Origin of the sequence: Yersinia rohdei ATCC 43380 (assembly GCF_000173775.1) — a bacterium.
Classification (GTDB): Bacteria; Pseudomonadota; Gammaproteobacteria; order Enterobacterales; family Enterobacteriaceae; genus Yersinia; species Yersinia rohdei.
The window spans coordinates 115344-163449 of the sequence record NZ_ACCD01000005.1; the positions used below are offsets into that span (position 1 = coordinate 115344).

Sequence of the window (48106 nt, forward strand, 5' to 3'; positions counted from 1 at the left end):
TAATTGGCGCATCCGCTAGAATGCAACCACCGAGGGGAGTATTTTGTTCTGTAGTGCTTTTAGTATTGGTGCTTTTCTTTGCGCTCATGCTTTAATCCTCTGCAATATTTAATTCAGGTTTTACTCGCATGCTGCCATCACTTATTTAATGGGGTCATGCACCGTAACTAATCGGCTACCGTCAGTAAAAATCGCTTCAACCTGAACATTTGGGATCAGATCAGCTACCCCTTCCATCACATCATCTTTAGTCAGAACTTTACTGGCTTCTTTCATGACGTCTTCTAAGGATTTGCCATCTCTGGCCCCTTCCAGGGCAGTCACAGTAATAATAGAAACGGCTTCTGGATAATTGAGTTTCAGACCACGTGCTTTGCGCTTGAATGCCACATCAGACAACGTGTAGATCATGAGCTTTTCAACTTCTCTTGGGGTGAGCTGCATAAGCCCTCCTGTTCTGGTTAAAAAAAGTGAAAGTTAAGAGAATAATTATTGATGCCAATCAATTTTTGAAAACAACAAACCCCCCGCTTTACAGCAGATAATGGCAACAGGATAAAAGCATTATCCTGTCCTTTTAATTTGTGTGATGATTCTCTTGATATGTATTTTTTACCGCTTTTAGTTATCACAAGCAATAGTATTTTTGTATTTATTAAACTTTTGTTACTAATACAAAAAACAATTACTGCTTTTATCAACAGTAAACAATATAAGGATGGCGAGGTTGATCGTTTGCGTTCCATAGCCAATGTCATAACTAATTAGTCCCTTAATTTAAAGAGAGATTTCAGCCTGTTTTTTGTAATTGGAATGACTATAACTAAATTTTTTTCTATATAAAAACTCATCTAACCAATATAGTCCAAAATCTGGAAAATTCATCATTAATTGAAAATTTAATATTTTGCACACTTTCACACAAGAGGCGGATGAAACTTTATCAATTAAAAACAATGAGTTACAATAAAATTAAGCTGTGGTTTTATTTTCAAAAAATAAAATATTTGAGCTGATTTTGATGGTTTTTTTAGACTGGGAAAAACTGTAAGGAAAAACGTAAGTCACACAAAACATAAGAATTCATCACCTCATAAAATGGCGATCAGAACTTTCCCAGAACACCAGTTCTACATTTTTTTAATTTAAATTCATTATGGTGAATATTTACACCGACCTCGACGTAGCGATGTAAACTTATCTAGCCATTATGTTAACTATTATTAACCGTTGCTCACCTAACGTTACTTAAAATATCTAAGAATAGTATGACCCTGATCAATATAATCATTGTCACTTACTTAAATAAAATACCTAACACATTATGGATTTTTTGCACTTAGCACTATTTCATCTTAAATAAGATATGTATTACCTATTGATTATCATAAAATTCACCCTGTTTTTATCATTGCCAAGCCAAGATGAGGTTTAGCTTGTGGCCTTGGATAAAGAGGATTTTCACTCTCTCTTTCGGGTATCCATATCCGCGAGCACACTTTCTCCAATAAATATTTGTTGTGGCTAAACACAATTAACCCCAACGAGCGGCGAGCCGCCTCCTCCAACAAAACTTGCCAGATTTGTGCTTGAATATGTGCATCTAATTGCGCCGTAACTTCATCGGCAATCAAATAACGGGTGCGGGGATCTAATGCCCGCAATAGAGCAATGCGCGCCAGTTCGCCCCCGGAAAGCTCATCGGGCCGGCGCTTTAACCAATCAGGATTAATCACCAGCCGCTCAAGCCAATGCGCATCAGGCCGCCAGGCATCATGCAGACTTTCACCGGTTGTCCGGTAAGGATTGAAGCTTTGTTCTGGATGCTGTGGCACCAACTGGACAGGGCAATAGCCTTTTTTAGGCAAGGGAGCGCCCCCCACCAGAATCTGGCCTGACGTGGCCGATTGCCATTGTGCCAGCACCCGCCCCAGAGTCGTTTTACCAAAACCGCTCGGGGCTGAGATCCCCAAACGCTCCCCCGGCGTCAGTGAAAATGAGACAGAATCCCACAGCCGTTTCCCCCCCTGGATAATGGTCAGGTTATCAACACTAAACATACTCTGCCACCTCCGGTAATGGCTTGATCTGGCTGACAAATTGTTGCTCCGGTAATGCTGCCCAAAGCGATTGCAACCAGGGGCTGCCGCCCTTGTTTTTCAATTCATCGGCACTCAATGTTTCGTGTAATTCGCCTTTATGCAGCACGGCTATTTTGTCTGCAAACCGGGCCGCCAACGCCAAATCATGAGTCACCCATAAAATACCGCGCCCTTGCTGACAAAAGGCCCGTAAATGAGTGAGTAGTTGGCAGGCGTGTTCTTCATCCAGCCATGAGGTGACTTCATCAGCCAAAATATAGCGGGCATGGGTCAAGGTCGCACAGCTGGTGAGCACCCGTTTTGCCATCCCGCCAGAAAGTTGGCGTGGAAAATCATGTACCAGCCCCGGTGCCAGATTATAGGTTTGCAGTTGCATAGCGACATCTTCCAGCCGCAATTTTACTCCGCTGAGCTGTGCCGCGCGGGTCATTTGAGACCCGACTTTAATCAAGGGATTCAAGGCACTCACCCCTTGCGGGACATAACATAAGGTTTTACCGCGTCGATCAATTTTGTCCTGCGCGCAGAGCACCTCCCCGTCGAGGATAATCTCTCCATGACAGCGCATATTTTCCGGTAATAAGCCCAGGGCACTTTGCAGTAGCAGGCTTTTCCCCTCACCACTGCCACCGACCAAGGCGACCAGCTCCCCCGGATTGACTTCCAAAGAAATATTACTCAATAAAGGGTGCCAGGTTTTTCGCCCCAGCCAGCGGTAATGGGCAATATCAATGGCAAACCTTGAAAATTTCAACATCAGGTTATCCTCACCCAGAGTTGCTGTAATGCCCGGGCAAATTGGTCAAATATCAGCACCAACCCCACCAGGATAAAACCGGGGAAAAATGCCAACCACCATGCTCCACTGCTCAGATAACGCAGCGCGTCGGCCAATAATATCCCCAGCGATGGCTCATGAGGTGACAAGCCAAATCCCAAAAAGCTCAGTGCTGCACTGTGTAACACCGCATGGGGAAACATCAATAAGGTGCCAACAATCCATTGTGGTAATAATAACGGTAGCAGATGATGACGCCAGCGGTAGAAATTACTGTTACCCAGCCGATGAGAAAGCATCACATAATCGGTTTCACGAATACGTAAAATCTCAGCCCGTAAAATCAAAGCCAGTTTGGGCCAATGGGTTAGCGCGACGGCCAGAATAACGCCCTGCTTCCCTCCCCCTAAGGTGAAGCAAATCAACACCAATAACAGCAAGTGCGGCAAGGCTAACATGCTGTCAATCAGCCCACGGATCAGATAATCCAGCGTTTTATTTACCGAACATAAACTGGCGGTGAGCATCGCCAGCAGGCCACTGGCAAAGGCGGCAATCAAGCCGATTTGCAAACTGGTGGTCATGCCCTGGAAACAGCGCAACCAGAGATCGCGCCCCAGGCTGTCGGTGCCAAACCAATATGACGGTGACGGCGGTTGGCGGCGGGCCATCAAATCCATTGGGATTTCAATGGGATAAATCGCCCAGCCATAGATAATCAGGATCAATAATAGCGCCAGTGACACTACGAGTCGGAACAAAGCCCGGTTTGGGTTATAAGTCATAATTGCCGTGCGGCCCCCCTGTTCAGGCGGTGTAACAGTGCGTTGGCGATGCTGTTACCGCAAAAGACCAAAATGGCACAGAACATCACTATTCCCATTAATAACGGAATATCCCCGTGCAATCCGGCATCAATGGTGGCCTGCCCTAGCCCAGGATAGGCAAAGACTTTCTCAGCCAATAAGGAGCCGCCTAATAATTCACCTACCGATGCAAATTGTAAGCATAGCGCGGGGGTGATGGCATGGCGCAAAATATGGAAATTAACCAATGACCAGCCCTTATCCCCCTGTGCCTGGGCATAGCGAATAAACTCCGTGTTCATCACTTCGGCGACCCGGGCACGGGTATGCAGCGCAATATTCCCAACCCCCAATAAACCTAAGGCGAGCATCGGCAAAATAAGATGATGCAGCTTGTCGCTCCAACTGGCGGTCTCGGCATTGCTCCCCGGCGTCCATGCACAGCAGATAGGTGCCCAATTCAATTTCACGGCAAATAAGGACAGCAGCAATAAGCCAATCCAGAAGGTGGGCAATGACGCCAATAAATAAGATAAAGTTGAAATCAGCCGATCGGGCCAGCGATTAAGATAGCGCCCGGCCGTCAGCCCTAGCAATAATCCGACGATGCCAGAGAATAGCCAGGCCGAAAATAGCAAGGCGAAAGAGGTCGCAAAACGTTCACCAATAACCTGTGAAACCGGCGCGTTGTACAGCATTGAGTAGCCAAAGTCCCCTTGTAAGACCTGAGTAAACCAATGCAGAAAACGCTGCCATAAAGGCAAATCCAGCCCCCAACGTGCCGCGATCAGCGGATATTGCTCCGGTGGAACATGCAGTAAATCACTGCCAATATAGGCACGGATGGGATCAACTGGGGAGAAACTCAGTAGCGTAAACGTGCCCACTGCAGTGATAAACAGCAGGCAAGCTAAACGCAAGGTAAACAGCGAAACCCCTTTCATTACTGGCAAGTCCATTTCCAGTTATCAAGGCTATTGAGCAGTGACCAAGAGCCGTGGATTTCCGGCGCACCTTTCCCTAAATCAATGCAATTGTTGGCCAAATAGGTGTGCTGAATATTCAGTAACCATGCCCAGGCGGCATCGCCACGAATACCGGCACCGGTGTTACCGTCCCAATCCACTTGCTGCCAGAATGGCACCGCCTGTTCCCAGGTTGGGGCATCCAGCGCCTGTTGCAGGTGTTTATCCACCACCGGATTTTGATAGTAACCCGGATTATAATATTCCACGCCGGCGGCCTTACTGCTGTAGTGATGGTACAGCTCCATTGGGTCAAGACTGCCCCAGCCGAACAGTGTCGGGTTGGCATGCATATTACGCTCTACGGTTTCCCAACTGCCGGACTTCAGATCCACTTCAATCCCAATAGGTTTCAGCATTGAACGAATGGCCTGCGCCAAATCACGCCGCGTAGTATCTCCGCTGGTATACCACAGGGTTATTTTGGCAGGAACGCCGTCTTTCTCTCTAATTCCCGCACTGTTCAGTTTCCAGCCAGCAGCGTCTAAAATCTGTTTGGCTTTTTCGATATCACCGTCTTTGATAGCAGAGTCTGGGTTATTCCAAGGCAGCCCCTGCACACCGGTATAGGCCGGTATAGCATGGCCTTCCATGATTTGGTCAGCTAATAGCTGGCGGTTGATGGCATAGTTAATTGCCCGGCGCACAGCCACATCTGCGGTGACATCATTACCAATAGGATAGCCGTTGGCATCTTTTTTACCGGCGGGAGTGGTCGGGAATACAATGCCACGGTTTTCCACACTCGGTCTGACCCATAACTTCATGTTATCAACCGGGCCAACTGCCATAGACGGAGGAATACGCACGATCCCTAATTGCCCACTTTGCGCCGCAGCAAAGGCGCTGTCTTCATCAAGGAACACAAAAATCAGTTTATCGAAATCATTTTTATTCCCCGCATAATAGGGGTTGGCTTCGACAATCATTTGTTGGCCCGGCTGGAAACTCACTAACCGATAGGGGCCAGCACCAATAGGCTGTTGTGCATATGTTTTAGCATCGTATTTATCTGCTGAAACAATCCCCAGTGACCCCAGAACATTCACAAACGTACTTTGTGGGGCTTTTAATTGAACACGAACATTCAGGGGATCTATTTCTTCGGCGCTGAGGAAATTCCCCATATCAACTTTACCGCCGCTGGCCGCTGCATTGTTATAGGTGAATACCACATCTTTGGCGGTCAGAGGGGAGCCATCGGAGAATTTAAGGTCAGGTTTGAGGGTCAATAACCAGGTTTTGCCATCGTCACTGGTCTTGTAGTCACTCAGTAAAAAATTATTCCAGCTAAGATCTTCGTTTTGTTTCAGTAACGGGCTATGCAGCAGCAGATAACTCCCGTGACTCCAGCCTAACATGGGGTCAAACCCTTCAGTGGGTTCGTCACCGATAGCCAATTGCAATGTGTGAGTTGCGGCACTGACCGGAGCAGAAAAGGCACTCAGTAAAGCCGCGGTCAGTAAGGTATTTCGGAGCCATAGACGTTTAGACATTAATCATCCTTTGATAAATTAGCTAACAAATACAAGTCATTGCCAGTTAGAAAAAGATTCAAAATCAATTAAGCGTAGCACTAAACAATAATATGGCTAATGCATACGTTATTTAGCATTAATGACTCACTCTCACTCAAATTTTTAGGATTTAAAAGCAATTAGTTAACAAAAATCAGTTTTAGATGATGGTAATCAAAAAAAATCAAGACAGAAATAAAATTGATAATAAATAAAATTGATCTATATCTAAAATATCGACAAAAAATTTTAATTAATGTACGGATAATATTCCAACAACAACACCTAACAACAAGATTTACCTATTAGTATTTGCTTATCGAAAGATATTTCCTATTGCTTAGTTGACTTATTATTTGCTGTTTTTATTAAAAATACTCAGCAGTTATTAAATTATTTATCATTATTATTTCAACTGAATAACCAGCCCACGCGGGGGATAATAAGTTAAATTCTGACCAGATATTCTTATCTACTGGTCAGAATTTAACATAATAGGCAGGAGAAGAGAGTGATTCAATAGACATTCCTGAGCATAGGAATTCTTTTAATAACTAACCGAAATCGGCTATTTTTTATTCACCGCCTAACATTGAGCGCAAAATAGCGCCAGCATCATCTGGCGGCAGTTTCAATATCTCACTGTACATATCAATCGCCATATCACAGATTTTTTCGCGGTCTACATCTGGAGCGGCTGGGTTTGAGAACATCCGTAAATCATCACCATATTGCTGCTGCATTTGAGCCACAATGATATTTAACTTGTCCTCATAATCTTGATTTTTTGGCTTTATCAGCTCACCAGTAGAGCCTGTGAACAAACGATTAATTGAGTCAAGATCGCGCTCCAGTAACTCTTGGGGTAATACTTTATTGGTATTAACTCCGCCACTCACTTGTGGAAACAAGGCCTTAAAGCAAAGATTTTCACTGCGATTATTGGCCTGATAATAACGTAACTCTTCTAAGATAACCGTCATATAGCCAATAACGTTTTCATCGGATGCTCGTTGAATTCGCTGCACAGTTAACTCAGTTACCGACTGTTTCATTTCATCGATCAGTTGTTGTTCAGAATGCCCCTCTTGCTTCGACTTAATATAGTTATCTATCAACTGGGCATAAAGAGCAGGTTCTTGCTGCTTAAGAGTTTGGAAGACCGGGAAGCTATTCAGTGACTGTTCTACTTGAGTTCGCTCATTCTCCCGTAGCCAGTTTGGATTAATGTATTGGTAATAAATTATACCTATAATAACTATGGGTACAGCCACCAACAGAATAGCACTCATTTTGCCCAATTTATTTCTGTTGCGTAGCACTCTGGTGATACCACCAAAGACAATAGCAATGCCCCCTAATACCAAGGCCTCCTTCCAATTCACAGCCAACTCCTTTCTGTTATAAATATAAAATTTATGGCACTGTTTAACCGCCCAACCGCCATTATTTTATCAGCTAACTGACAATGAATACCAAGAATAATAGCGGTTCATCGTCAACATAAGCAAAGCTGCGTATTTTATATTACAGTAAAAATACTCACCAATGGCAACCACAGCTCACTGTATTATCGGCCTGCGCTGAGAAAAGTGCTGCAATGCCCGTGGCTAAAGAAACCCATCGAGATATAGCAAAACTGATGGAGCGGGGTCGTGGAACACTGGGGAAAAATTGGACAATAAGCCAGATGGCAGCTGAGTTGGCTTTAAGTGAAAGAACTTTTTTACGCCGTTTTTCTGCCGCGACGGGCCAAACACCTAAAGTCTGGTTACAACACGAGAAAATGCATAGAGCAAAAGAATTATTGGAAAGCGATCAGATGAATATTACAGCTATTGCCGAATATTGTGGATTTCAAACTATAGAGGGGTTTTAGGAATGCATTTCGCCAAACCATTGGAATCACACCTGCGGTATATCGGCGACAAGTTAAATATAATTAGTGGCAGATATTTATATCTAATCAACATATATTCTAAATGCCAGAAAACAAAAAACCCCGCCTTAGCGAGGTTTTCAGTTTGTTGATGATTAATCATCAACAATAAATCTGACCTGAGCCAGATTTAATTACAGCGAAACGTTAACTGCAGCAGTGTAAATTACAGAGCTACTACGTTTACAGCTGAAGGGCCTTTCTGGCCTTGCTCGATGCTGAACTCTACGTTCTGGCCTTCATCAAGAGTTTTATAATCAGTACCCTGGATTGCAGAAAAATGTACGAAAACATCTTTGCTGCCGTCAGCTGGAGAAATAAAACCAAAACCTTTACCTGCATCAAACCATTTTACTAAACCAGTCATTTTAGTAGACATTAAGATATTTCCTTCATTATTTGTGCCAATAATTTGGCAATTGTGGTCTGCTGATCAAGAGTTACTTATGGGGGCACTAAAGAAGGAAATTCGTCGGAGAAGTGATGTCTAAAAAATATCGCTTTAACTAGGAACTGCTTTACTTAAATGGCTTACATAAATAGGTCTGTGCTACAAACCGATAGAGCTATTAACGCATAGCGAGATAATAATGGCAAGAATTATTTATTTAATGCATTAATGAGCGGTAAAAATAAATTATGGTAAAACATAAGAGTTATGCAGCCTGCACCTGCAATCAAAGACAGATTCTAGCGGGTGAGGTTATGCTCAAATTTCGCTATACTGCCACTGAGAATTGGAAGCCGTCATAAAGGAAAAGCAATGACAATGCGTGAGCTTGAAGTAAAGTTTCTTAATGCAATGAGTGAGTTGCAATCAACTTTTGAGAAACAGCACCAGACATGGCAAGCAAGTTACAATCGGCTGCAGCATGAACTGGAGCAATCAAAGGCACGGGAAACAGCATTGCGGGCTAAAAATGACATGTTGCTTAGAAAGCTCAATACAGCGAATACCTTACCGGAACAACATTCCCTGGTTAGGCAGATAAAAGTGCTGGGTGCGCACCTTGATGCCTTAGCGAAAGATGCTGCCGCTTTTAATCATCAACTGAATAATCAACAAAAAAATAGCGATAATTTCAGTGGCGATAATCCGTAGATTTTGGGTTAATTTTATCTGTGCTGCCAATTCTACAGATAATTTTACGTTGTCAATTTCACCTTTTATGGCGCAAAGAAACACTACATGACGTGGATAATTATTGCTGTTTTGATCGTGGTTTTTATTGTGGGCTATCGTGTTATGACCTCAGATACCCGCAAAGCCATAGATACACTGGCTAATTTACTGAAGATAAAACCCATTTATATTGAATCGATGCTGCAAGAAATGGGGCAACGTCAAACACAAATGTTTATTCGCTCCACCAGCAATGGGTATGCTGAAGATGTTAGGAAAGCAGCTTATCTGGTCTTTATTTATCAAACCTTTATCAAAGATCCTTCCGACGAAAACGTGATGCAATGGCGAAATACGCTGATTCGCTCACATATCTCCCCAATGTTAACTGCCGAACATACAGAAGCAGCGCTATTTTATTTCGCTGAACTGGATTTAGATGCCTTTGAACTAGCACAGTTTCGTCGCAATTATAATCTGCAATTTAACCAAGAAGCTGACGCCGTACTGCATTAGCCGCATTGCATTTACAATGGCATTACGGCGTGATGAGATTAATTGCAACGTGGTAATTTACTGGAACATACTGTTCAGGTAGCGCAATAACATTTCCCTTGAACTAAAACCGTGGGCAATACCGTAACGATCTTCAGCTTCACCTGCCAAATAAAGCGGGAACTCAACATATTTATCACTGATACGAAGTGTTGCCGTAGGTGTAGCAAATAACAAACTTTTGTCTTTTTGCGCCGGGTGGATAACCAATGCTGTCCTGCCCATACGGGCTTCGCGGTTCACATACACATAATGAGCTGCTTTCCGATAGCCATAAGCCTGATCAACCGTATAATCCCGCTCAAAGCCGGCATTCTCCAAGACTCTAGCCACTTCATCTGGCCGTAAATACATTTATTTCCCCTCTTTTTAACTCCAATTGAGCGACCTTACCGCAATAAATAAGGGAAACCACGTATTTATTAGCCCAAAGCTGCTATTTCGGAATAGTCTAAATACCATCGAGCCGAGCCGCATTATCAGCTTGCTGCTGTCGCTGTATTAGCCGCAATGTGAGTAATACACCCAAGACCACAATTAATGCGGCCCCCAGATAAATCGTAGGAATACCAAATTGGCTAATAGCTAGCCCTGCCAATGGGCCGGTTATCCCCAGCCCTAAATCCAGAAATGCAGAATAGGTGCCCAGTGCCGAACCCTGATTTTGAGGTTCCACTTGCTTAACAGCTTCAACACCTAAGGCAGGGAAAACTAAGGAGAAACCCGCCCCCGCTAATAATGCACCAATCTGCACCATCCAAGGCGCATTTGCGCCCCAAATTAGCAATAACCCGGCTATTTCTATCAATAAGGAAACCAAAGTAACTTTTAAACCACCGTGGCGGCCGATGCTATTACTAAACAATAATCTGATACCGACAAATGCAACACTGAATAATGTCAGCGAGAATGCCGCTCCGCTCCATCCGTGGTCGGCATAAAACAAGGTAATAAAGGTTGCAATAACCCCGAAACCAACAGTGCCGAATCCCAGCCCCAAACCGTACAACCAGATTTTCCCCAACACCACGCGAAAAGCAATGCGCTTGCCCGTGAGCACTGAGACGGCCGCTTTACGGCTAGCCAATACCAAAGCCGAAAGTACCGCCAGACAGATAAGCCAGGCGATACCCGTTAATCCCCAGCGCATATTCAGGTAAACCCCAAGCGGCGCGCCTATTGCCATCGCGCCGTAAGTTGCCACACCATTCCACGAAATAACTCGCGCTGTATGTATTGACCCCACCACGCCCATCCCCCATAAAGTGGAACCGGTGCTGGCAAAGCTTTCTCCAACCCCAAGGAAAAAACGGCCAACCACCAGCATCAACACACTAAAGAGTGGCAGGTTATCCAACCAAAATGCCAAGCCACAAAATATCCCGCTTATTCCGCAGCAACTCAAACCAAACAACACCACTTTTTTGGGCCCTAATAAATCAGCATATCGCCCCGCATGTGGGCGGCTAATCAGGGTCGCGAAGTATTGTGCGCTGATAACTAGTCCGGCCAGTAATGAACTATAACCCAGGTGGTTATGTACAAAACCGGGCAATACCGCCAGCGGCAGGCCAATGGTCAAATAGCAAACGAAAGTAAAAATAACCACCGAAAGGATGCGTTTATTAATTTGGCGAGTAGTCAGTGGCGGGTTATTCGCTCCCACCGGCGCGGGGCCTGCAGACATAAACAGTGCTCAGATAAAAAAGAGAATGTTATTCACAATACGCCGATTCGTGCACAGGCTAAAGAGGAGTAGGTACAAGCCAGTAATGCATCACACCAAAATAGGTGCCAATAGATAGCGCCGGCTCATCTTTATGACCAAAAGAAAACACCCAGTATTAACTGGGTGTTTATTATGAACTGAGTAAGCGGTGCTTAATGGCCCGCATTCCAACTTAATTATGCAGCTGGTGTTGCAGCTGGTTTTTTAGCGGCTGTATGGTGTTTTTTAGCGGCTTGTGCTTTTTGAGCTGGTGCTTTTTTCACGTGTTTTTTAGCAGCCTGAGCTTTTTGGGCTGGTGCTTTTTTCTCGTGTTTTTTAGCAGCCTGGGCTTTTTGAGCTGGTGCTTTTTTCTCGTGTTTCTTAGCAGCCTGGGCTTTTTGAGCTGGTGCTTTTTTCTCGTGTTTCTTAGCAGCCTGAGCTTTTTGAGCTGGCGCTTTTTTCTCGTGTTTTTTAGCGGCTTGTGCTTTCTGTTCTGTTGTTTGTGTGGTGGCTTTATGTTTTTTATGGTGAGTTGCTTTAGCTGGCGCAGCTTTTTCCGCAGCAGGTGCAGCAGTAGTGCTGGTTGCAGCTGGTGCTGCTGTAGCGGCCGCAGTAGTTTCAGCAGCGAAAGCAACAGAAGACAGGCCCATGGTGGCAGCAACGATCAGCGCTAATACTTTTTTCATTTTAAAATCCTCAGAGTTTGTTTCGCAAAGCCCCCGGTGGGGCCGTTGGAAAGAGCATAGAGGAATGAAATTTTCCTTTCCGTGAGTCATTGGTTTCGTTGAGTAACCAAATGTACAAAGCCAAATAATATGAAAATCACTTTAGCGCTGTCATAGCATGCTGAGTAAAAAGCGGCCTTATAGCCCGAAGACCTGATTCAGATTAGTCTAAAAGCTAATTGCCCCGAATCTACTGGTCTATGCTTAATGTTCAGCAGAAAAACGGAGAGTCAAATGTTCAAGAAATCAGAAAAAGTGGCCAGAGATCTCAGTCAGGACGTAGCCCTTCTGACAGAGACTCTTGACGATGTATTGCGCTCATCAGGAGAGAAAAGCAAAGAAGAGCTCGCTAAGGTGCGGCAAAATGCCGAAGGCGTATTGCGCGATGCACGGGCGCGTTTTCTCAACTCACCTCACCTGAAACAACATGCGCGCGATGTGGCAAATAATGCCAATCACTATGTCCACGATAAACCATGGCAAGGTGTCGGTATTGGAGCCGCAATAGGTCTGGTTCTGGGTCTGTTGCTCGCGCGCCGCTGATATAAATCCAATTTTTCATCACTCTTGCGGCAGAATCACAGCATTGCCTCTTTGCGGTGTATGGGTGGCCCGGGTGCTATTCACCACGGGCCAAAATTCTTTATCCCTCTGCTATTGCCGCTATTACTGCTGCCAGCCGTGCGACTAATAAATCGGTTTCCGCCACTGAAGTCAGATTGGTAAAGCCCATCAATAATGCATTCCTACGGGGATGACGTCCATTTTCCAACGCCCAATCAGATACCGCCTCAATGGCAAGCCCCTGACTTTGCGCCCGCGCCGCAACCTCGCTATCGACCAAGCGGCTTGCTAGCTGAGCCAACAATTGGATTCCTCCCGCTTGCTGTTCAACCCTTACACTCCCTGCCAGTTGCCGCTCCAGACTTGCGGTCAGCATTTCACGACGTTCCACATACAAATGGCGCATTCGTTTTAAATGGCGATAAAAATGCCCTTGGTTAATAAATTCCGCCACGCTGGCTTGTATCAGTGGCGGACTGGCGCAACTGCGCAGTTGGCAGCGGTGATTAAAAACAGCCACCAGCTCTGGCGGCACCACTAAATACGCCAGCCTCAGAGCAGGAAACATCACTTTACTGAAAGTACCGGCATAGAGTACTCGCCCATGTCTATCCAAGCTTTTCAATGGCGGTAGCGGCCGCCCTTGATAGCGGAATTCACTGTCATAATCGTCCTCGATAATCCACGATTGCTGCTGCTCGGCCCACTCCAGTAGAGCAATGCGCCGTGCCAAACTCAGCGCAACACCCAGCGGGCTTTGATGTGCTGGGGTAATAATGGCAAAGCGCGCCTGCGGGCAATCATTGATAGCAGTGATAACATCCATGCCATCGCCATCTACATTCACCGGGTGCGGAATAAGCCCAGCTTCGCGGATCAACTGCTGAGTGGCAGGATAGCCGGGGTCTTCCAGCCAGCCACAATCCCCCGGCTTGAGCACCGTATTCACGACCAAATCCAGTAATGACTGATAACCTGCGCAAATAAATACCTGACTCGGGTGGCAACTAAACCCCCTCGATAACTGCAAATAGTGGGCAATTGACTCACGTAAAGCCGGTAATCCCGCCGCAGGAGGGTGCCCAAGTGAGGTCGCAGTTAAGTGATGTAACTGCTTGGCCATTATTTTCCCCCATTGCGCCCGAGGAAAAACATCCAGCGCCGGCAGCCCCAGTTGGAATGGCCGTGCCATCCCCCGATTGGCCGATAGCGAATGGTTTAATGTGATGGTCGGTTCCGGCTGGCCTACAATATTTAGGGGTAATAGCGGGGCATCGCGCAGTTGAGCAGAAACATAAGTGCCGCCCTGCCCGCGACTTTGTAAAAAGCCTTCGGCAATCAACTGCCCGTAAGCATTTTCCACGGTTCCCCGCGCGACACCCACCTCACTGGCTAGCGCCCTGACAGACGGCACTCGGGTATCTGGCAACAAAGTTCCCTGCACAATGGCCTCTTTTATGCGCTGATAAATCTGGCGATAGACCGGTTCATTGTGCTGGCGATCCAGTTTAAGCAGGTGTGAAAAATTGCTCATCATGACCTACTAAAATAAGTAATTTATGGCCCTATAGTATAGGTCATGCTGTTGCTAAAGTAGCACCATATTGCACAGAAAAACCCAAAGGATCCTATCATGGTCGAACAACGTCTTTACTTTTCCGAACTCTCACCCGTGACCTACAAAGCACTGGTCAATGCCTCTATGTCACTCGATAAAAGTTCATTACCAAAAACGCTAATAGAACTGGTTTATATGCGGGTCTCTCAGATAAACGGCTGTGCGTTTTGCCTGAATATGCACGGCAAATTCTTGCGCGACAGCGGTTTTGATGATGCAAAAATGGATGCGATCGCTGGCTGGCGGCTCAGTCATGCTTTTAGCACAGCAGAAAAAGCGGCATTAGCATGGGCAGAAGCGGTGACCCATATCACCACCAGCGGTACGCCAGATACTCTTTTTGACGACTTAAAAGCCCATTTTACTGATGCCGAAATTTCTGACTTAACTTTTGCCATCAGCATCATAAATGCATTTAACCGGTTAGCCGTCAGTCTGCGTCAGTAAATATCCTGCTCCACCCTTCTGCTATAAAAATATTTTCACCAGACTTTACATGACGCCATCCGCTGCCAGCCCTGCGCTGGCGGCCTTGTCTTTTTCTTGCCAGTAAAACACCCAAAATAACTACATATAGTGTGGTTGAAATAAATAAACACTAGATATAGTATTCAATCTATCAACTACGGGAATGAAACCAATGTTGATAATCAGGAGATGGTGGGCGAGGCCTGCTAATTATGCCTATCTTTAACATAAAAGGTAAATGCGAATCATGAGCATTATTATTTACAGTAAGCCTGATTGTGTCCAGTGCAATGCCACCTACCGCGCATTGGACAGACAAGGAATTGCTTATCAAGTCATCGATTTAACCCTTGATGAAGCAGCATTGAATCACGTCAAAACTCTTGGTTATCAGCAGGTTCCTGTGATTATTGCTGGTGAGGATCACTGGTCTGGCTTCCGTCCCGACAAAATCAATGCACTGGTTCAGGCCGTCAGTGCTTGCTAAGGAAAATGAAATGAATCCGCTGGTGTATTTCTCCAGTTCATCGGAGAACACCCACCGCTTTGTCGGGAAGTTGGGGCTTCCAGCAATACGTATTCCCATTGCCGGAGCGCGGGAAAAGCTGCGGGTTGAACAACCCTATATCTTGTTAGTGCCCAGTTATGGCGGTGGCAGCTCAGTCGGTGCGGTGCCAATTCAAGTGATTAGGTTCCTGAATGATGCCCATAACCGTTCATTGATTCGCGGTGTCATTGCTGCGGGTAACACTAATTTTGGCGACGCCTACTGTCTGGCCGGGAAAATTATTTCCCAAAAATGTCAGGTTCCATATCTGTATCGCTTTGAACTATTGGGTACAGCAGAAGATGTGGCAAATGTGCGCAAGGGAGTAACTGAATTTTGGCAACATTAATTTCAGCAACAACAATTTCAGCAGCAGCAGTTTCTGCAACAACACTGAAGAGCACCGATTCATCCAGCAGTGAACTTGACTATCACTCATTGAATGCGATGTTGAACCTCTATGATGCCGACGGGCGCATCCAGTTTGATAAAGACCGCCTGGCGGCACGGCAATATTTCTTACAGCACGTCAATCAAAACACGGTATTTTTCCATAATTTACAGGAAAAACTCGATTATTTGGTTGAAGAGGGATATTACGAAAAAGAGGTGCTGGATAAGTATGATTTCAGCTTTATCAAAAGCTTATTTCAGCAAGCTTATAGCAAAAAATTTCGCTTCCCTACCTTCCTTGGCGCATTTAAATATTACACCAGCTATACCCTGAAAACTTTTGATGGCAAACGTTATCTGGAACGCTACGAAGATCGCGTTTGTATGGTTGCCCTCACCTTGGCGGCCGGTAACCCACAGATTGCACGGGATCTGGTCGAAGAAATCATCTCTGGCCGCTTCCAACCTGCCACCCCAACTTTCCTTAATTGCGGCAAGAAACAACGCGGTGAGCTGGTGTCCTGCTTCCTGTTACGTATTGAAGACAACATGGAGTCAATTGGCCGCTCGATTAACTCGGCGCTGCAATTATCTAAACGCGGCGGTGGGGTAGCTTTCTTGCTGAGCAATATTCGCGAAGTCGGTGCGCCGATAAAACGTATTGAAAACCAATCTTCTGGCGTTATTCCTATTATGAAAATGCTGGAAGATGCTTTCTCCTATGCTAATCAATTAGGTGCCCGTCAGGGGGCTGGTGCGGTGTATCTTCATGCCCATCATCCGGATATTTTGCGTTTTCTTGATACTAAAAGAGAAAATGCCGATGAAAAGGTGCGAATTAAAACCCTGTCGCTAGGGGTGGTTATTCCGGATATCACCTTTGAATTGGCGAAGAATAATGAAGATATGTACCTGTTCTCTCCTTATGATGTCGCGCAGGTTTATGGCCTACCGCTGTCAGAAATTAGCATCAGCGAAAAATACCGCGAACTGGTCGATGACAAGCGCATTCGTAAAAGCAAAATCAAAGCACGCGAGTTTTTCCAGGTTCTGGCAGAGATTCAGTTTGAATCCGGCTATCCCTATATGATGTTTGAAGACACGGTCAATCGCGCCAATCCGATTAAAGGCCGGATCAACATGAGTAATTTATGCTCAGAAATTTTGCAGGTTAATTCACCAACTGAATATAACGATGACCTCAGCTATCGCCATATTGGCAAAGATATCTCCTGTAATCTTGGTTCAATGAATATTGCCCACACCATGGATTCACCCGACTTTGGTAAATCCATTGAAACGGCGATCCGTGGGCTGACTGCGGTATCTGATATGAGCCATATTCGCTCAGTACCATCAATTGAAAAAGGCAATCAGGAGTCTCATGCCATTGGCCTCGGGCAGATGAATCTGCACGGTTATTTAGCGCGTGAACGTATTTTTTACGGCTCGGAAGAAGCACTGGATTTTACTAATATCTATTTCTATACCTTGGTATACCACGCCATCCGTGCCTCCAACCAACTGGCCATAGAAAGAGGCAGTTACTTCAAAGGCTTTGATGAATCTGACTATGCATCGGGCCGCTATTTCACCAAATATACCGAGCAAAGTTGGCTGCCTAAAACGGCCAAAGTACAGGCGCTGTTTGCTAAGTCGGGTATTCACATCCCCAACCAGCAGGACTGGGCAACATTGCGCCAATCAGTAATGGCGCACGGCATTTATAATCAGAATTTGCAGGCCGTGCCACCGACCGGATCTATTTCTTATATCAACCATTCAACATCAAGCATCCATCCGATTGTCTCTCCGATTGAGATCCGCAAAGAAGGCAAAATTGGCCGGGTGTATTATCCCGCGCCTTATATGACCAACGATAATCTTGAATATTATCAAGATGCTTATCAGATAGGGCCGGAGAAAATCATTGATACCTATGCCGAGGCAACTCAGCATGTCGATCAGGGGCTATCACTAACATTATTCTTCCGCGATACCGCCACCACTCGCGATATAAACAAAGCGCAGATATATGCCTGGAAGAAAGGAATTAAAACCATTTATTACATCCGACTGCGCCAGATGGCACTCGAAGGCACAGAAGTTGAAGGTTGCGTGTCCTGCTCGCTGTAACTGAATAAACAGAATCGGATTAATAAGGACGTCATTTATGAACTCAGTAAAAAAGATCTCACCGGTTAGTGCTATCAATTGGAATAAAATCGAAGACGATAAAGATTTGGAAGTATGGAACCGTCTGACCGCTAATTTTTGGCTGCCGGAAAAAGTCCCACTATCAAATGATATTCCTTCTTGGGCAACACTAACCCCTAATGAACAGCAACTGACTATTCGGGTTTTTACTGGCCTGACCCTGCTGGATACTATTCAAAATACCTTGGGAGCCCCCGCTCTGATTAAAGATGCTATAACCCCCCATGAGGAGGCGGTATTCTCGAATATCAGCTTTATGGAGGCGGTGCATGCCCGCTCTTATAGCTCTATTTTCTCTACACTTTGCATGACATCTGATGTGGACGATGCTTATCGCTGGAGTGAAGAAAATGGCCCGTTGCAAAAGAAAGCCGATATTATTCTCCAGCATTATCACAATGAGGATCCATTAAAGAAAAAGATTGCCAGTGTCTTCCTGGAATCATTTCTATTCTATTCTGGATTCTATTTACCTATGTATTGGTCAAGTAGAGCTAAATTAACCAATACTGCCGATTTAATTCGGCTTATTATCCGAGACGAAGCTGTGCATGGGTATTATATCGGCTATAAATTCCAGAAAGGGCTAGAGAAGGTTGATAATAACCGACGTCAGGAAATAAAGAATTTCGCTTTCGATCTGTTGCAGGATTTATATGATAACGAAGTGCGCTACACCGAAGACCTTTATGATAAAGTCGGCTGGACTGAAGATGTTAAAAGCTTTCTCCATTACAATGCCAATAAAGCATTAATGAATTTAGGTTATGAGGCTTTGTTTCCGGCGAACCAAGCGGAGGTCAACCCGGCCATTCTGGCGGCCTTATCGCCAAATGCAGATGAAAACCACGATTTCTTCTCGGGTTCAGGTTCATCTTATGTGATAGGTAAAGCCGTGATTACCGAGGACGAAGACTGGGATTTTTAGACTCTCCCAATCTGCTTTGGCCCCCTTTTCTCTTGCTTAAAAATGGGGCCATCCACACCAACGTCAAGCCACACTAAGGTTACCCATATTTTCACTGCCATTTACAGATAATTTTCCCACCCAAATACTGCATAAATTCCTGATACATTTTACTGCCTCAATCCACCAATCCAGCGCTAAACGCTGCTGCTGTTATCTACCTGATGATTTGGCTGAAAAGCAGAGTATAAAGGGAACTCAGTGCATCTTCTGGCAGATTAAATCTGTCATATTCGGTCTTTTCACAGCATCAAATTTGGAGGTTATTCAAGCAAAGATATTTAGTTGATATTATCAATAATAACCTAGAGATTACATTACAAATAGATGTTCAATATTTAGCCCACCAACACCATAATTACCCACCACTAACACCTTCAATATTAGACAATATATCAGCCATAAAAAACCACAGTATTAATGCAAGTAACATGGTTATTTCAAAAGATATATATTGCGGTAAAGACTATTGCGATATTGATTATAAGGACATTGAGGGTTGTCTCAGATTCTCATTGTGTTAGGGTATATGGCGCTCTATTTTTTCATCAGGATAATATCGATAGAATAAACATAATTTAAAATTGACAGAGGAATACACCAGCTGCATGGCAATTAAACTCGAAGTAAAGAACCTATATAAAATATTTGGTGAGCATCCAGATCGTGCTTTTAAACTACTTGAATCAGGTAAGAATAAAGAGCAGATATTTACCAAAACTGGTTTGTCCGTTGGCGTTAAAGATGCCAATCTGGCCATTGAAGAAGGCGAGATATTCGTCATCATGGGGTTATCCGGTTCCGGTAAATCCACCCTGGTACGCCTTCTCAATCGTCTGATAGAACCCACCCGTGGTGAAGTGCTGATCGACGGCGAAGATATTGCCAAAATATCTGATAGTGCCCTGCGCACCGTGCGTCGTAATAAGATCAGTATGGTTTTCCAATCCTTTGCATTAATGCCGCATTTGAATGTGCTCGATAATACCGCATTCGGCATGGAGCTGGCGGGTGTTCCCCAACAGGAACGCCACGAAAAAGCGTTGGAAGCCTTACGCCAGGTAAGTTTGGAGAGCTACGCACATTCTTACCCCGATGAGCTATCCGGTGGGATGCGCCAGCGTGTGGGGTTAGCCCGTGCGATGGCCAATGACCCTGATATCTTATTGATGGATGAGGCCTTTTCGGCACTTGACCCATTAATACGCACCGAAATGCAAGATGAGTTGGTCAAGCTACAAGCCAAACATCAACGCACCATTGTCTTTATCTCCCATGACCTGGATGAAGCCATGCGCATTGGTGATCGCATCGCCATTATGCAGGGGGGCGAAGTAGTACAAGTCGGCACGCCAGATGAAATACTGAATAACCCGGCGAATGATTATGTGCGCACCTTCTTCCGCGGCGTCGATATCAGCCATGTCTTCAGTGCTAAAGATATCGCCCGCCGTCGTCCGGTATCGTTGATCCGTAAAACACCGGGTTTCGGCCCGCGCTCTGCATTAAAACTGCTTCAAGATGAAGACCGCGATTACGGCTATGTGCTGGAACGCGGGCAAAAGTTTATTGGCGTGGTATCGATAGACTCACTGAAAAAAGCATTGGCTGAGAACCAATCGCTGGATAGTGCCTTATTGGACGATCCGGCACCGGTTCCTGCCGACATGCCCCTTAGTGAGCTGATTTCACTGGTGGCACAGGCACCGTGCGCGGTACCAGTCGTCGGTGAAGATAACAGTTATATCGGTATTATTTCTAAAGCCATGCTGTTGCAGGCTTTAGATAAGGAGACGCCAAATGAGTAATCAAATCCAGGTTAACGATCAAACCATCAGTAACCCCTGGGCCACAGATGCGGCGGCGTCTGCTGCACCCGCCACAACAGATGTTGCCCCTCAGAGCTTGTCAGCCGCTGCTGACCCTTGGGGAGCCAGCATGGCCGAAGGTAGCCGTGCCGCAGGAAGTGCTGCCCATGAGGCTGCGACTCAGGCCGCACAGAGCCAGGTCGCCAATACCGACTGGCTAAACAGCGCCCCGGCTGCGGCGCCTGAACATTTCAGCTTAATGGACCCCTTCCATACCACGTGGTTACCCTTAGATTCATGGGTAACTCATGGTATTGATTGGATAGTGCTGCATTTCCGCCCACTGTTTCAGGGCATTCGTGTACCGGTTGATTTTATTCTCAGTGGTTTTCAGCATCTATTACTGGGCATGCCCGCCCCCGTGGCAATCTTGGTTTTCGCACTGATAGCCTGGCAGTTCTCCACATTAGGCATGGGCGTGGCGACATTGGTATCACTGGTTGCCATCGGCGCTATCGGCGCGTGGTCGCAAGCCATGGTGACACTGGCCCTGGTTCTGACCTCGCTGTTCTTCTGTATTCTTATCGGACTCCCCCTCGGAATATGGTTAGCACGCAGTAATAATGCCGCCCGAATCATTCGACCCTTACTGGATGCGATGCAAACTACACCGGCATTTGTCTATCTGGTGCCCATCGTCATGCTATTCGGTATCGGTAATGTCCCCGGCGTGGTGGTGACCATAATCTTTGCCCTGCCACCCATTGTCCGCCTGACTATTTTAGGTATTAAACAGGTGCCGGAAGATCTGATTGAAGCGGCAGAATCCTTTGGTGCTAATCCGCGCCAAATGCTGTTCAAGGTGCAATTACCCCTGGCGATGCCCACCATTATGGCGGGTGTGAATCAAACCTTGATGCTGGCACTGTCGATGGTCGTTATCGCCTCGATGATTGCCGTCGGTGGTTTAGGTCAGATGGTACTGCGCGGCATTGGTCGGCTAGATATGGGCTTAGCCGCAGTGGGGGGTGTGGGTATTGTGATTTTGGCCATTATCCTTGACCGCCTAACCCAATCACTGGGCCGAGATCGCCGCAGTAAAGGTGTTGGTCGCTGGTATGCCACCGGCCCTATAGGGTTAGTTACCAAACCATTCCGTAGCAACACCATCAATAACAACACCATCAATAACAACAAGTAATTTCAATTAATGACGCTAAACATTAGCGTCATTGTCACAGACAGTTTGGACTGGAGCAGCACGCAATCACCGCAGCGTACAGGCAGTACCTGAGGATGATGAGCACTGCTCTGGTTCAAAATGGCAAGTAAAATAGCTAAAAGGAAAAACTATGCGCACAACAGGAATCTGGGCCCTGGCCCTCACCACACTGATCAGCACTCAGTTATCCGCAGCAGAATTACCGGGCAAAGGTATTAGTGTCCAACCTCTGCAAAGTACCATTTCAGAAGAAACTTTCCAGACCTCGCTGGTGAATAAAGCACTGGAAAAACTCGGTTATGATGTCCAGCCAACCAAAGAAGTCGACTACAATGTCGCCTATGCATCCATTGCCGCAGGGGATGCCACCTATCTGGCGGTCAACTGGGAACCACTGCATAATGACCAATATGACTCCGCCGGCGGTGATGCTAAATTCTACCGTCAGGGCAACTTTATTGAGGGGCTGGCGCAGGGGTATTTGATAGACAAAAAAACCGCCGATAAATACCACATTACCAATATCGAGCAGCTAAAAGATCCGAAAATCGCCAAATTGTTTGATGCCAATAATGATGGCAAAGCCGATCTGACCGGCTGCAACCCCGGCTGGGGCTGTGAAGCACCAATAAATCACCAAATTCAAGCTTATGGCCTCAGTGATACCGTGACTCATAATCAGGGTAACTATGCCGCAATGATTGCCGATACCATCACGCGCTACAAAGAAGGCAAACCCATTCTGTATTACACCTGGACGCCATATTGGGTGAGTGATGTATTAGTGCCGGGCCGTGATGTGGTGTGGCTACAGGTGCCTTTCTCTTCCTTGCCCGATAAAACTATCGATACCCAGCTTTCCAATGGCGCGAACTATGGTTTCCCGCCCAGTGTGATGCATATTGTGGCGAACAAAAAATGGGCTGAAGCCAACCCTGCGGCCGCAAAGCTGTTCTCCATCATGAAATTATCCATTAATGATGTGAATGCTCAAAATATGCGGATGCATGCTGGCGAATCTTCGGATGCGGATATTGAACGTCATGTAAACGGCTGGATTCAAGCCCATCAGGCCACCTTTGATGGCTGGGTCAGCACCGCCGCACAAGCAGGTTCAGGCAAGTAAATAGACTCATAACCCTGCGGCTTCAAGTGCGCAGGGTATAGAAACAACGAAGCCCTGAGTTAGTGATAACTCAGGGCTTCTAAATGTTGGCGGTGCGGACGGGACTCGAACCCGCGACCCCCGGCGTGACAGGCCGGTATTCTAACCGACTGAACTACCGCACCACGCTGCTGTTCCGGTTAAGAACGAGTCGAATAGTACGTATGGAACACAATTTCGTCAACACTTTTTCCTGTAAAATAAGCTGTTTGCACAGTTTTTCAACTGAGTGTCGCTTTATTCTTCGTTTGCGCTCTCTTCGGTATCCAATGGCATCCGCCACAAACAACTGCCCCCTTTTTTCATCACTAAATCCAGACGTGACTCATGGGCTTTCAATTCATCTTCAGCAGCATAAATTATTTTCAAACCGGATGCCGGGCGAGTAATTCGCTGGATATCTTCTGAAGAGTTATTTTGCGATTGATCGCCTTCCATTGAAAACGAAAGGGAGGTCTGACCGCCGGTCATCGCCAAATAAACTTCTGCCAGAATTTCGGCATCGAGTAACGCGCCGTGCAGAGTTCGCTTAGTATTATCTATTAGATAGCGATCGCACAGGGCATCAAGGTTATTTCGCTTGCCGGGGAACAAGCGGCGCGCCAGTAATAAGCTATCGGTGATGGTACAGAAGGTTTCCGTTTTCGGAATATCCTGCTGCAACATGCGGAATTCATAATCCATAAAGCCGATATCAAACGCCGCGTTATGGATGACTAACTCAGCACCCCGAATAAATTCAAGAAATTCCGGGGTAATATCGGCAAAAGTGGGCTTATCCGCCAAAAACTCATCACTGATACCATGAACGCCGTAAGCTTCAGGATCAATTAGGCGATCTGGTTTCACATAAACATGAAAATTTCTACCGGTCAGGCGGCGGTTGATCACTTCAACCGCACCGATCTCAATAATCCGGTGGCCTTCATAATGAACGCCCAGCTTATTCATACCGGTAGTTTCAGTATCCAGAACAATCTGTCTGGTCGGTGTAACTTGCATATTGCCAGTGCTCATAGCGCTCGTTTATGTCAGACTTAACGTTTAAACAGATAGGAAGAGTCTACCAGAGATGACTAAACAGGTAGAAATTTTCACCGACGGATCTTGTCTTGGCAATCCGGGCCCCGGTGGTTATGGTGCAATTTTGCGTTATAAGCAGCATGAAAGAACATTCAGCGCTGGCTATTTTCTGACAACTAACAACCGCATGGAGCTAATGGCAGCCATTGTTTCGCTGGAAGCCTTAACCTCACCTTGTGTGGTGACACTCAGCACCGACAGCCAATATGTTCGCCAGGGTATCACCCAATGGATCCATAATTGGAAAAAACGCGGTTGGAAAACAGCAGACCGTAAACCGGTACGTAATGTCGATTTATGGCAGCGCCTGGATTTGGCTATCCAAACTCATACCGTGCAATGGGAATGGGTAAAAGGCCATGCTGGCCACCCGGAAAACGAACGCTGTGATGAACTTGCCCGCCAAGGCGCTAATTCACCCACATTAGAAGATACGGGCTACAACCCCGATTAACAGGCCAAGTCAGGGTTGGTCACGATAACTTTTCGTGGCACCGACTGCCCGGCTGAACCAAGGTTTACGTGCACCGGACTTCATCGGATTGAAGGTCAATGGAATGGTGCGCTTACGGGCAACAATCAAACTCACACAACCCAATGCAGGCAAATGGGTGCTGATAAAGTGCCCACCTTCTTTATGCCACGGCAAAACGTGAAAACGTGATAAATGCAACACTTCATAATTCAGTAAACTGAGCCAATCTAACAACCGCATCTGGGTAAACATTCGGCTGACGTATGGCTGCCGCTGGCGTAATAACGGCACCAACTTACCAGCGCCGAGCAGACTCAGCGGATTAAAATTGCTGATAACCAACCAGCCATCATCAATCAGCACGCGATCCACTTCACGTAAAATACGATGCGGATCAGCAGCATAGGCTAAAGTATGAGACAGCAAACAAGCATCCACTGATTTTTCGGCAAAAGGTAATTGATACGGGCTGGCAAGCACTTGCATATTCTTGCCCTGCTCCCCAACATTAACCTGATGGGAAATTGCACATTTATCACTGGCGATTTCAGCACTCAAATGGCCTATTTTCAATAAATGGAAACCAAAGAATTTCGGCCACCAAGGCTGCAATTGCTGCTCAATGGCTGAGCGATAATATTCTCCCCAAGGTAACTCAGCCCAAGATGCGGGCGCATCGATTTTTTGGCTTATTTGCGCTGGTTTCATGTTTTATTATCTTCTTTTTCTTTCAAATTATTGCCAAAAAGAGGTTTCAATGAATCTTATCAGTATTCCGGCATTTCAAGATAACTACATTTGGCTATTGGTCGATGCCCAAAAACGCTGTGTTATCGTGGATCCCGGCGAGTCCGCGCCAGTACTGGCCGCGCTGAACCAAGGTCAATACCTTCCTCAAGCCATATTATTAACTCATCACCATCACGACCACGTGGGTGGAGTGGCCGATTTACGCCAACATTACCCTGACATTCCCGTTTATGGGCCACAAGAAACAGCGAATAAAGGCGCGACAATTATCGTAAATGGGGGTGATAACCTGACAATTGGTGACCAAAACTACCGTATTTTTGCCGTCCCCGGGCACACTCTAGGGCATATTGCATACTACAGCGCACCTTATCTTTTCTGCGGTGACACGCTCTTTTCTGCCGGTTGCGGCAGGCTATTTGAAGGGACTCCGGCGCAAATGTACTCGTCAATTCAACAGCTCGCGCAGCTTCCTGACGAAACCTTAATTTGTAGCGCGCATGAATATACTCTCGCCAATCTTAAGTTTGCCCGGTTTATTCTGCCCTCAGACCAAGACATTGCCACATATCAACAGCAAATCATGCAATTACGGGCAAAAAACCTACCTAGCCTACCGGTAAAATTACATATTGAACGTAAAATTAATGTTTTTTTACGCTGTAATGACATTGATTTACAAAGAAAAATAGGCGTAATCTCTCCGCCAGACTCACTTGTATCAGTTTTTTCCGAATTACGCGCCCAGAAGGACCGCTTCTGAGCTTTTAGTTGTGTTTTTTATTGAAGCAAAGTATGATTGCTCGTCTTTTAAGCAACTACATTGACACACACATGAAGACCAAAGCGATATTTCTCGCCTCAGTCTTGCTTGTTGGGTGCCAGTCGTCCAAGGTGGGCGTACAGGCTCCTGTACAGCATGCACAGAGTTTGTCTTCGGCAGGTCAAGAAAGTGAAGCAGGAGAGTACACAAATAGTGCCCGAGAGGGTTCCGCGCGATGGCTGGATAGTGAAAGTAGCCTAGCGCAGCAAGATTTGTGGAACTTCATTAGCGACGAGCTGAAGATGAAGGTTCCGGAAAATTCCCGGATCCGTGAACAAAAGCAAAAATTTTTAAAAAATAAGAGCTATCTCCACGATGTAACATTACGGGCAGAGCCGTACATGTACCTGATAGTCGAGCAGATTAAAAAACGTAAGATGCCGATGGAATTGGTACTGCTACCCATAGTGGAGAGCGCTTTTGACCCACACGCGACATCATCCGCCAACGCCGCAGGGCTATGGCAGATAGTGCCAAGTACCGGTCGAAATTATGGCTTAAAACAAAACCAATGGTATGACGGCCGCAGAGATGTGGTGGCTTCTACCAAAGCAGCGCTTGATATCATGGAGCGCCTGAACAAAATGTTTGACGGTGACTGGTTATTAACAGTCGCTGCGTATAACAGTGGTGAAGGCAGAGTGATGCAGGCGGTGAAAGCGAATAAGGCAAAGGGTAAACCGACTAATTTTTGGGCATTGTCGCTTCCGCGTGAAACGTCAGTTTATGTTCCAAAAATGCTGGCCTTGGGTGATTTAATTAAGAACAGTAAAAAGTACGGTATAAACTTACCTGAAACCGACGAAGACCGTGCATTAGCGCGTGTTGATGTTGGTCAGCAGATACAGCTAACTCAGGCGGCTGAGATGGCGGGGATGTCACTTACCAAGTTGAAATCCTTTAATTCTGGGTATAAGCGCAATGTAACGGCACCAGCTGGACATGGTCCTCGTTATATTATGTTGCCGAAAGCCCATGCTGAGCAGCTTAAAGATTCATTGGCAGATACCGATATTGCTGCGGTTCAACCAACCAAGTTGGCACAGAACAGCACAAAGTCAGCATCGAGTTCGCAGTATAAAGTTCGCTCCGGCGATACCTTATCTACGATTGCCAAGCGGTTGAATATCAAGACCAGCGATTTGCAGAGTTGGAACAACTTACGTGCCTCGAGCACCTTAAAAGTTGGGCAAACCCTGCAACTGGCAAGCAATACAACCAACAACAGCATCACCTATAAAGTTCGTCAGGGTGATCTTTTGCCAGTATTGCCAAGCGTCACGGTGTAAACACCGACGATGTGATGCGATGGAATTCGGTAGTCAGCAAAGCTAATAAGTTACTACCAGGTTTGAAGTTGACGTTGTTTGTTAACAATAAATCAAACCCGGAAGCATAAAGTTAGCATCGCTATTAAGCTGTTAAAAAGCACCCTGCGGGGTGCTTTTTTTATGGCTGGAATTCGACCAGTAGAGGGTTGTGATCAGACGCTCGAGTCACTAAGACCGATGCATCTGCCAGTGTCAGTTCACGGTAAAACACAAAATCGAGAGGTCGACCAAATGCTCGGCTACGGTAATCTGACAGGAATTCAACTTCCGCCAACCCCGCCCCTTGGGCAAAACGCTGTAAAGCATTAACCCGCTGACGACTCCAGGCATTGAAATCCCCCGCCAGAATGACTGGGCCACGGTGCAAAGCAATTTGCTCACCAATAGGCTCGAGCTGTTTACTGTAAACATCAACGCCAAAACTGAAATTCACCGCATGGATATTTACGACCATCAATAAACGGCCATCATGGATAGGATAAACTGTAACCAATGCCGACTTAGACAAGCGCAGCAGTGGCTCCCGCTCACGTAGTGGGCAGCAGTAGACTGGGTGAGTGGCAGCTAATGTCATAACACCTGAAGGGTGCTGAGGCAGTGCAAAAGCCGGAACCTGATCCGCCGCTTGATAATGAGACGTAGCAAACCTCACCAGCTCGGGTGTGGTTTGTGCTTCTTGCAGCAACATCAGTTGAGCATCACGGCCAAAATCCTTGAGCACAGATAGCCATTCGGCCCGCTGTTGCTTAAAGATATTCCACACCATCACTCGCAGGAATTCTGAGGTAGGCAATGGTGCGCCAGGCGGTAACCCCTGCCCCAATTGCTTAGCGGAGCCTGGGAAAATCTGTTCAACCGGTTGACCTGCAACATACCGCATTGCATATGTTCGTTTCGGCACTTTGATGGCCTTCCCTTATCCGAGATCACTCTGGCGCGTGGCATAGCCGCAGCCAGTGGTTTTCTGATTATACGCCCAGATGTTCTGGTCAGTAATGTCTTTTACCCAGGTAATGATACTGATATTGAGATATCTAAGGATGCATTCAGCCTATATCTTTAATAATGCACTAATAAGGCGCCTATTAACAAAAAAACCCGCAATTTGCGGGCTGAAAAAGAAGATCTAAACTGGGTTTAGCGGGTAACAGCCTGATGCAGATACTGTTTATCCAACTTACCACTCAAGGTAACCAGCAATAATGCGCCTATCACTATCACCCCCCCAATCCAGGGTGTCTGCGCCAACCCAACTCGGGTAACCGCCTGACCACCAATTATTGACCCTAATGCAATTCCTACGTTAAATGCAGCAATATTCAATCCTGAAGCAACATCAACAGCATGTGGTGTGTACTCTTGCGCCTTTTGTACTACATAGACCTGCAACCCTGGCACATTACCAAAAGCAAAAATGCCCATCACCAACAGTGTAATCAGTGCTGCAACACTGTGATTAGCACTGAACTGGAACACAAATAACAGTGCGGCTAATGCAGTAAAGATAAAGCTCAACGCCGGCACGGCACCATATTTATCCGCCAGCTTGCCTCCCCAGATGTTGCCAATGGCAACTGACACCCCGTAGGCCAGTAAAATCCAGCTTACTGCGGCGGCCGAGAACCCTGCCAGCTCTTGCATTACTGGGGCCAAAAAAGTAAACATGGTGAAAAATCCGCCATATCCTAATGCTGTAATGGCATAAATCAGCAACAGCCGGGGATGAGTGAGTACTTGTAGCTGTTGTTTTATGCTGGCAGAAGCTTTCGTCGGAATATTATTTGGCACCAAAATAGTAGTTGCGATAACAGCGATAACACCAATAAGTGATACCGCCAAGAAGGTTTCTCGCCAACCAAAATGCTGCCCAATAAATGTGCCCAGCGGAACCCCCGTCACTAATGCTACAGTCAAACCGCCAAACATAATGGCGATAGCCGAAGCTGCTTTTTCTTTAGGTACCAAGCTGGTGGCAATAGTGGTGCCAATAGAGAAAAATACCCCATGAGCCAGGCCGGTTAATAAACGTGCAGCGACCAGGGTTCCATATCCGGGAGATTGCCATGCTAATAAATTCCCGAGAGTGAATAACATCATCAACCCAATCAATAACATTTTGCGTGGGATTCGCCCTGTTAATGCAGTTAACACCGGAGCACCAATGGCGACCCCTAAGGCATAAATTGAAACTAATAACCCCGCGGAAGGGACAGAAACACCCAATTGTTCAGCAATCGTCGGTATCAGCCCGACAATAACAAACTCCGTGGTACCAATAGCGAATGCACTGATGGTCAGTGCCAGTAAGGCAAGCGGCATTATTTACTCCAGAAACTCAGTTCAGTTAACAACAATTCAATTTGATAGCGGCAATTATGTACCTATGTTTAAATGACAAAAATGCTCAAAATATCAAAATATTTTTGCTGGAGTGGCAACAATGAAAGCAAATTCAGATGAACTAATTACCTTTGTTACTGTGGTGGAATGTGGCAGTTTCAGCCGGGCAGCAGAGCAGCTTGAACAAGCAAATTCAGTAGTAAGCCGGGCAGTAAAAAAGCTGGAAAGCAAGCTGGGCGTGACTTTGCTTAATCGCACCACCCGGCAAATAAGCTTAACTCAGGAAGGCGAACACTATTTTCGGCGGGTACAAAATATTTTGCGGGATATGGCGGCAGCAGAAAATGAACTGCTAGACAGCCAATTGAATCCCAAAGGATTACTGCGCATTGATGCTTCAACCCCGGTATTGCTGCATATTATTGCGCCGCTGATGGTTGAGTTTCGCCAGCGCTATCCACTGGTAGCCTTATCTTTGGTTTCATCTGAAACATTTATAAATCTTATTGAGCGGAAAGTTGATATTGCTATCAGAGTTGGCACTTTGCAGGATTCGACCTTGCGAGCCAGAAAACTCATGACCAGTTATCGCCATATTTTGGCCTCACCGGCCTATCTGAAACAGCATGGAACACCACAAACTGTGGCTGATTTACAGCATCATATCTGTTTAGGATTTAATGATTTACCGGTGCTAAATCGTTGGCCGCTGGCCGGGAGTGATGGGCAACTCTATGAAATAACATCAGATTTAACATCAAATAACGGAGAGACACAGCGCCGCTTATGCCTTGAGGGGAATGGAATTGCCTGTTTGTCTGATTTCATGATTCAGCAAGACCTACAACGCGGAGATTTAATCCCCCTACTGGAAGAGCACATCCTGCCCGTGGCCATGCCCATTAATGCGGTGTACTACAGTGATCAAGCGATAAGTAATCGGCTGCGCTGTTTTATTGATTTTATCAATGAACGTCTACTATCAACCGAGCCTATGAAATAAAAACCACCAGACGGCAGACCAACACGGGTGAGTTAAGCCGGCAAAGAGAAAACAGAGAGGGGAGTAAAGCGCTACAGCCAGAGCCTACAGGGCGGTATTTACGGCAATGTTAGGTTTTGTGGAGACAAACTAAACCCCCTCCTGCAAGGCGGTTTAATTTGTTATTTAGGATGCTATCAATCCCAGTTTGGTGCTAAACCATCCGGGCTGACAAGTCGCTGATTACGCTCTAAAGTGGCAATCAGCGCCATATCTTCCGGGCTTAAATGTAAGTCCTGAGCCAACAAGTTGCTGGCTAAATTCGCCACTTTGGTTGACGACGGAATCACACTGTAACCCAGTTGCATTGCCCAACTTAAAATCACTTGGGCGGCTGTTGCACCATGCTGCAACGCGATGGTTTTGATAATTGGCTCTTCCAGAGCTTTACCATAGGCCAGTGTCATATAAGAAGTAATGGCAATTCCCTGTTCCTGAGCAAACTCAACAACCTTGCGATTCTGCAGCAAAGGAGAAAGTTCGATTTGGTTGGTAGCAATAGCTTCTGCCCCCACTGCCGCGATGGCCTGTTTCATTAAATCAATGGTGAAGTTAGAAATACCTATTTGGCGGGTTAATCCCAGCTCTTTGGCTTTCATCAATTCAGCCATAAATTCAGCCACAGAAACTTCGTCATTGGGTGATGGCCAGTGAATTAAGGTTAAATCCACATAATCTGTTTGCAACTTCTGCAAACTGACTCGCAGGCTAGGGATTAATTCCCCTTGCGCTAAATTAGCAATCCAAATCTTGGTGGTGATAAATAGCTCATCACGTTTGATACCACTTTCTGCTATAGCTTGCCCAACAGCGGCTTCATTGTCATATATTTGGGCGGTATCAATGGCACGATAGCCCAGTTTTAAAGCCTGGCTAACTGAATCAATAACGACTTGATCTTGAAGGCGAAACGTTCCCAGACCGAATGCAGGTATGCTCATAGTAATTCCTCATATTGAACAGAGATGATTTTATTGTAATTAGACAATAAGTCATTGATGTTTAAAGATTGGCAATCTACTGAGAAGCCACTAACTTATGCTTCCCGGTAGAAATCTAAGGTGATTATGCCTAGAGTTTTATTGCCAAAAAACACCACATTCAACACAATACTTTTGATAAATACTCAACAATGAGGAAATCAAGCACCATCACGGCCAGCGACGGATCACCAATGATGTATTAATGCCACCAAAGGCGAAATTATTGGTTTGGAAGAATTCGGTATCAATGCAGCGCCCCTCCCCCATGAGATAATCCAGGTCACCACAGGCGGGGTCTGGGTCAGTCAGGTTAATGGTGGGGGCAAAACGCCCTGCTCGCATCATCTCCAAACTGATCCAAGCTTCAAGAGCACCGCAGGCCCCTAAGGTATGGCCAAAATAACTTTTCAACGAAGAAATTGGCGTCCGGTTACCAAAAACAGCGGCAGTAGCCTGACTTTCTGCAATATCGCCACGTTCAGTTGCCGTGCCGTGGGCACTGATATAGCCAATATCAGCGGCAGCCAGACCTGAGCTCAGTAATGCCTTTTCAATACAAATTTGCATCGTTTCTTTTTGTGGTTGAGTAATATGGCTGGCATCACAATTAGTATAGAAACCAATAATCTCACCATAGATAGTGGCTCCACGCGCTGTGGCATGTTCCAACTCTTCCAGAATAAGTGTCCCGGCACCTTCGCCGATCACCAAACCATCGCGCTGACTATCAAAGGGTTTAGGTGATAATTTCGGTGAATCATTTAGCTGACTGGTCGCAAATAAGGTATCAAACACCGCGGCCTCTGAAGGGCACAGCTCTTCCGCACCACCAGCAACCATAACAGTTTGATAACCATGACGAATAGCTTCATAAGCATAGCCGATGGCCTGACTACCTGAGGTACAAGCACTGGAGGTAGGGATAACCCGACCACGCAAACCAAAAAATAACCCGGTGTTCACCGCCGCCGTATGGGGCATCATTTGCACATAGGTGGTGCCAGTAATGTTATTGGTATGTTTTTCAGTCAACATGGTGGCAAATTCACTGACTGGCTTGGTGCTGCCGGTTGAGGAGCCGTAAGCAATTCCGGTTTCACCATTGGTCAGGACATTTTCACCGAGTAACCCAGCCTGCTCCAACGCCAACTCAGTTGCTCGGGTGGCCAATAATGATACCCGCCCCATCGAGCGAATGCGCTTGCGGGTGTAATGTGCCGGTATCACAAAATCGTTAATTGGTGCGCCTAAATGGGTATTCAGCCCCTGATACTCTTCCCACTGCGGCATATATTGCACCGCATTTTCGCCGGCATAGATACGTGCCGAAACATCAGCCCAGTTATTGCCAAAGGCGGTGACGCCGCTCATCCCGGTAATCACAACTCTTTTGGTGGCAACCATACCGCTGCTCATATCATTCCTCCATTGATTGAAATCACCTGACGAGTAACATACCCGGCAATATCTGACATCAAATAACTGGCTAACCCAGCCACCTCTTCGGCCTCTCCCATCCGTTTCAGTGGGATCATCCGCATCGCTTCATCCAGTGCAATCGGCTCCATATTTATCATGCCGGTATCAATCAGCCCTGGCGCAATACAATTGACAGTGATTTTTCGTTTCGCCAGCTCCAAGGCGAGCGCCTTACAGGCACCAATAACACCGGCTTTGGCTGCACTGTAATTAACCTGTCCACGGTTACCAACCACACCTGAAACTGAAGAAAGCACAATGATGCGCCCTCCTTTACGTAAGCCAATCATCGGCATCACGCAGGGGTGTAATACGTTATAGAAGCTGTCCAAATTGGTATGAATGACGCCATCCCAATCCTCGTCCGTCAGTGCCGGAAAGGCACCGTCACGAGTAATACCCGCATTGTTTACCACACCGTAATAACCACCATGTGCGGCGATATCCTGCTCCAGCGCGTCTTTACACTGCTGCCTTGCACTGATATCAAAATTGATAACGCGCCCTTCGCCCCCTGCGTCAGTTATCTGAGCCAGAGTTTCTGCACCACCTGCGGCATCTCGGTGATAATGCACCACAACTAAAAATCCATCTGCAGCCAGACGAAGTGCAATCGCCCGCCCAATCCCTTTGCTCGCCCCAGTAACTAAAACAGAACGCTTCATGCGCCATTCCCCAATGTAAGTTTTTTTATTTCTTCGCTATCTGGTTGATAGGTATTTAATCGGCCGCGAGCAACCTGCTTACCAGCGATGCTGATGCCGCACTCAAAACTGCCAATCTTTTCATCTTGTAGGATTAAATTGACACAAATGTGCAGCTCACTGCCCGCGGGGAATACCGGTAAGTCACAGCTAATGGCTCGCCCACCGAGCAACATCCCTATGGTCGGTGGTATTGCTTGCTCCAAACCATGCCAGCCACGCCATACCCCAATAGTCTGCGCCATTAATTCGACAGCAAACCAATTAGGGAGGCAGCCTTGAGCATCAAGGAAAGGCGCAAGAACGCCATCCTCACCCAAGGTGACTCTGCATTCAGCAAATGCCTCACCCACGTCATGGAGGGTATCCAGCATCACCATAGGTGATTGATGGGGTAAGTAATGTTGGGCGGAGTAATACGCCATCAGCTGGCTCCCAATATCAAACAGGCGTTATTGCCGCCAAAAGCGAATGAGTTAGACAAAATCACCGGTGTTGCTAGCTTTGCTGGCCCAGTCACCAAATTAATCTCGGCTAATGTCGTGTCTCGAGAACTATCTGTAAAATCTTGTACTGGCAAAGGTAAACCATGACTCAACATCAGCCAGCTTAATGCGGCTTCGGTGGCTCCGGCAGCCCCTAACGTATGGCCGGTAAGATGTTTGGTTGAACTACAGGGCACCTGATGGCCAAAGACTCGATTCACCACTTGTGCTTCTACCTGGTCATTTAATCGTGTCGCCGTGCCGTGCAAATTAATGTAGCCCACGTCCGCTGGCTGCAATTTAGCCTGTTTTAATGCCATTCTGATAGCTTGCTCTGCTCCGAGCCCTTCAGGATGGGGAGCCGACATATGCCAGGCATCGGAAGACTCACCGACACCGAGCAAAGCAACAGGTGCGGGTTCACGTGACAATAAAATTAGCGCGGCCGCCTCACCGACGTTGATCCCTTTGCGCGCAGCAGCAAATGGGGTGCAGCGCCCAGCCGACAAGGACTCAAGGCTATGAAAGCCATTGATCGGCATGCGGCACAGGCTATCTGCACCACCGACAATGGCTGCATCGACTATTCCTGACTCTATCAGGCGCTTACCGCTGATAATCGCCCGCACACTGGAAGAGCACGCGGTGGAAATGGTATAGCTCGGGCCAGTCAAACCTAAATAGCGGGAGAGAAAAATGCTCGGGTCACCTAACTCCTGCTGTTGATAATCATATCCGGGCGGAAATTGCCCCGCGTTTTCACCCGATCCCGGCTGAAATTCCCTGACCGCCCTTTCACCTTCAAAAATACCCGAGGTACTGGTGCCCATAATCACCGCCACGCGGGATGCGCCATAGCGAATGATGCAGGCAGAAACCTCGGCTTGAATCTGTAACAAGGCGGCCAGTAACAACCTGTTATTGCGACTGTTATGTTGTGAAAGCGGCACCGGTATTGGCGGTAACTCAGTATTTACTGCACCCAGCCAAATAGGTGAATCCTCCACCAGCCAGCCTTGCTGAAGTGCCATTCCCGGAGCTTGCCCAGAGGTGAGATTCTGACTCACCTCTGACAAAGTGCTGCCTAATGCATTAACCATCCCAACAGCAGAGAAATAAACCATAACAATCAGCCCTCTACATTCTGGATGCTAATAAAGTAGTGGAACACAAATTGTTCAATGGCCACCGGCTTACGCACGCTACCTGACATTTGGTAGCTAATCTCTGTCACTATTTGGCCTTTATCATCAAACAGTCTGCGTTTATCACCCTCATCCACCAGCCGCCAATTTGCAGGTAACAGTGGGCGCCATGATTCAATGTGCCAATAACTGAGCATAATATCGGCAAGAACTTGATTTGCTGGGGGTAGCCCTACAATTTTTATACTTTGTTCCAGCTGAATACCCCGTTTGTCATAGGAAACTTTAAACAAACGGATCCCCAGTGGTGACAACCCAACCAAGGTTAAACGCTGCCCATCCGCATGGAGTAATACCAATAATGACTGCTGCTTACCCTGCGCTGTTGCCGTCAATAATTGCTGTTGATTGATAGGCTCCGATATCATCGGTTGCGGTAAGTCCACCCTCACCCCGGGCTTAAGCCAGGCTTTAGGTTGGGTTTGATCCGGCGAGCTTACGCACCCAACAATCAACAGAATCAACATTAACAATACGCCACTGCGTTTATAATTCACGCCCGCTCTCCTTGGGGGTTGGCAGCGCCAAAGGCGCTAATAAAAAGGCGGTAAATACGCCACTGCTCAGTACAATGCCAAAGCTACTGATAGCTTGCGTGTGACTGAATACCAGCATGCCGAAAGTCAGCTGGGTGGTGAATACCGCCATAAAGATGGCAAACATCGAGGTAGCTGGTGTCCCGCGGGGGTTGGTAAAGAATAGGGTATAATTGATGCCAATCCCAAGAACCAATATCAATGCCAGTAACGAAAAGAGATTCAATGAATGACCGGTAAAAGAAAGTACCGCCAGCCCCATCCCCAATGAAAGGAAGGTCGGAGTAATACAGTACAAACCGCGACGAAGCCCCAAACGCCAACAATAGACAACCGCTATAGCAATGGCAGAAATGAGTAGCAGCCATGATAAATAAGCACGGTAAAGGGAAAACAGCTCATTAAATTCTGTTTTCCTGTCAACCCAAGAGACGCCGGGTACGGATGTTGCCAGCTGTTGCAAAGCGGTAGGATGACTAACGCCACTTACCGGCACCAACATTGCCGTTTGCCCGTCCGGCAATGAGAGCCACAGCAATCGCCAGCCTTCACTTACAACAGAACCAAGCCACTGCTCTGGCGTTACCCACACCTGCTGACTACCTTCTACCGGCATTTTTGGCAAGGAAACACTCACGCCTGCTTGTTGCAATTTTTGGATAATGCTCGGCGCAGTTTGCTCAAGCAACGCCAGATTTTGCTGCTGGCGCAATAGTGATGGCAGTGGCAGCACGCGGTAATTCTCAAGCCAGCCGGCCTGTTTAGCCTCTAACAGATGAGGAGAAAATTGCTCTAAGCGTTGCAATGCTTGCTCAGTATTATCGCCATAAACCACAAACCACTTTTGGTCACTGTGCTGCCCAGTCAGTGCTGCAATACGCTGTTCCTGCTGCTGGAACTCACGCGGCATCGCCTGTAATTCGCTGATATCGTCATTAACTTTTAAAGTAGCTATCCCGCTGATAATCAAAACAATAATGATTCCAGGCAAGCCAAATCGTAATGCCCGGTTGTTTTGCCAGAGAGCTAACCATAGATAAATCAACTTTAAACTGGGTACTGGGCGAACCGGTAATCGTTTTGCGAGTATGGGGTACCAGCACATCACAGTGATACAGGCGGCGGTTAAACCCGCGGCGGCAAATACTGCCAATTGCTGTAATCCAGGGAAAGGGGCAATAAGTAAGATTAAATAAGCAGTTACTGTGGTCAATAGTGCCATTGACAACGCAGGGAAGAGTTTTTTCAAACTCTCTAATGGCGTTATTTGCTTGCCATGTGCCATGCGGTCTGTCAGGTAATAAAGGGTGTAATCAGCTGAAATCCCTATAATGCTGGCGCTCAATACCAGAGTCATCACATGGACTTCACCAAAGACAAGTAACGTTGCGACTGCCCCCGCCAATGCCCCAATGGTGATTGATAGCAGACATAAGCCAAGTGGTAACAGGGATTTGAACATGATAAGGATCAGCAGAAACACGCCAACCACCGATATCACACCGATGGTCGAGATGTCACTTTCAGCTTGCTGACTGGCGTAATTACTGTAAAAAATCGTCCCGCGTTCCAGTACTTCAGTACCAGGCCAGCGCTCTTGAAGTTGTTGTTTTAATGCAGCTAATGACTCAACAGTGCTACGTGCACTGGCCATATCATAGGACGAAGCCCGTAATTCTCCGTGAATTAAATACCATTCGCGCCCGTGGCTCTCTTTCGCCACCAACCATCCCTTATTAAGGCTTAATGTCCCGCTGTTTTGCTGTTGCGCCAGTTGTGAACCACGAACCAGCAACAATGGGTCATGCTGCAACTCTTTACCACTTACGCCAGCAAATGCCGAGTACGCCTGCCCGAGTATCCATTGTGCTTGCGCGTCGCCGCCCTTACTCAGCCGCAGACGTGTTGCATCATCAAGTAGCACATTGCGGTGCTGAAAGAAAAAAGCCCCCCACTCTTGTAGCCGTTGGGCGGTCATTTCACCGCTGACCTGATGCAGTTCTGGCATTTTTTGCAACTGCTGTAACCACCAGTTCACTGGGGCTAATGTGTCTTGCGCAGGGCTAACCAGCCATACTAATTGGCGATCAAGGCGCTGGTTAAACCCTTCGGTCAGTTCAGCAGGAACACCCGCTAACTCCTGTTTTGGCAACAGCGCTAAAACACTGCTGTTAATCTGACTACGGGGGATCAGCCAGAGTAATGTTGCCAATAAGAGTAAACAGACCAGTAACCAGCCGATAGCCAGTTTTCGATGGCAATCAGTGCGCAAAAAGCTGCTGTTCGGCATGGCTCAGTATCTTAGGTTCAGTGAGTTGATTGAAAAAGCGGATGTGGGTTCCATCGCCCTGCATATCTTCTATATCAATAGTTTCGAGAAAGAACTGACCGTGTAACGTGATGGTTTTAAACAGTTTATCCAATGGCGTTGTTTTCGGCGTTAGCACTAACACCCACTTATCCTGACCAAGGTCAGTAAAGGCCAAGGTGAAATTTTGTTCCAGAACAGAGGTATCGGCATGAAACAGTGCCGTTAATAAGTGATTAAACTGGAACATTTGAGGATTGCTGTCAGCAGTAATTACCTGTGAGGGCTGGCCTGCCATGGTTTGCACCATACGCTTATCATCAAGTAATAGTGTCAGGGCAAAAGGTTGCTGCTGTGACCACCAAAGACCTTTCTCACGTGAAATCAATAAATTACCATTTGATTTCAATGGTTTATCCATACCACTTATGCTGCGCTGTTGTTCAAAATTAGCACGCAACACTGGCTGCTCACTGAATCGTTGCTGCAAAGATGACAGTGTTACCGCATAGGTATTGATGCTTAGGCAAAGCAATAGAATTGTCAGAATAGATTTCATAAAGTGATACCCATTTTTTCCAGCAGCACCGGTGGAGAAACAAAATTCATTTCTTTTGTCGATTCCTTCACTGCAACCTGAATGGTGTATCCCGTGGTCATCCGCTTGCCGCTATTAGCATCATAAATCTGGTAACCGATACGTAAGCGGTTTTCGTATTCTTCAATAGAAGCGCAAATATGAATCCGCTGTTCAAATTCAAGCGGGGCAATATATTTCACTCTTGTATCAACGATTGGCCATACATAGCCTGAAGCTTGCATCGCGCGATAGCCATAATCAATTTGGTTGAGTAATGCCTCACGGGCGATTTCAAAATAACGGAAATAATTGCCATGCCACACAACCCCCATAGGGTCGATATCATGGAAAGGAATATTGTGAACTATCCGGGTAGTAAAACGCGGGTCATCAGGTAAATTCATTTCACGGATTTCCTTGGTTTTTCGTCGCTTAAATGCCAAAAATCATAAAAATTAAACCAATCAAGCGGCGCTAATAAACTGTAATGTTCCAAACGAGCTGCGTAGCTATCCACTGCTTGTTGCAACGCTGCCTGGCGATTTGCTCGCGGTAATATCAGTGGATCGGCGAAAGGCTCGAAGTAAACATGCAATCGGGCAGAAGAAACTGAGTTAGTGCTGTTTGCAGGTGAGTTCGGCAGTTTTTCCCTGGCGAGTTTTAAACCAAACATCAAAAATACAGGACACCGCAAGGCCGAAGCCAAAGCAAATGGCCCGACAGGGAAAGGCGCTGGATGGCCTAAAAATGAGCTCCAGATAACTCTGGGTTGGTCATCTCGCTGATAGGGGCTGACAGAAGTTCTGTCACCGACAATAGCGACCCACTCACCTTGGTCTAGCTTTTGCCGTAACAATATGGCTGTATCAGGCCCAATAGACGTAACTTGAATCAAGTTAATAAGTGCATGTGGGTTAATTTCTTGCATCACTTGGTTAAAACGCGCCGCATGGTGAGTGAAAACTAAAGCATTAACTTTCACACCAACTGATAACTCAGCCAAAGCTCGGCAAGATTCAATATCCCCTAAATGGGAGGCCAAAATTAGCGCCCCCTGACGGCGGGCAATCTGTGCCTTACAGCACTCCCCATCAACCAAAATCACATCTTTATCAACGACTAAATCCCCTTGCCAACTGGCCAATTTATCAAGCATAGATTCACCAAAACGCATGAAATGGCGAAAACTATTTAAAGATGTGGGTAGTGGATGGTTTTGCTGTGCGGCAAAATCAGTAAGTCGTTGTAAATATTGAATTGATGCCCGACGTTGGCGATGGCCGGTAAGCCAAAAATAACCAATAACAGGGTATAGCATCAGATTAAAAGCAGTCCGCCCCAAAGCTTTGTAACTGCGCAGCATCAAACGCATGCCCCACAATCCACTGCGCTCTTTTGTTTTAGACCAGTGATGTTCAGGCTTTTGTAGATTGCGTTTAAGTAATGCGGGGATACGCGGCACCATGCCAAAAAATAAGCGCGTGTGCATCCAGGAAATGCGCAGGTTGTCATGCAATGCATCAAAATGCGAAACGCCATTTTCTGGATAAGTGACCTGTGTTGGCAGGAATCGGCTCTCTGTCCCCTGCCAATATAATCTCACCATAACCTCAGTATCAAAATCCATTCGCGCACCCAATGGATGTTGTGCAGCTAAAGCCAGGGTTTCAGCAATCGGATAAACACGAAAACCACACATGCTGTCTTTCAGCGACAAGGACAGTGTTTCGACCCACACCCAAAAGTGAGTGATATAGCGCCCATAAAGCCTTGCTTTTGGTACGGAGTCATCATAAACCGGCCGCCCGGAAATCAAACACTGAGGGTGCTTATCTGCCTCAGCCAGCATGAGGGGGATATCTGATAATTGATGCTGACCATCAGCATCAACTTGTAAACCATGGCTATATCCGTGCTGCTGCGCTATTGCCAATCCATTCAGAACTGCATTTCCCTTACCACGGTTATCGGCTTGCGTTACCAGCACTACCCAAGAATATTCCGCAGCCAAACGAGCCAACTCATTCGCGGTATCTGCATCACTGCCATCATCAATTATGAAGCAAGGAAGTTGATAAACAGCCAACTGAGCTAACACACCCGCCATAGTGTGGCCATGATTGAAACAGGGAATAACAATGCACGGCATGAAAGAGATTACTGACATAGCGATATCTTTCCACTGCTGGCGGTTATTTCGCCGTGGACAAGGTATTTAAACATCAGTTTATGCTTTGTCCGCTCCCAGTTAAGGACTAATGTCACTTTATCTTCAGGCATCAGGGGGCGCTGAAACTTTACGACGTCAATACTTTTCATCACTGGCAACGGGCCCAATAACTCATTGACGTAGTGCATAACCCAATTGAGTTGTGCAACACCTGGCAGTATCGGGCAAACAGGGAAGTGCCCACTAAACCACAACAAATCAGCAGGTAATAAGAGATCAATCGTCGCTAAGTGATCACCTGTTATTTGCTGACTGATGACAACGGGGAACATCATAAAAATAACTCCTGTAACCGGGCATAATCACGCTTTCCTTGTGGGTTCACTGGTATAACATCAATGACACGCACACGGCGAGGAAGAGAAGCCGGTTCAAGCCAATTACGCAAAGCACTTCGCAATTTTTGATTGAAAGAACTCATGGTTTCTGTGCAGAGTTGTTCTTTGCCCGCATCCGTCAACACCACGACAGCGGCAATGTTTACTCTCTCATTTTGAGTTAAGAGTAATACTGTTGCATCGGCAATATCAGGAAGCAAAAGCAGGCGCTGCTCTATCTCAGTCAGCGAAACACGTTTTTCTTCTATTTTAACAATTCGATCTTGGCGCCCTAACAGATGGAAACCCTGCCCATCATCAGATAGCTCAATAATATCACTCATAGGCATACCGGTTGATTCAGGTATTAGGGCCGAATAGACAGTGAAAGTATTGTCGCTATTGATATCCAGAGTTATTCCTGAAAAAAACTGCCATGGTTGCTGTGGTTCAAACTGCTGACGATGAGCAATAAGGCCGGTTTCGGTTGCACCATAAATCTCTGTTGGCAAAATGCCCAAAACAGCCAAAGTAGATTGTGCATCGTGAAAACTGAGCGGGCCGCCAGCCGAGAAGATTTGTTGACACTGTATGGGCGGCAATTTCACATCCAGGCGTTTTAGAAATGCAGGGCTACTGATAAATATAGGCGAGCAGCATTCGGGTAAAAATTGAAGTTGCTCATGGTAGCCAATCAGTTCAGCCTGAAAGGGGATACCCAGTGACAGTGGTAAAAAGATACGAAAAGTTAGCCCATATAAATGTTGGTGGGATACCGATGCAACAATCAGTGGGTTATTCGCTCTATCAATATACCGCCCCCATTGCATAGCCAGCCAATGGCTTTCAATATCCAGACCCTCGATAGATTTAACCACTGCTTTAGGCGCACCAGTAGAACCGGACGTGAACAGAATTAATGAAGCATCAGAAGGCCAGTTAGGCAGTGGACTATAAATAGCCTCGGGGGATACATGTCCTGTAACCATAATGCGCGGACATTCAAGATTCAGTTGTTGATCAGTCAGCATGCCATCAAATTCATGAAGTTGCTCTTTGAGAACAGCTTCACGAGCATGACCAAAAATAACCGGTGTTTTCTTGCAATACAGCGTGGCCAGTAACGCGACAGTAAACCAATAGCTATTTTCAAAACATAACGCCCAGCGCATATTGGGCAAAAGAGTCATTTTATGAGATAGATAGGCAACATCACACCTGAGCTGATTCAAAGTGATAGACTTAGTACCGCACATCGCGATAACCAAAGCATCATCGCGAGAATGATCCAGCCAATTAGCCATTGCCAGGTTCACTGTTGTTGAACCCTCTTCCTGATAATCCATTCCAGCCCCATCAAAGAACCAATAAGTAAATAGCTTAACCCGCCGTTATATAAGGCCCATAAATGCATATCACCGTACAGACAGGTTGCCAGCGCAAGGGTGCCATTGATGACAAAAAAAACGCACCAAACCAGTGTTACCTTTCGGGTGTATGCCACAGCCAAGGGAGATAATTCAGGTTCAGTCAGTCTTGCTAATCTTTCAATGATGGAAGGGGGGCGAAAGAGAGAATAAGAAAACAAAGTCAGTAAAAGGATGTTTACCACAACGGGATAAAACAACAACCACTGCGTCTTCCCTAACCCCCAACTGGCTAAAGACAGAATTATGCCCGTCAGTGCCAGTGCTTTACCCAGCCAAAGTTGTTGTTTGATTTTGCTGCGCACCACAAAAAGCCGCACTGTAAACATTAATAGCAGTATTGGGGCTAATACCTGCATTCCCCAACGCGTCAAACCAAACCATACCGCCAATGGATATGCTGTAATTGCGACAATGGTGAGGACTTTGAGTAAAGCAGTCAGGCGACCAATGAATAAATTACTCTGATTAACTGTCACCTGATGCCACCGTTTACGACTTGGCGTTTAGCAAATTATCGACAGCATCGACAATATCTTGAACCGTTCGCACAGACTTGAACATTTCCGGCATTATCTTTTTGCCGGTCGCCTTCTGCAAATGTACGACCAGATCGACTGCATCAATGCTGTCTAATTCTAATTCTTCATATAACCGAGATTCTGGTTTGATATCAGCGGCATCAAGCTCAAAAAGCTTAACGAGAAGATCTGTAATCTGCTGATAAATTTCTTGTTTTTCCATTATTGCAATATCCTGTTAGTTACGCTGCTCAGAAATAAATTTCGCGAGCGTTTCCACCGAATAGAAGTTCTGGCGCATATCTTCACTCTCAGCAGAGAGTACGATGCTATATCGGTTTTTTAGTGCTAATCCAAGTTCCAGTGCGTCTATTGAATCCAAACCTAAACCATCACCAAATAATGCGGCCTGAGAATCAATATCCTCCACCGACATATCCTCCAGGTTTAAGGCATCAATAATTAGCTGTTTAATCTCACTACTTAGTAATTCCATTAACTATTTCTCTTAGATTCGGGCATTAATTCACAGGTTAAATGCTTAGTAAGTCGTCTTGCAGCCAGTGCTAAAGATAAATCACTATCCTGAATAAAGTCATGACAGTTGATTTTATTTTGAACAATAATTCTAAATTGAGGTTTTACCAACGGAATATTATACCATTTCAGTTCTTTCGTCAGCATTGGTGGATTACAGTCAATATAGACAACTCGAATATCACACCCACTATGTAATGCAATGTTCGCAGCTCCTCGTTGCAAGCTTAGGGTATTGCCCGCAGTTGTTCTGGTTCCTTCAGGGAATATAAGAATGCTCCCCCCACGATCTAAACGGGCTTTACAATGCGCCAGCAGTTTATCAGACTCACTATTAACCAAGTAACCTGCAGACTTAATGACGCCTGAAACAAATATATTATTTAACAAGGCTTCTTTGACAATACAATCGCACCTTGGCATATGTGCAGCCAGCAACACGTAGTCTAATAAACTTGGATGGTTAGCAACAATCAGACATCCTGAGTCTTCAGAGAACAACTCATTATTTTCTATTTTATAATCAAATACACCGAGAAATCTGGCTATACGTAGAAAAAATTGAAAACTATAACGAATACTCTTTTGAGTAATTTGGTTACGTACATTTTCAGAGCGAATAATTATGCGAAGAGAGGAAAACCATAAAATAGATAATATCAGCCCCCCTAAACCAAAAAGCACAAAGCAAAAACCAGTTGCAATAACTCGCCACGATCGATTTAGCAAAGAAGAATGTTGGGCTGCAGTTTTTCCCGTAAGGAAGCTATCCATCATTGACTCCATTGCCAATTATTATGCTGACCTTGTATAACGAAAGAGCTTTTTTTATTCAGCCAGTTACGTAGAAAACTAAGTCCCTGAGGTAATCCAGATTCATTGGAATCAATCGTAGGAATGTATTCACACTGTAAACCATCACCAGTACCTAACAATAATGCCAAAGCATAAGGCAAACCTATTGGAGAAGTCTGAGAATGGTAAAAATCAGGCAAAACCCCATCAAAATCGACCAATAGAACACGCTCAGCACCGCTGGCGAGCATTCCCATAGCCTCGATAATACCTTGTTGGAAACTATCTATTCCCGCAGCAAGGGATGTCACTGGCATGGTATCACTTGCTGTGATAGTTAACCATCCAGAGGCAGTATTATGTACTGACATGGCAAAATCCGTTGGAGAAATATTCTGCTGCTGCTTAAGACACTGTAATACTTTATAAGTACGTTCTAGTTCTCCATGACGGCTGGTAAATATCGCCATATCAACAGGTGCGCTGTCTAACAACGATAGGCCTGCTTCAACGGCCAGCCGGCTACCGGTACTCATTCTTCTCGCAGACATCATTGGTATATGCGATAACTTGGGTAAAGCCCCTTGCCATTGAGTACTGAGTTCAGAATCTCGTGCCCAAGAAATCCAATGCTCATGACAGCCCATGCCAGGAGCTAAAGCACACCAGTTCAATATATTCAACGAATGAGCCATGATATCAGGACTTCCTAAGCATTAAAGCGGGATAATCTATTCTATTTTTAGGTAAAAAGCATTTAAAAACCATCTTAATTATATTTTAAATTAACCATAATAATTCTCCCTAGGAAAATCAGAATAAAAAAATAAAAACATCCTACATATCGGCATGATCATGAAATTCTTTAGAGAAATTTTATCTTTTTAATTTTAGCTGTAAAATAAATAGCCAATAATTTATTTAATAAAAAATTAACATATATTTAAAGTAAAAAAACATAAGAATATTTGTGTATTTTAATGAGTAAGAGTATTTTATCATTTCCGTATAGTATTTCTGCGTTATTCATTCATGAATAACATGAAAAACATTAATTAATTGGACTATCATGAAACTATTAAGAATGCTTCTAGTTGGGGCTGTATCCATTGCATTTATTACTGGCTGTGCTGGTACAACACCCATCCAAAACGTTAGTCAAACCGTGGTGGGTAGCCATACGGCTTCCGAAGTACAAAAAGCGATTCTGGCTGGTGGGATAAATCGTGGTTGGATAATGGTGCCAGCATCTGAAGGTGTGATTAATGGGAAACTAATAAATCGAGGCCACTCGGTTGAAATTAAAATAAATTACAATGCTAATAATTATCAAATTAGCTATGTTGGCAGTACTAATATGGATGCAAAAAACGGGAAAATACATTCAAAGTATAACCGTTGGATTGCTAACTTAAACAAAGACATCCAAATCCAGCTGAATAAATCATAAGTATATAATTTTTTCATCACCAATAACTATAGTAAGTACCTGCTCACCATTCAAAATTAGATAATGCTGAATGGTGAGCTGTTACCTGAATTATGAGGATGTAAGTTTGCGCTACGGATATGATAAAGACCAAATTAGTGCTTTGGCGGCAATCACTGAGGCCCAGAAAATAGCCTTTGCCCCAATGCTATTTCAAGCCGCACTTAATCTTAGAGAGTCAGGGATCCTCGCCGCATTGGATGAGTCAGGTAAAAATGGTATTACACTGAATGATCTTGAAACCCATTGTTCACTCAGCAAATATGCGATCAGCATCCTGCTAGATATGGGCCTTAGCGGTAACATCCTCTACCAAAAAGAAACGCGATTTTATTTAGGAAAGGTTGGCCACTATTTATTGCATGATCAAATGACCCGCGTAAATATGGACTTCACTCAAGATGTTTGTTATCAAGGCTTATTCAATTTAAAAGAAGCATTAGAAACGGGAAAGCCTGCCGGGCTATCTGTTTTTGGTGAATGGCCGACTATTTACCCCGCACTGAGCGAACTACCTACAGCAGCCCGTGACAGTTGGTTTGCCTTTGATCATTTCTATTCCGATAATGCCTTTCAAATTGCTCTAAAAGAAATTTTCTCTCTTGAGCCAAAGCATATATATGATGTCGGTGCTAATACCGGTAAGTGGGCACTACAATGTGCAGCCTATGACCCCGATGTAAAAATAACATTACTGGATTTACCGCAGCAGATAACCTTAGCTAAAGAAAATGTTAAAAACAAAGGTTATAGTGACCGTATCGGTACGTATCCTGTCGATTTATTATTAGCTGATAAGTTACCAGGAGATGCAGACGTTTGGTGGATGAGCCAATTTTTGGACTGTTTTAGTGAAGAAAGAATTGTGCATATCCTTAAACTTATTCATCGTGCGATGAAACCCGATAGCTACGTATGTATTATGGAGATATTTTGGGATCGGCAACAATTCGAAGCTGGTGCATTTAGTCTTAATGCGTCATCTCTTTATTTCACATGTATGGCTAATGGCAATAGTCGTTTTTACCATTCAGATACTTTTTACCAGTGCTTATCTGCCGCCGGGTTCCATATTGAGAAAGATATTGATGGATTAGGAATTGGGCATACATTATTAATCTGCCGTAAATTATCTGCATAACCTTTAAGCCCTCTGTCAGAGGGCCTACCATCTCTATAACCAGTTTATTTTACTCTTCCCGTCACAGATACCTTCTAAGCCCTTATCCAAATAACTCTATCAATTAAGAATTGAACCTGCTGAACAAAACTAACAGTATTGCAGAGAGTATTTTAAGCTGTAAATATTACAGCCAGAGGGAGTCGATGATTTTTTATGGTGTGATATATCTGGCAGAGAGGAAATATATAAAAATTATAATGCAAAAAACCCCTGAATCATTGATTCAGGGGTTTTGC

General features: G+C 45.7%; 51 protein-coding genes, 1 tRNA gene and 1 pseudogene (1 of these 53 running past the window's edge). 18 read left to right on the top strand and 35 right to left on the bottom strand.

Annotated features, from left to right (window positions below):
• The 8 genes from YROHD0001_RS11915 to YROHD0001_RS11890 form a co-directional block, all read right to left on the bottom strand.
• Positions 1–88, bottom strand: the 5' end (the start) of a protein-coding gene (locus YROHD0001_RS11915; RefSeq protein ID WP_004714041.1) for an urease subunit beta. 353 nt of this gene lie to the left of the window's left edge; 88 of the gene's 441 nt are visible here — the first part of the coding sequence; it begins with the start codon at positions 86–88; its stop codon lies beyond the left edge, outside the window.
• A 53-nt stretch (positions 89–141) separates the two neighbouring features.
• The gene (locus tag YROHD0001_RS11910; protein ID WP_032816446.1) at positions 142–444 is read right to left on the bottom strand and encodes an urease subunit gamma; all 303 of its coding nucleotides are present in this window, start codon (positions 442–444) and stop codon (positions 142–144) included.
• Positions 445–1394: 950 nt separating this feature from the next.
• On the bottom strand, positions 1395–2060 hold the full coding sequence (locus YROHD0001_RS11905) for an ATP-binding cassette domain-containing protein (protein ID WP_032816448.1): 666 nt from the start codon (positions 2058–2060) through the stop codon (positions 1395–1397).
• Positions 2053–2859 carry an ATP-binding cassette domain-containing protein gene (locus tag YROHD0001_RS11900; RefSeq protein WP_004714044.1) on the bottom strand — a complete coding sequence of 269 codons (807 nt, stop codon included), beginning with the start codon at positions 2857–2859 and terminating at the stop codon, positions 2053–2055. Before YROHD0001_RS11900 ends, YROHD0001_RS11905 begins: the two co-directional genes overlap by 8 nt.
• The gene (locus tag YROHD0001_RS0117565; RefSeq protein ID WP_032816450.1) at positions 2859–3665 is read right to left on the bottom strand and encodes an ABC transporter permease; all 807 of its coding nucleotides are present in this window, start codon (positions 3663–3665) and stop codon (positions 2859–2861) included. The genes YROHD0001_RS11900 and YROHD0001_RS0117565 overlap by 1 nt, the downstream gene beginning before the upstream one ends.
• The gene (locus YROHD0001_RS0117570; protein WP_072087032.1) at positions 3662–4630 is read right to left on the bottom strand and encodes an ABC transporter permease; all 969 of its coding nucleotides are present in this window, start codon (positions 4628–4630) and stop codon (positions 3662–3664) included. Before YROHD0001_RS0117570 ends, YROHD0001_RS0117565 begins: the two co-directional genes overlap by 4 nt.
• A complete protein-coding gene (locus tag YROHD0001_RS11895) occupies positions 4630–6207 on the bottom strand; it encodes an ABC transporter substrate-binding protein (RefSeq protein ID WP_004714045.1) in 1578 nt (525 codons plus the stop codon). Before YROHD0001_RS11895 ends, YROHD0001_RS0117570 begins: the two co-directional genes overlap by 1 nt.
• A 596-nt stretch (positions 6208–6803) precedes the next feature.
• Positions 6804–7613, bottom strand: a complete 810-nt coding sequence (locus YROHD0001_RS11890) for a hypothetical protein (RefSeq protein WP_004714046.1) — start codon at positions 7611–7613, stop codon at positions 6804–6806.
• Positions 7614–7834: 221 nt separating this feature from the next.
• On the opposite strand from YROHD0001_RS11890, the gene YROHD0001_RS11885 reads away from it, so the two are divergent.
• A complete protein-coding gene (locus YROHD0001_RS11885; protein WP_235427896.1) occupies positions 7835–8107 on the top strand; it encodes a helix-turn-helix domain-containing protein in 273 nt (90 codons plus the stop codon).
• Between the two features lie 226 nt (positions 8108–8333).
• Here the strand turns inward: YROHD0001_RS11885 and cspE are convergent, their stop codons facing one another.
• The gene (cspE, locus tag YROHD0001_RS11880; RefSeq protein ID WP_032816455.1) at positions 8334–8546 is read right to left on the bottom strand and encodes a transcription antiterminator/RNA stability regulator CspE; all 213 of its coding nucleotides are present in this window, start codon (positions 8544–8546) and stop codon (positions 8334–8336) included.
• A gap of 384 nt (positions 8547–8930) precedes the next feature.
• Between cspE and YROHD0001_RS11875 the strand changes: the two genes are divergently transcribed.
• Together YROHD0001_RS11875 and YROHD0001_RS11870 are read left to right on the top strand one after the other, a co-directional pair.
• Entirely contained in the window at positions 8931–9269 is a 339-nt protein-coding gene (locus tag YROHD0001_RS11875) for an MbeD/MobD family mobilization/exclusion family protein (protein WP_032816457.1), read from the top strand.
• 87 nt (positions 9270–9356) lie between these two features.
• On the top strand, positions 9357–9806 hold the full coding sequence (locus YROHD0001_RS11870) for a DUF1198 domain-containing protein (RefSeq protein ID WP_004714049.1): 450 nt from the start codon (positions 9357–9359) through the stop codon (positions 9804–9806).
• Positions 9807–9863: 57 nt separating this feature from the next.
• Here YROHD0001_RS11870 and YROHD0001_RS11865 read toward each other — a convergent pair whose 3' ends face one another.
• The 3 genes from YROHD0001_RS11865 to asr form a co-directional block, all read right to left on the bottom strand.
• Complete coding sequence (locus YROHD0001_RS11865; protein WP_004714050.1) at positions 9864–10199, bottom strand: DUF2002 family protein; 336 nt, start codon at positions 10197–10199, stop codon at positions 9864–9866.
• Between the two features lie 97 nt (positions 10200–10296).
• Positions 10297–11532, bottom strand: coding sequence for an MFS transporter (locus YROHD0001_RS11860; protein WP_004714051.1), 1236 nt, complete (start codon positions 11530–11532; stop codon positions 10297–10299).
• Between the two features lie 218 nt (positions 11533–11750).
• Entirely contained in the window at positions 11751–12239 is a 489-nt protein-coding gene (asr, locus tag YROHD0001_RS11855; RefSeq protein WP_004714052.1) for an acid resistance repetitive basic protein Asr, read from the bottom strand.
• A 273-nt stretch (positions 12240–12512) separates the two neighbouring features.
• Between asr and YROHD0001_RS11850 the strand changes: the two genes are divergently transcribed.
• On the top strand, positions 12513–12821 hold the full coding sequence (locus tag YROHD0001_RS11850; protein WP_004714053.1) for an ElaB/YgaM/YqjD family protein: 309 nt from the start codon (positions 12513–12515) through the stop codon (positions 12819–12821).
• 100 nt (positions 12822–12921) lie between these two features.
• Here YROHD0001_RS11850 and pdxR read toward each other — a convergent pair whose 3' ends face one another.
• Positions 12922–14379, bottom strand: coding sequence for a MocR-like pyridoxine biosynthesis transcription factor PdxR (pdxR, locus tag YROHD0001_RS11845; RefSeq protein ID WP_004714054.1), 1458 nt, complete (start codon positions 14377–14379; stop codon positions 12922–12924).
• Positions 14380–14475: 96 nt separating this feature from the next.
• On the opposite strand from pdxR, the gene YROHD0001_RS11840 reads away from it, so the two are divergent.
• From YROHD0001_RS11840 to proX, 8 genes are all read left to right on the top strand, one after another.
• Entirely contained in the window at positions 14476–14907 is a 432-nt protein-coding gene (locus tag YROHD0001_RS11840; protein ID WP_032816459.1) for a carboxymuconolactone decarboxylase family protein, read from the top strand.
• 268 nt (positions 14908–15175) lie between these two features.
• A complete protein-coding gene (nrdH, locus tag YROHD0001_RS11835; protein ID WP_004714056.1) occupies positions 15176–15415 on the top strand; it encodes a glutaredoxin-like protein NrdH in 240 nt (79 codons plus the stop codon).
• Positions 15416–15425: 10 nt separating this feature from the next.
• Entirely contained in the window at positions 15426–15824 is a 399-nt protein-coding gene (gene nrdI / locus YROHD0001_RS11830; protein ID WP_004714057.1) for a class Ib ribonucleoside-diphosphate reductase assembly flavoprotein NrdI, read from the top strand.
• A 44-nt stretch (positions 15825–15868) separates the two neighbouring features.
• Positions 15869–18004 (top strand): class 1b ribonucleoside-diphosphate reductase subunit alpha, encoded by a 2136-nt coding sequence (gene nrdE / locus YROHD0001_RS11825; RefSeq protein ID WP_071817869.1) that lies wholly within the window; start codon positions 15869–15871, stop codon positions 18002–18004.
• Between the two features lie 37 nt (positions 18005–18041).
• Positions 18042–19013: a class 1b ribonucleoside-diphosphate reductase subunit beta gene (gene nrdF, locus YROHD0001_RS11820; protein ID WP_004714059.1), complete on the top strand. Its 972-nt coding sequence runs from the start codon at positions 18042–18044 to the stop codon at positions 19011–19013.
• Between the two features lie 647 nt (positions 19014–19660).
• On the top strand, positions 19661–20860 hold the full coding sequence (gene proV / locus YROHD0001_RS11815) for a glycine betaine/L-proline ABC transporter ATP-binding protein ProV (RefSeq protein ID WP_004714060.1): 1200 nt from the start codon (positions 19661–19663) through the stop codon (positions 20858–20860).
• Positions 20853–22061 carry a glycine betaine/L-proline ABC transporter permease ProW gene (gene proW, locus YROHD0001_RS11810; protein ID WP_042542293.1) on the top strand — a complete coding sequence of 403 codons (1209 nt, stop codon included), beginning with the start codon at positions 20853–20855 and terminating at the stop codon, positions 22059–22061. Before proV ends, proW begins: the two co-directional genes overlap by 8 nt.
• Before the next feature lie 151 nt (positions 22062–22212).
• Entirely contained in the window at positions 22213–23208 is a 996-nt protein-coding gene (gene proX / locus YROHD0001_RS11805) for a glycine betaine/L-proline ABC transporter substrate-binding protein ProX (protein ID WP_004714062.1), read from the top strand.
• An 87-nt stretch (positions 23209–23295) separates the two neighbouring features.
• On the opposite strand, the gene YROHD0001_RS0117575 is transcribed toward proX, so the two are convergent.
• Both YROHD0001_RS0117575 and dnaQ read right to left on the bottom strand, forming a co-directional pair.
• Positions 23296–23372: transfer RNA gene (locus tag YROHD0001_RS0117575), tRNA-Asp, on the bottom strand.
• 112 nt (positions 23373–23484) lie between these two features.
• A complete protein-coding gene (gene dnaQ / locus YROHD0001_RS11800; protein ID WP_032816461.1) occupies positions 23485–24249 on the bottom strand; it encodes a DNA polymerase III subunit epsilon in 765 nt (254 codons plus the stop codon).
• 70 nt (positions 24250–24319) lie between these two features.
• On the opposite strand from dnaQ, the gene rnhA reads away from it, so the two are divergent.
• A complete protein-coding gene (gene rnhA / locus YROHD0001_RS11795; protein WP_004714064.1) occupies positions 24320–24784 on the top strand; it encodes a ribonuclease HI in 465 nt (154 codons plus the stop codon).
• A 9-nt stretch (positions 24785–24793) separates the two neighbouring features.
• On the opposite strand, the gene YROHD0001_RS11790 is transcribed toward rnhA, so the two are convergent.
• Entirely contained in the window at positions 24794–25513 is a 720-nt protein-coding gene (locus tag YROHD0001_RS11790; protein WP_004714066.1) for a class I SAM-dependent methyltransferase, read from the bottom strand.
• A 49-nt stretch (positions 25514–25562) separates the two neighbouring features.
• Here YROHD0001_RS11790 and gloB point away from each other — a divergent pair, with 49 nt between their 5' ends.
• Together gloB and mltD are read left to right on the top strand one after the other, a co-directional pair.
• The gene (gene gloB, locus YROHD0001_RS11785) at positions 25563–26318 is read left to right on the top strand and encodes a hydroxyacylglutathione hydrolase (RefSeq protein WP_032816463.1); all 756 of its coding nucleotides are present in this window, start codon (positions 25563–25565) and stop codon (positions 26316–26318) included.
• Positions 26319–26389: 71 nt separating this feature from the next.
• Positions 26390–27777, top strand: a pseudogene (gene mltD / locus YROHD0001_RS19280) (murein transglycosylase D).
• Between the two features lie 50 nt (positions 27778–27827).
• Here mltD and YROHD0001_RS11780 read toward each other — a convergent pair.
• Together YROHD0001_RS11780 and YROHD0001_RS11775 are read right to left on the bottom strand one after the other, a co-directional pair.
• The gene (locus YROHD0001_RS11780) at positions 27828–28610 is read right to left on the bottom strand and encodes an endonuclease/exonuclease/phosphatase family protein (protein ID WP_071817868.1); all 783 of its coding nucleotides are present in this window, start codon (positions 28608–28610) and stop codon (positions 27828–27830) included.
• Between the two features lie 236 nt (positions 28611–28846).
• Positions 28847–30028: an MFS transporter gene (locus tag YROHD0001_RS11775; RefSeq protein ID WP_004714069.1), complete on the bottom strand. Its 1182-nt coding sequence runs from the start codon at positions 30026–30028 to the stop codon at positions 28847–28849.
• A 121-nt stretch (positions 30029–30149) separates the two neighbouring features.
• On the opposite strand from YROHD0001_RS11775, the gene yafC reads away from it, so the two are divergent.
• Positions 30150–31052 carry a DNA-binding transcriptional regulator YafC gene (yafC, locus tag YROHD0001_RS11770; protein WP_004714070.1) on the top strand — a complete coding sequence of 301 codons (903 nt, stop codon included), beginning with the start codon at positions 30150–30152 and terminating at the stop codon, positions 31050–31052.
• 176 nt (positions 31053–31228) lie between these two features.
• On the opposite strand, the gene dkgB is transcribed toward yafC, so the two are convergent.
• The 17 genes from dkgB to YROHD0001_RS0117600 form a co-directional block, all read right to left on the bottom strand.
• Complete coding sequence (gene dkgB / locus YROHD0001_RS11765) at positions 31229–32032, bottom strand: 2,5-didehydrogluconate reductase DkgB (protein ID WP_004714071.1); 804 nt, start codon at positions 32030–32032, stop codon at positions 31229–31231.
• 210 nt (positions 32033–32242) lie between these two features.
• Positions 32243–33478: a beta-ketoacyl-ACP synthase gene (locus YROHD0001_RS11760; protein ID WP_004714072.1), complete on the bottom strand. Its 1236-nt coding sequence runs from the start codon at positions 33476–33478 to the stop codon at positions 32243–32245.
• Between the two features lie 8 nt (positions 33479–33486).
• The gene (locus YROHD0001_RS11755) at positions 33487–34218 is read right to left on the bottom strand and encodes a 3-ketoacyl-ACP reductase FabG2 (RefSeq protein ID WP_032816466.1); all 732 of its coding nucleotides are present in this window, start codon (positions 34216–34218) and stop codon (positions 33487–33489) included.
• Complete coding sequence (locus YROHD0001_RS0117585; protein ID WP_032816467.1) at positions 34215–34682, bottom strand: hotdog family protein; 468 nt, start codon at positions 34680–34682, stop codon at positions 34215–34217. Before YROHD0001_RS0117585 ends, YROHD0001_RS11755 begins: the two co-directional genes overlap by 4 nt.
• Complete coding sequence (locus YROHD0001_RS11750) at positions 34682–35866, bottom strand: beta-ketoacyl-[acyl-carrier-protein] synthase family protein (protein WP_004714074.1); 1185 nt, start codon at positions 35864–35866, stop codon at positions 34682–34684. The genes YROHD0001_RS0117585 and YROHD0001_RS11750 overlap by 1 nt, the downstream gene beginning before the upstream one ends.
• A gap of 5 nt (positions 35867–35871) precedes the next feature.
• Entirely contained in the window at positions 35872–36414 is a 543-nt protein-coding gene (locus YROHD0001_RS11745) for a DUF3261 domain-containing protein (protein WP_004714075.1), read from the bottom strand.
• 19 nt (positions 36415–36433) lie between these two features.
• On the bottom strand, positions 36434–38773 hold the full coding sequence (locus YROHD0001_RS11740; protein ID WP_032816469.1) for an MMPL family transporter: 2340 nt from the start codon (positions 38771–38773) through the stop codon (positions 36434–36436).
• The gene (locus YROHD0001_RS11735) at positions 38745–39350 is read right to left on the bottom strand and encodes a LolA family protein (protein WP_032816471.1); all 606 of its coding nucleotides are present in this window, start codon (positions 39348–39350) and stop codon (positions 38745–38747) included. Before YROHD0001_RS11735 ends, YROHD0001_RS11740 begins: the two co-directional genes overlap by 29 nt.
• A complete protein-coding gene (locus tag YROHD0001_RS11730) occupies positions 39347–39775 on the bottom strand; it encodes an acyl-CoA thioesterase (protein ID WP_032816473.1) in 429 nt (142 codons plus the stop codon). The genes YROHD0001_RS11735 and YROHD0001_RS11730 overlap by 4 nt, the downstream gene beginning before the upstream one ends.
• Complete coding sequence (locus YROHD0001_RS11725) at positions 39772–41538, bottom strand: glycosyltransferase family 2 protein (RefSeq protein ID WP_032816474.1); 1767 nt, start codon at positions 41536–41538, stop codon at positions 39772–39774. Before YROHD0001_RS11725 ends, YROHD0001_RS11730 begins: the two co-directional genes overlap by 4 nt.
• Positions 41529–41876: an ApeI family dehydratase gene (locus YROHD0001_RS0117590; RefSeq protein ID WP_032816476.1), complete on the bottom strand. Its 348-nt coding sequence runs from the start codon at positions 41874–41876 to the stop codon at positions 41529–41531. The genes YROHD0001_RS11725 and YROHD0001_RS0117590 overlap by 10 nt, the downstream gene beginning before the upstream one ends.
• Positions 41873–43222: an AMP-binding protein gene (locus YROHD0001_RS11720; RefSeq protein WP_004714080.1), complete on the bottom strand. Its 1350-nt coding sequence runs from the start codon at positions 43220–43222 to the stop codon at positions 41873–41875. The genes YROHD0001_RS0117590 and YROHD0001_RS11720 overlap by 4 nt, the downstream gene beginning before the upstream one ends.
• A gap of 8 nt (positions 43223–43230) precedes the next feature.
• Complete coding sequence (locus YROHD0001_RS11715) at positions 43231–43824, bottom strand: COG4648 family protein (protein WP_004714081.1); 594 nt, start codon at positions 43822–43824, stop codon at positions 43231–43233.
• Between the two features lie 13 nt (positions 43825–43837).
• Positions 43838–44089 carry an acyl carrier protein gene (locus tag YROHD0001_RS11710; RefSeq protein ID WP_004714082.1) on the bottom strand — a complete coding sequence of 84 codons (252 nt, stop codon included), beginning with the start codon at positions 44087–44089 and terminating at the stop codon, positions 43838–43840.
• 15 nt (positions 44090–44104) lie between these two features.
• Complete coding sequence (locus YROHD0001_RS0117595; protein WP_032816480.1) at positions 44105–44362, bottom strand: phosphopantetheine-binding protein; 258 nt, start codon at positions 44360–44362, stop codon at positions 44105–44107.
• Complete coding sequence (locus YROHD0001_RS11705; RefSeq protein WP_004714083.1) at positions 44362–45177, bottom strand: lysophospholipid acyltransferase family protein; 816 nt, start codon at positions 45175–45177, stop codon at positions 44362–44364. The genes YROHD0001_RS0117595 and YROHD0001_RS11705 overlap by 1 nt, the downstream gene beginning before the upstream one ends.
• Positions 45177–45893 carry a beta-ketoacyl synthase chain length factor gene (locus tag YROHD0001_RS0117600; protein ID WP_032816482.1) on the bottom strand — a complete coding sequence of 239 codons (717 nt, stop codon included), beginning with the start codon at positions 45891–45893 and terminating at the stop codon, positions 45177–45179. Before YROHD0001_RS0117600 ends, YROHD0001_RS11705 begins: the two co-directional genes overlap by 1 nt.
• Before the next feature lie 374 nt (positions 45894–46267).
• Here YROHD0001_RS0117600 and YROHD0001_RS0117605 point away from each other — a divergent pair, with 374 nt between their 5' ends.
• Entirely contained in the window at positions 46268–46648 is a 381-nt protein-coding gene (locus YROHD0001_RS0117605; protein WP_032816484.1) for a hypothetical protein, read from the top strand.
• A gap of 106 nt (positions 46649–46754) precedes the next feature.
• A complete protein-coding gene (locus tag YROHD0001_RS11700; RefSeq protein ID WP_004714085.1) occupies positions 46755–47828 on the top strand; it encodes a methyltransferase in 1074 nt (357 codons plus the stop codon).
• Positions 47829–48106: the final 278 nt, after the last annotated feature.

Coding starts and splice junctions, on each gene's coding strand:
- YROHD0001_RS0117590 (WP_032816476.1), bottom strand. CDS start 41,876: ATGATGTTCCCCGTTGTCATCAGTCAGCAAATAACAGGTGATCACTTA.
- YROHD0001_RS11755 (WP_032816466.1), bottom strand. CDS start 34,218: ATGAAGCGTTCTGTTTTAGTTACTGGGGCGAGCAAAGGGATTGGGCGG.
- dkgB (WP_004714071.1), bottom strand. CDS start 32,032: ATGAGCATACCTGCATTCGGTCTGGGAACGTTTCGCCTTCAAGATCAA.
- YROHD0001_RS0117605 (WP_032816484.1), top strand. CDS start 46,268: ATGAAACTATTAAGAATGCTTCTAGTTGGGGCTGTATCCATTGCATTT.
- YROHD0001_RS11775 (WP_004714069.1), bottom strand. CDS start 30,028: ATGCCGCTTGCCTTACTGGCACTGACCATCAGTGCATTCGCTATTGGT.
- YROHD0001_RS0117600 (WP_032816482.1), bottom strand. CDS start 45,893: ATGGCTCATTCGTTGAATATATTGAACTGGTGTGCTTTAGCTCCTGGC.
- YROHD0001_RS11730 (WP_032816473.1), bottom strand. CDS start 39,775: ATGAATTTACCTGATGACCCGCGTTTTACTACCCGGATAGTTCACAAT.
- nrdF (WP_004714059.1), top strand. CDS start 18,042: ATGAACTCAGTAAAAAAGATCTCACCGGTTAGTGCTATCAATTGGAAT.
- gloB (WP_032816463.1), top strand. CDS start 25,563: ATGAATCTTATCAGTATTCCGGCATTTCAAGATAACTACATTTGGCTA.
- yafC (WP_004714070.1), top strand. CDS start 30,150: ATGAAAGCAAATTCAGATGAACTAATTACCTTTGTTACTGTGGTGGAA.
- YROHD0001_RS11735 (WP_032816471.1), bottom strand. CDS start 39,350: ATGAAATCTATTCTGACAATTCTATTGCTTTGCCTAAGCATCAATACC.
- YROHD0001_RS11710 (WP_004714082.1), bottom strand. CDS start 44,089: ATGGAAAAACAAGAAATTTATCAGCAGATTACAGATCTTCTCGTTAAG.
- pdxR (WP_004714054.1), bottom strand. CDS start 14,379: ATGATGAGCAATTTTTCACACCTGCTTAAACTGGATCGCCAGCACAAT.
- YROHD0001_RS11900 (WP_004714044.1), bottom strand. CDS start 2,859: ATGTTGAAATTTTCAAGGTTTGCCATTGATATTGCCCATTACCGCTGG.
- YROHD0001_RS11745 (WP_004714075.1), bottom strand. CDS start 36,414: ATGTTGATTCTGTTGATTGTTGGGTGCGTAAGCTCGCCGGATCAAACC.
- proW (WP_042542293.1), top strand. CDS start 20,853: ATGAGTAATCAAATCCAGGTTAACGATCAAACCATCAGTAACCCCTGG.
- YROHD0001_RS11910 (WP_032816446.1), bottom strand. CDS start 444: ATGCAGCTCACCCCAAGAGAAGTTGAAAAGCTCATGATCTACACGTTG.
- YROHD0001_RS11870 (WP_004714049.1), top strand. CDS start 9,357: ATGACGTGGATAATTATTGCTGTTTTGATCGTGGTTTTTATTGTGGGC.
- YROHD0001_RS11860 (WP_004714051.1), bottom strand. CDS start 11,532: ATGTCTGCAGGCCCCGCGCCGGTGGGAGCGAATAACCCGCCACTGACT.
- YROHD0001_RS11750 (WP_004714074.1), bottom strand. CDS start 35,866: ATGGTTTATTTCTCTGCTGTTGGGATGGTTAATGCATTAGGCAGCACT.
- YROHD0001_RS11725 (WP_032816474.1), bottom strand. CDS start 41,538: ATGTCAGTAATCTCTTTCATGCCGTGCATTGTTATTCCCTGTTTCAAT.
- asr (WP_004714052.1), bottom strand. CDS start 12,239: ATGAAAAAAGTATTAGCGCTGATCGTTGCTGCCACCATGGGCCTGTCT.
- YROHD0001_RS0117585 (WP_032816467.1), bottom strand. CDS start 34,682: ATGGCGTATTACTCCGCCCAACATTACTTACCCCATCAATCACCTATG.
- YROHD0001_RS11720 (WP_004714080.1), bottom strand. CDS start 43,222: ATGGCTAATTGGCTGGATCATTCTCGCGATGATGCTTTGGTTATCGCG.
- YROHD0001_RS0117565 (WP_032816450.1), bottom strand. CDS start 3,665: ATGACTTATAACCCAAACCGGGCTTTGTTCCGACTCGTAGTGTCACTG.
- rnhA (WP_004714064.1), top strand. CDS start 24,320: ATGACTAAACAGGTAGAAATTTTCACCGACGGATCTTGTCTTGGCAAT.
- YROHD0001_RS11875 (WP_032816457.1), top strand. CDS start 8,931: ATGACAATGCGTGAGCTTGAAGTAAAGTTTCTTAATGCAATGAGTGAG.
- proV (WP_004714060.1), top strand. CDS start 19,661: ATGGCAATTAAACTCGAAGTAAAGAACCTATATAAAATATTTGGTGAG.
- YROHD0001_RS11865 (WP_004714050.1), bottom strand. CDS start 10,199: ATGTATTTACGGCCAGATGAAGTGGCTAGAGTCTTGGAGAATGCCGGC.
- YROHD0001_RS11790 (WP_004714066.1), bottom strand. CDS start 25,513: ATGAAACCAGCGCAAATAAGCCAAAAAATCGATGCGCCCGCATCTTGG.
- YROHD0001_RS11740 (WP_032816469.1), bottom strand. CDS start 38,773: ATGCCGAACAGCAGCTTTTTGCGCACTGATTGCCATCGAAAACTGGCT.
- nrdH (WP_004714056.1), top strand. CDS start 15,176: ATGAGCATTATTATTTACAGTAAGCCTGATTGTGTCCAGTGCAATGCC.
- YROHD0001_RS11895 (WP_004714045.1), bottom strand. CDS start 6,207: ATGTCTAAACGTCTATGGCTCCGAAATACCTTACTGACCGCGGCTTTA.
- YROHD0001_RS11840 (WP_032816459.1), top strand. CDS start 14,476: ATGGTCGAACAACGTCTTTACTTTTCCGAACTCTCACCCGTGACCTAC.
- cspE (WP_032816455.1), bottom strand. CDS start 8,546: ATGTCTACTAAAATGACTGGTTTAGTAAAATGGTTTGATGCAGGTAAA.
- YROHD0001_RS0117570 (WP_072087032.1), bottom strand. CDS start 4,630: ATGAAAGGGGTTTCGCTGTTTACCTTGCGTTTAGCTTGCCTGCTGTTT.
- YROHD0001_RS11850 (WP_004714053.1), top strand. CDS start 12,513: ATGTTCAAGAAATCAGAAAAAGTGGCCAGAGATCTCAGTCAGGACGTA.
- YROHD0001_RS0117595 (WP_032816480.1), bottom strand. CDS start 44,362: ATGGAATTACTAAGTAGTGAGATTAAACAGCTAATTATTGATGCCTTA.
- YROHD0001_RS11905 (WP_032816448.1), bottom strand. CDS start 2,060: ATGTTTAGTGTTGATAACCTGACCATTATCCAGGGGGGGAAACGGCTG.
- YROHD0001_RS11705 (WP_004714083.1), bottom strand. CDS start 45,177: ATGGATAGCTTCCTTACGGGAAAAACTGCAGCCCAACATTCTTCTTTG.
- dnaQ (WP_032816461.1), bottom strand. CDS start 24,249: ATGCAAGTTACACCGACCAGACAGATTGTTCTGGATACTGAAACTACC.
- nrdI (WP_004714057.1), top strand. CDS start 15,426: ATGAATCCGCTGGTGTATTTCTCCAGTTCATCGGAGAACACCCACCGC.
- YROHD0001_RS11760 (WP_004714072.1), bottom strand. CDS start 33,478: ATGGTTGCCACCAAAAGAGTTGTGATTACCGGGATGAGCGGCGTCACC.
- proX (WP_004714062.1), top strand. CDS start 22,213: ATGCGCACAACAGGAATCTGGGCCCTGGCCCTCACCACACTGATCAGC.